A 53626-nucleotide genomic window follows, 5' to 3' on the forward strand; every position below is an offset into this window, starting at 1 on the left:
GCCGCCGGGCCGGTTCGTGCGGCCCGGCGACGTCGCCGAGCGGGTGGCGCGCTGTCGCGTACTCGTCACCGGCGCATACCATCTGGCGGTTTTCGCGCTCAGCCAGGGGATCCCGGTCGTGGCCCTGACCTCGACCGAGTACTACGACGACAAATTCCTGGGCCTGGCCGAGATGTTCGGCGGCGGCGTCCGACTGATCCACCTCGACGACCCGGATCTGGGCGAGCTGCTCGCCGCGGCGGTGCGCGCGGCATGGGACGAGGCCGAGGAGGTCCGGGAACCGTTGCGGGCCGGCGCCGATGAGCAGGTCGCCGCGAGCAGGGCGGGCTTCGAGCGGTTGTTCGCGCTGCTGGAACGATCGCATATCGAGCATGGGTAGCTTCGGACTTCCGCCGCCGCAATCCCCGCCGCTGGATCCGGGCGGGGCGGGTGCGGGGGCGGGCGAACCGCCGCCGGGGAAGAGCCTCACCGGCAAGATCGGCCGGGTCGCCGCCGCATCGGCGGGCGCACTGATCTTCGGCGAACTGGTCTCCCTGGGGCAGACCGTCGCGCTCGCACGGTTGCTGAGCCCGGCCGAGGTCGGCGCTTTCGCCGCGGGCACCGTGCTCACCATGCTGCTGACGACCTTCGTGGAGGGCGGGCTGCGGTCGGGACTGGTGCAGCGGGAGAAGGAGGTCGCGGACGCCGCCGACACGGTCTTTCGCGCCTCGCTGCTGAACGGGCTGGTAGTTGGTCTGTTTGCGCTGGCCGCGGCCCCGGTCATCGGCACGGTGTTCCACGACGAGACCATCGGTCTCATCGCGGCGGCCACCTCGGGCTTCCTGCTGCTGTTCGCGCTGACCAACGTGCCCGAGGCGCTGTTGCAGCGCGAATTCAGCGTGCGGCGCAGAATCATTGTGGGCCCGGCGGTTTCGGTGAGCTTCTGCGCGGTGTCGGTGACGCTGGCCGCGCTGGGGTTCGGGGTCTGGAGTCTGGTGATCGGCACCTACGCCTCCTACGCGGTGTGGGTGCTCGCGGTGTGGTGGCTGGCGCGCTGGCGGCCCGGGCGCGGCCGCGCCTCGATGCGGATCTGGCGGGAGCTGGCGCGATTCGGATCCCCGGTGGTGGTGAACATGCTCGGGTCGCGGGTGCAGACCACCGTGGAGGCCGCGGTGGTGGGTCGCGGGCTCAGCGCCGCGGCACTCGGGCACTACCGGTACGGCCAGCGCATCGCCCAGATCCCGGTGCGCTTCATCGTGGAAGTCGGTGCGTTCTCGCTGTTTCCGGCCTTCTCCCGGATCGCCGAGGAACGGGACGCGCGGCGCCTGGCCGCCGCCTATCTGCGTGCCATCCGGCTCACCACGGCGGGCGCGGCCGCGCTGTGCGGGCTGATCGTCGCCGTGGGCGAGCCCGCGGTGGTCATCGTCTTCGGTGAGCGGTGGCGCGAGGCCGGGCTGGTCGTGGTCGCCATGGCGGGGCTGGGCCTGGGCAAGGCGTGGATGAGCGTGAGCGAGGAGGCCATCAAGGGCGCGGGCCGCACCGCACTGCTGAACTGGCAGACCGCGATCGAGCTCGTGCTGGGTATCGGGCTGCTGCTGGTTCTGGTGCGGCTGTACGGGCTCATCGGCGTCGGACTGGCGACCTCGGCCACCGCGCTGGTGGTCGGGGTGGTGGTGATCGGGCTGGCGCGCAACGTGATCGGCGTGCGGATCGGTGACCTGATCCGCGCGATCGGCCCGCCGCTGCCCGCCGCCGGTCTCGCCCTGGCCGCGACCTGGCTCCTCGAACACCGTGTGCTGCAAGCCGATACCCGTCCGCTGCTCACCGGGATCGGAGCCCTGCTGTTGGACGCGGTCGTGTTCGTGATCATCTACGCGCTCGTGCTGTGCGCCCTCGCGCCCGAGGCGCCGCGCGCGGTCCTGCGCCTGGCGGCCGCGCGCACCGGCCGGCGTAACGGCGCGTCGCCGGACGCGATATCCGTCGGTGCCGAGCCCCTAGCTTCCAGGGAGCCGAATTGAACAGTGCCACAGCAGTTCACCTCATGCGCATTCGCCGTCGCGCCTGGCTGGTGCTGGTGGTCACCGCGGCGGCGCTGGCGCTGGCGGCGGTCTCGGTTCGCGATCTGCAGCCCACGTACACCAATCGCATCGCCCTGACGGTCGGCTCGCCGAACCGCGCACCCGATCAGGACGCGGTGCTCTCGGTCGGGTACGCGCAGTACTTCGAGGATCCGGCGTATCAGTCCAAACTCAAAGCGGTGACCGGTGTTCCGGACGCGGTGAGTCTGCAGGCCCGCACGGTCGCCTCCAGCCCCATTTTGTTCATCGAGGCCACCGCCGCGACCGCGGGGACCGCGCTGGACGCGGCGCAGAAGGCGGGCGCGGCCTTCCGCGACGAGATCAACGCCAGTCTGCGCGCCGCCCAGGACGCGGCCATCGCGGCGGTGCGCAAACCGTTCGACGACATCCGGGCCGCCAACGGCGTGGTCAACGACGTGTCGCTGACCCAGATGCAGGACCAGATCAATCGCATCAACGCCGACACCTCCAACAAACTGATCGATCTGCAATTGAGTTCGGAGGTGGTGCGCACCGAACCCGTGCGCTGGCCGACCCTGCTCGGCTACGGCGTCGGCGGGTTGCTGCTCGGGGGCGTCGCGGCGCTCGTCGCCGGCGCGCTCTCCCGCCGGCTGCGCACCGCCGACGATGTCGAGCAGAAAGCCGGAGTGCCCGCGATCGCGGTGGTACCGGGGGATTCCCGGAAGCCGAGGGCGCGGGGCGGGTCCGATGCGCCGCGCGATCGCGCCCTCCGGCAGGTGGTGACCGCGGTGGGGCTGGCCGTGCCGGTGACCCGGGCCGCGGTGGCGTGCACCGCCCCCGACTCGACCCCCGGCGTGGAGACCGTGGCGCGCACCATCGCCCGGGAACGGGCGCGGCAGGGCGTGCGGACGATCCTGGTGCACGCGGATCTGCGGCATCCGCGCGGAATCGGCGTCGCGGAGCTGCTGGCGGGCCGCATCGGCATCGACGCCGTGCTCACCGCGACACCCATGCCGAATCTGCACGAGGTGTTCCCGGGCAGCACCGGTGAGGATCCGTTCACCGCGCTGAGCCGCGAACGCTTCGCCCGTCTGCTCGACGCGCTGCACGAGCGCGCGGACTTCGTGGTGATCATGGCGCCCCCGGTGCTCGAGGCCGTGGAGACGCAGGTGATCGCCGCGGCCGCCGGATCGACCGTGCTGATCCTGGACCGCGCCACCGCCCGGACCGGCCCGGCGCGCAAGGCGATCCGGGTACTGGCCGCGGTGGACGCCGCCGTGCTCGGTGCGGTGCTCATCGACGTGCGCGGCGAGGCGTCCGCGACCGAGCCGGGCGCAATCGCGCGCGTGCCCGCCATCGAGGCTCCGGCGATCACCGCCGGACGCGGTCCCGAGTAGTCGCGCCGCCGTGAACGGTCAACGCGCCCTCTGGGTTTCCACGAGCATGACCACGCGCGGCGGGGTGTCGGCCTTCGTCCGCGAGATGCGCACGACCCCGCTGTGGGAGCGCTGGCGCGTCGCGCACGTCGCCACCCATCGCGACGGCGGCCCGGCGGTCAAACTGTCCGCGTTCGCGGCCGGGCTGCTCGTGTACGCGTACCGGCTGCTGGTGCGCCGGCCCGCGGTGGTGCATCTGCACCTGTCCTCGTACGGCAGCTTCCCGCGCAAGTACCTGTTCGAACTGCTCGCGCGCGCGGTTCGCGTGCCGGTCGTGCTGCACGTGCACGGCTCGGACTTCCGGGTGTTCTACGACGAGGCGCGGGGACCGCTGCGCGCCGCCATCCGCGACGCGCTGCGCGGCGCCGCGGTCGTGATCGCGCTGGGCGAGTCCTGGGCTTTCGCGCTGCGCGGTATCGCACCGACCGCGCGAATCATCGTGGTGTCCAACGCGGTTCGAGCCCGCCCCGCGGTGCGCCAGCACACGGCCGCGCCGGTGCGGGTGCTGTTCCTGGGCGAGATCGGTGAGCGCAAAGGGACCTTCACGCTGCTGGAAGCCTGGCGCGCGGCCGCACTCGCGGGCCCGCTGCCCGCGCGGTTGATCGTGGCCGGGGACGGCGCGGTCGAGCGGGCGCGCGAACGGGTCGCCGAACTCGGCATCGCCGACAGCGTGGAGATCACCGGATGGGTTTCCCCGCAGGCGATTCCGGAGCTGCTGGCGGACTCGCAGGTGCTGGTGCTGCCCTCGCATCGGGAGGGACAGCCCATGGCGATCCTCGAGGCCATGGCCCGGGGACTGTGCGTGGTCACCAGCCCGGTGGGCGGAATACCGGATCTCGTCGACGAGCGCTGCGCGATCTCGGTGCCGCCGGGCGCGGTCGAACCGCTGTCCCGCGCGCTCATCCGGGTGATCGGGGACCACGCGCTGCGGGCGCGCCTGGGAGCGGCCGCCCGGGAGCGAATGCTGGCGGAATTCGACATCGACGTGGTGTGGCGGCGATTCGACGGCATCTACCGGGAGCTCACCTCATGACCCCGACTCCGATCCGGGTGCTCTACGTGGTGCCGGACCTGCGCGTCGGCGGGGCCGAACGGCACGTGACCACACTGCTGCCCCGGCTCGATCGCACGCGATTCGAGCCCGCGGCGGTGTGCATCGGCGAGGAGGGCGCGCTCTTCGGTGATCTGGCAGACGCGGGCGTGCCCGCCCGCGCCCTGGGCTATCGCAAGCGCCAGGCCGTGCCCGCGCTGCGCGCGCTCGTGCGGATCATGCGCGAGCAGCGGCCGCACGTGGTGATCACGCGCGGCTACAACGCCGAGGCGCTCGGCCGGATCGCGGCGCGCCTGGCCGGGGTCCCGGCTTCGGTCGTCTGGGTGCACAACCACGGTGACATCGAGCCGCGCGGGCGGATCCGGCCGCTGGTGGACCGGTTGCTCGACCGCGGCACCGCCGCCTACTTCGGGGTGGCGCGCGCTCAGGTCCGGTACATGGTGCGGGATCTGCATTACCCCGAGGCCAAGATTCGCGTCATTCACAACGGTGTCGACCCGGCGGCCTTCGACCCCGCCGACGACCGCCGGGCCGCGGCGGAACTCGGTGTCGCGCAGGGTGACGCGGTCGTCGGCATCGTGGCCGCCCTGCGCCCGGAGAAGGATCACGACACATTCCTGGCCGCCGCGAAGCTGGTGGTCCGCGAGCTGCCGACGGCCAAATTCCTGATCGTCGGCGACGGCCCCGCACGCGCGGAGATCGAAAGCCGGATAACGGAATCGGGGCTCACCGGGTACGTGCTGCTGACCGGCTCCCGCCCGGATGTCGCGGACCTGTTGCGCGCCATGGACGTCGTGGTCCTCAGTAGTCACAGCGTGGAGTGCTTCCCCATGGCCCTGCTCGAGGCCATGGCCGCGGGCAGGGCCGCGGTGTGCACGGCGGTCGGCGGCGTCCCCGAACTCGTGGTCGAGGGCGAGACCGGCTATCTGGTCCCGCCGCGCGATCCCGAACGCCTCGCCCGGCGGGTGCTCGACGTGCTCGCCGATCCCGAGGCCCGCAAGCGGATGGGCAGCGCCGCCCGCGACCGCGTTCACACGGAATTCAGTCTGCAGGCGAGCACCGCGGCGGCGGAGCGCGCTCTGGAAGAGGTGGTGCTGCGATGAGCGGACACATTCTGATCCTGGTCGAGAACCTCTCGGTGCCCTTCGATCGGCGGGTGTGGCAGGAGAGCCGCGCGCTGGTCGCGGCGGGCTACCGGGTGACCGTCATCTGCCCGATGGGCGCCAAGGCGGACCGCGAGCCCGAGGTCACCCTCGAGGGCGTGCGCATCCTGCGGTACCCGCTGCGCGCGGCCACCGGCGGCCCGGCCGGATACCTGCGCGAGTACTCCCTCGCGCTGTGGCACACCCTGCGCCTGGCGCTGCGGGTGCGCCGGGAGGGGCCGGTGCACGTCGTGCAGGCCTGTAATCCGCCGGATCTGCTGTTCCTGGTCGCGCTGGTATTGCGGGTCGGCGGAACGCGATTCGTGTTCGATCACCACGATCTGGTCCCCGAGCTGTTCCTGTCCCGGTTCACCGGCGGCAAGGGCGCGCTGTACCGGGCCTCGAAACTGCTCGAACGACTGACCTTCGCCTTCGCGGACGCGGTCATCTCCACCAACGAGAGCTACCGGCGCGCCGCCATCGACCGCGGCGGCATGGCCCCCGACCGCGTGCGGGTCGTACGCAGCGCGCCGGACCTGTCCCGGTTCGTGCCGCGCCCGCCCGATCCCGCGCTCAAGCGCGGAAAGCGGTATCTGGGAGCGTATCTCGGGGTGATGGGACCGCAGGACGGCGTCGACTACGCGCTGCGGGCGGTCGCGTACCTGCGTGACACCCTCGGCCGCGACGACACCCACTTCGTATTCATGGGCGGGGGAGACGCTTTCGAGGATCTCGTGGCGCTGTCCAAGGAACTCGGGGTGGCGGACATCGTGGAGTTCACCGGCCGGGTGCCGGACGAGTTCGTGCAGACCTGCCTGTCGACCGCCGATGTCTGCCTGTCGCCGGATCCGAAGAATCCGCTCAACGACGTCTCGACCATGAACAAGGTCGTGGAATACATGGCCATGTCCCGGCCGCTGGTCTCCTTCGATTTGATCGAGGCGCGGGTCTCGGCGGGCGCGGCCGCGGTGTACGTCCCGGACAACGACGAGGCCGGGTTCGCCGCGGCGATCGGCGCCCTGCTGGACGACCCGGACCGGCGCGCGCGCATGGGCGCCCTCGGGCGCGAACGGGTAGAACGCGAACTGTCCTGGGACACTTCCCGAGAGAATCTGGTGGACTTCTACGCCGGGGTGTTCCGCACCTCGGTGCCCCCGATTCGGGGCTGATCCGCGGCGGCGGTCTCGAGCTTGCGGGCCCGGATCGCCGCCCGGCGCTCCCGGCCCGCGGCGAGCGGATCCCGCGGTGTGCCGCGCTCGAGGCGGTCGGCCGCCCCGACCGCGGCCCCGATCAGCGCGAAGACCATCGTGCTCGGATAGTCGAACAGGCGCAGATCCACGAAGAGCCCGGCCAGCGCCAGTGACAGGAACGCGGTGACGGCGATGAAAGCCAGTGGGCGGCCGGTGATCCCGGCCGGCGGCAGGCGCAGGTACGCCGTGATCAGCCGGTGGGCGAGCAGAACCAGCACCGTCAACCACAGCAGCAGGCCGATGATGCCGAGTTCGGCCAGGATGCCCAGCTCGGTCTCGTGCGCGGGGATACCCAAACCGCGCTCCCACGGCGTGTCGGGCGACCACTGCTGGTGCCGGTAGGTGTTGACCTGCACGAAACGGCCCAGACCCCAGCCGCTCCAGGGCTTTTCGAGAAAAGCCCAGACCGCGGTGGCATTGGCGTTGAGCCGGTCGTAGACCTCGTTGGTGGAGGTCACCCCGCCCGATGTCCGGTCCGAGCTGGTGAAGTCGGTCCAGTTCATGGCGATGATCGACACCGTGCCCAGCGCGGTGACCACGAAGCCGGTGCGATAGCCCTTGCCCAGCACCATGCCCAGCACCACGACCACGGCGAAATCGAGCCAGATGGAACGGGTGTGGGTGAGGAACACCGCGTAGGCGCACGCCGCGGCGATCACCGCGAGCAGGACGCGCTGCGCGCGGGAGCGCCGCTCGGAGCCGATCAGGACCAGCGCCAGCACGTACCCGGCGATCAGGATGAGCCCGTTGACCTCCGGTTGATTCGGCAGCCCCACCGCGCGTTCGGGCCAGGCGGGCGCGAGCACGATGTAGCGCGGCCACACCAGCGCCCGCGGCCCGTGGAACTGCAGGATGCTCACCAGCGCCGAGTACGCGCTGCACGCCAGCAGGGTCAGCAGCAGGAAGCGCAACGACTCGCGCGTGCGAAAGATGATGCGCGAGATCAGGTAGGTGGCGAACGGGATGCCGGTGCCGATGATCAGATACCGCCACAGGTCCAGCTCCTGACCCGACAGCGGGTACAGGATGGGGCGGTACTCGTGCTCCTGCACGATCGAATTGACGTTCCACAGCAGATACAGCGCCATCGCGCACTCGATCGCCCCGAGGGACACGCGGCGGTCGGGGCGGCCGCGAATCCAGGCCACCGTCGCGATGAGCAGCCCGCCGAACGCCAGGATGAAGGGATCGGTGGTGGGCAGGATCTTCGGAATCGCCGGGCGCAGGAAGGTCGCCACGATCAGGAAGACGAAGGCCCAGCGCGGATCGCGCAACCCGGCGATCACGAGCGCCGCGGCCACCGCGCCCGCCGCCGCGACGGTGCCGACGCCGCCGGGGGCCCGGCCCGATACCGCGATCATGGCGACCAGCGCCACCGCCATCGCCACGGCCGGTACAGCCCAGCGGCGCAGCAGGTCCGGCCACCGCGCCGCGGCCGCCCGCGCGCTGAACCGGGCGCGTCGCCGCGGCGGGACCGTGGGGCCGGGATGCTCCTCGGACCGTGTCGTCTCGGACCGCGTTGTCACGGGGCGGCCCCGGCCCGTTTGCGCGGCGACGACCGCGGCGCTCGGGTGTCGATCAGCACCGCGCCCAGCACCTGCGCGCCCACCTGATTCACGGCCCGCACGGCCTCGCGGACCTCGTCGACCCGGGTGCGCCCGCGCTCGATGACCAGGATGGTCAGATCCGCCAGGTCGGCCACGATCTGCGCCTCGGGCGCCGCGGTGATGGGCGGCAGGGCCAGCACCACCGTGTCCGCGGCGGCGGCGACCGAATCGAGCAGGGCGCGAACGCGTTCGCGATCGAAGAGCGGATAGGGATCGGGACTCGTCGCGCCCGCGGCGATCTCGGCGAAGCCGTCGGGAGCGTGCGTGGTGACCAGCTCCCTGGCGTCGGGCACCCAGCCGCGCAGATACTCGGCGAGGCCGCGCTCGGGGCGTGGAATGAATTCGGTCGCCTGCGGATCGGCACTCGGCCGGACGGGGCCGACGAGCCCGTCGTCGGTTCGGGTCCCGGCGTTCTGGCCGGATGCGGCCGTCGGCTCGGAGGTGTCGGTGCGCGGCGCACCGGGCGCGCGGCGCAGGTTCGCGTTGACGAACACCGTCGGAGTGCCCTGGGCGGCACGGTGTTCGGCGATCGACCGCGCCAGCTCGTCGCCACCGGCGCCCGCCGAGATCGGTATCACCGCGATCGAGGTGGAAGCGGGCGTCCCGGCGCGCGCGACGAGGTTGGCCACGTGCCGCAGCGCCACCGCGCGGCGGGCGTCGCGTTCGGGGGTGCCGCCGGGCGGGATCACCTCGAACGGGCGGACCCCCGTCTTCTCCACCACGTCGTACTCGGTGTGCAGCCGCCGGGTGGCCGCACCGGCGATCAGCGCCGCCACGCAGCCCAGCAGCAGCCCGCCGACGAGACCGGTGGCCAGACCGCGCGCGCGGCCCGGTCCGGTGGCGGTCACACCCGCGCCGGACTGCAACACCGTGAGGTGGTTGGAGGAGTCGGCGTTGAGCCGGTCGATCTCCTGCTGCAATTGGATCTGGGCGCTGAAGGCGTTGGGATCGTTGGCCGCGAGCCGGTCGCCCCACACCTTCATCATGGCGGCGGTCATATCGGCGGCGGTCTCGGTCCGGCTCGCGTCCAGGCGGCCGTTGACGTCGTCGACGAACAATTGCGCGACGGTGGGCGCGGCCGCCTTGGCCACCGCGGGCGTGGCGGCGGTGACCTGGATGTAGAACAGCGGGCTCGCGGTGACGAATTCGGCCGAGAAGCCGGTGATGCCGGCCGGGAACCCGGTCTTCTGCGCCAGATTCGACTGGTACGAGGGATCGTTGAGAAAGTACGTGTAGCCCTGGGCCAGGATCGCGTCCTGGGTGGGCGGGCGCGTCGAGGCGGCCGAGACCAGGACCCGGCTGGTGTAGGTGGTGCTCTTGCCGTGCGAGGCGGCGTACGCCCCGCAGGTCACCAGGATCGCGATGACCAGCACCAGCCAGCGGCGCTGCCGAATGCGGTCGAGCAGCACGTACAGCGTGCCGGGCGTATGTGTTTCGGTGGTGGGCGCGGGTGCGCCGGCGTCCGGGATCGCTGTCATCGGTGATCGACCTCCACCACGACCCGCGTGGGATCGGCCAGCGCGCTGACCCGGAAGCCCACCTGCGGGGTCGTCAGACCCAGGAACACCTGGGTCACCCCGCGCACGGTGCCCGCGTACCTGATCTGGCCGATCGCGGTCAGCGTGGGATCGGTGAGCGTCTCCGGACCCGCGAAGGGCGGCACCCCGGAGACGAAAGGACTGGCCGCCTCGCGAACCAGCACTTCGATGACGGTCCGGCCGTCCACCGGATACACCTGCTGGGTGCTGTTCTGGATCGCCTGGTTCACGTAGTGCACCGCCCAGCCCGGGGTGGCCGCGCCGGTGAACTCCAGGACGACCCGATCCGCGGAATCGCCGCGCGCGGCGGAGATTCCGGTGAGGCCGATGCCCACCGCCGCCGGATCCGGCGTGCGATTCTTGGCCGCGAACTCGTCGACCGCCGCGGTGGTCACCGGAACCTGGCCGGGGCCGGGGCCGGAACCGGTATCGCAGCCCGCGAGCAGTCCGGCCGCCAGCAGCGTCGACGCCAGGGCGGTAAGGCGGCGGGCGGTGCGGCGAAAGTCGCTGTCCCCGGGCCGATATCGCCGGCGCGCGTTCCGCTCGTGCTCGTACCGTTCGTGCGCCCGAGGAACCCGCACCGGCACACCCCCTCCACTCATGTCGGCCGGCGTTCCACCGGAATCGCCGGCTGCCGCCACGTCTCGGCGTGCTCGACCACCGCGGTTTTCAGCTTGCCGCTGGGTGGTCGCGGCAGCCGCTCGAGCACGCTGACCGACACCTGTTGACCCGGGCCGAACTGCCGCGCGACATTGCGCCGTGCGTGCGCCGCGGTCCGGGTCGCCGAAAAGCCGTCACCGGGTACCACTCTCAGCTCGAAGACCCCGGGCCGCAACTGGGCGATCTGGGCCTCGCGCAATCCACTCAGATCGTCGACCACGCTCGACGGCAGCGGCAGCGGGCGGCCGTCGGCCGCGGTGAAGGTGTCCTCCACCCGGCCGTCGACGACCCCGAGCAGCGGAAACGCGCGCCCGCACGGGCACGGCGCCGGTGCGGCCGGGCGCACCTCGTCCCCGGTGCGATAGCGCAGCAGCGGAAAACCACTGTTCTGCAACGAGGTTCCCACCAGCTCCCAGCGCGAATCCGAGCCGGGCACCGGCAGCAGTTCGACGATGCCGTAGTGCGGGAACACGTGGTAGCCGCCGTGCTCGCAGGTGCCCGCCATGGCCACCCGCTCGGTCTGGCCGTAGTGATCGACGATGGGCGCGTCGAACACCTCGCGCATGAGGGTGCGCTGTCCCGGGGCCATCATCTCCGAGGAGGTGATGACCGCGCGCACCGGAACGCGCAGTCCGCGATCGCGCAGCAGCGCCGCCAGCAGCGCGATGCTCGACGGCCAGCCCTCCACGACGTCGGGCCGGAACCGGCGGATCTCCCCGGCGATGAGATCCACCCGTTCGGGGGTCAGGTGGTAGCTCGACACCAGCAGCTGGCGTGCGCCCCGCATGCCGAGTGCGGGACCGTGCCCTGGGCCGTGCGCGAATCCACTGCCGCGCAGCACGATTCGACGAGCGTTCGCCGGAACGCCGAACCAGCTCCACTGCTGCTCCAGCATGGCGAGCTCGAAGACCGCGGAATCGACGGTGCGATAGCACCGGATCGGCACCCCGGAGGTGCCGCTGGAGCGGGCCGGCCACATGAGCCAGCGCGGGCGGGTGGCGAAATCGGCTGCTCGTGCGGCCAATTCATCGCGCGAGATCAGCGGGAGCCGAGGCAGGTCGGCGAGAGTGCGAATGGAGGACGGATCGATGTCGTTGGCGCGGAAGTGTTCCCGGTAGAACGGTGAGCGCGCGGCGGCCAACCGCACCAGATGACGCAGCCTGCGCTCCTGGAACGCCGCGATTCCCGCCGCGTCGTCGTGCTCGAGCTTTCCCAGCGTGCGCCGCAGCGCACGATGGCGCGGATGTGCGCGCCTGAGCCGGTACTTCAGACCCCCGCCGGCACTCGGCAAACTCATCGTGTTCAGCAACCCCCCAGCCGTTTTCCCGTGCGGGTATACGGCCTCGACATCGTCACCCCCGACGGCGATGGGCACGGGACCATCGCGTGCTGCACCGCACGATGATAACTCGAACGAATCACGGAATACATTGGTATAAAGCTAAATAGCGGTTGCGACGATCCCTGGTGGGGTGCAGTGTGGACGAGCGGTACCGGCGAACAGCGAACGACGACGGCCCGATGACGGGCGGCAGCGCGGGGGTCAGCGTATTCGGCCTGGGCTATGTGGGATGCGTGTCCGCGGCCTGTCTGGCCGCGCGCGGGAATCAGGTCATCGGGGTGGATGTCAACCCGCAGAAGACCGAGTTCATCCGGCAGGGGCGCACACCGGTGGTCGAGGAGCGCATCGGGGAGCTCATCGCGAGCGTGGTGGCCCGCGGGCAGCTGTCGGTGACCGAGGATGTGGCGAAAGCGGTTCTGGCGACCGACATCTCGATCGTGTGCGTGGGCACGCCGTCGGCGCCCGGCGGCGGCCTGTCCACCGAGTATCTGGAACGGGTGAGCGCGGAGATCGGCGCGGCGCTGGCGGTCAAGGCCGGCTGGCACGTCGTCGCCTATCGCAGCACCATGGTCCCGGGCACCTGCGTGGGCACCCTGATTCCCGTGCTGGAGCGCGCTTCGGGCAAACGCGCCGGGGTCGACTTCGGGGTGAGCGTGAATCCCGAGTTCCTGCGTGAGGGCAGCAGCGTCCGCGACTTCGAGAATCCGCCCAAAACCGTTGTCGGGGAATCGGATGAGCGCACCGGCGCGGAGATGATGAGCCTGTACGAGGGCCTGCCCGGGCCGCGCTTCCGGGTGCCGCTCGACGTGGCCGAGATGACCAAGTACGTGGACAACAGCTTTCACGCGCTCAAGGTCACCTTCGGCAACGAGATCGGCGCGCTGTGCGCCCGGCTCGGGCTGGATTCGCACGCGGTGATGGACATCTTCCTGGCCGACACCAAACTCAACATCAGCCCGGCCTACCTGCGCCCCGGATTCGCCTTCGGCGGCTCCTGCCTCCCCAAGGACGTGCGGGCGCTGACCCACACCGCGCGCAGGCACGATCTGGAGCTGCCGGTGCTGGCGAACGTGCTCGCCTCCAACGAGACCCAGTTGCGCCGCGCGGTCGATCTGGTCATCGAGCTGGGCCGACGGCGGGTCGGCATCTTCGGGCTGTCCTTCAAATCCGGGACCGACGATCTGCGCGAGTCGCCCATGGTGGAGTTCGCCGAACGACTCCTGGGCAAGGGCTACGACGTCCGCATCTACGACGCGAATGTGGCGCTGTCCCGGCTCATGGGCGCGAACCGGGCGTTCATCGAGGAACGCCTGCCGCATATCGGCGACCTGCTCACCGACGACATCGCCACCGTCGTCGCGCACGGCGAGATCTTCATCGCCGGCACCGCCGAACCGGCGGTGGTGGCCGCCATCGACGGCCTCGGCCCGGATCGGACCGTCATCGACCTCGTGCGGCTGCCCGGCGCCGCGCAACGACGCCTGCGGCCGGGATATGTGGGTATCGGATGGTAGGGCCGAAGGGGTTGGCACGGTGGAATCGATCGTTCCCGAGTTCAGTTTTCTGACCACCGCGTATCGAACCGAGGACGTGCTGGCCGACACCATCGAATCGGTTCTGGCGCAGACGATTCCGGACTGGGAACTGGTGGTCGTCGACAACGGCATGTCCGAGGCGATCGCGGACATCGTGTCCGGCTACGCGGCGCGCGATGCGCGAATTCACCTGATACGGCAGGAGAACAGGGGCTACGACGGCGGGGTGATGGCGGCCGCGGCGGGTGCGACCGGCCGCTATTTTGTGGTGCTGGACAGCGACGACCAGGTTGTGCCCACCTACTGCGAGGTGCTGCGCGCGGCCTTCGCGGCGGACCCCGGCATCGACGCCATCGGTTGCGACGCCTACCGATTCGACGACTCGGGCGCGGATCTGCCCGTCGGCTACTACCGCTCGACCAACGTGAAACGGCGGCCCGATCCGGCGCACCGGCTCACCCTGACCGATCTGCTCGGCGGACTGGTGCCGTACTACACCGCGGCCATCCGGCGCGAGGTGTGGGAGGCCGTGGGCGGCTACGACCGCGGCGGTGAGGAGCTGCACGAATCGGTCGTCATCTGGATTCGCATGGTGCGCGATCACGACATCCGGATCCTGCCGCAGCGCCTGGCCCGCTTCCGGCTGCGCAGCGACTCCATGACCCGGGACCCGGCCAAGGTCGAGGCGTTCATGACCGAGCTGGAGCGTTCCTTCGCCTGGGCAGCGCCGCAGGGTCCGGGCGAGCGCGCCGCGCTGGACCGGACGCTGCGCACCTTCCGGTACTGGGAGGCGCTGCGCAAGGCGCAGGGGGCGTTCCTGGCACACGATGATCGCGGGGCACGGGGGTTCGCGCGCGAGGCTTTCCGCCAGCGCCGCACCGCGCGCGCGGGCGCGATCATCGTGTCGGTCAGCCTGTTTCCGGGCGTGCTGCGGCGCGTGCACCCGCTCAAACAGCAGGTCTCCGAGCGGGTCGCGCACACCGCGGGCCGGTTCGTGACCGCCGTGAAGCGGTGACCGCCGGGGAACCGGAGGAACCGGCGGCGCCCGCCACCGGATTGCGCGCGGTCCTGCGGCGCGGGGCGGCGCTCTCGGCCGCCGGGGTGGGCGCGGTGCAGCTCATCGCGCTGGCGCAGACCCTGGTGCTCGCCCGGCTGCTCACCCCGGCCGAGGTCGGTGTCTTCACCGCGGGCACGGTCCTGACCGCCATCGTGGTCGTGTTCTCGCACAGCTCGCTGAGCCACGCGCTGATCCAGCGCCGCACCGAGCTGTCCGACGCGGCCGAGACCGTGTTCTGGGTGACCCTGGGATCGGGCGCGGCGCTGGCCGGACTGCTGGTGCTGACCGCGCCGGTGCTGTCGGCGATCTTCCGGGACGATCGGGTCGGGACGGTCGCCGCGGTATCCGCGGGCACGGTGGTGCTCACCTCGCTGCTGGCGGTGCCGGACGCGTTGCTGCAGCGCTCCTTCCGGTTCGAGCGCCGGGTCATCGTGGATCCCGCCAACGCCATCGCCTTCGCCACGGTGTCGATCACGCTGGCCGCCTGCGGTTTCGGTGTGTGGGCGCTGGTGGCGGGCTACTACGCGGCGGTGCTGGCCGCGGTGGTGGCGTCGTGGTGGCTGTGCGGGTGGCGGCCGCTACGCGGGCGCTTCCGGCTCCGATTGTGGCGTGAGCTGGCCGGATTCGCGGCCCCGCTGCTGATCGAGAGCCTGGTGGAACGGGCCGTCGAGGTCACCGAAGTGGTGCTGGTGGGGCACCGGCTGGACAGCGCCGCGCTCGGCAACTATCGCAACGGGCGGCGGCTCGCGTTCCTGCCGGTGCAGGCGATCGTCCAGATCTGTTCGTACGTGCTGTTTCCCGCGTTCTCGAGCATCGCGGGCGAGCCCGAGCGCTTCGCCCGGGGTTTCCGCGGCGCCCTGCGCTGGATGTGGCTGGCCGTGGTCCCGGCCTCGGCGCTGTCGGCGGTGCTGGGCGCACCCCTGGTCGTGCTGCTGCTCGGCGAGCCGTGGCGGGGTGCGGGAATTCTGGTGCAGGCCATGGCCGGGGTCGGCATCGGGTACGCGCTGATGTCGGTGAGCGCCGAGGCGCTCAAGGGCGCGGGGCGACCGCATCTGATCAACGGCATGACCGGGGCCGGTGCGGTCACCGCGATTCCGCTGCTGGTGCTGCTGCTGCCGCACGGCCTGGCGGGCGTGGGCCTGGCGCTGTCGGCGTCCGCGCTGCTCACCGGAATCACCGGACTGCTGCTCTCGCGTAGCGTCGTCGGGGTGACCCCGGGTGAACTCGGGCGCATCCTGCTGCCGCCGGTCGTGGCCGGGGTCGTCGCGGCCGCGGTCACCGCGGTCCTCGAGTACGCGGTGCTGCGCGCGGGGGACCGGGGCGTGGCCGCGGGTCTGGCGCTGGTGACGGTGGAGGTGATCGTGTTCGCGACAGCGTTCGCGGCTGTGCTGCAGGTGATCTCGCCCGCCACGCTGCGCCCGGTGTGGGCCGCGGCGCGGCGGTCGTGACGCCGCCGCTGCGCCGCCGGAGCGTGCGGGCGGGGGTGGCGCTGCTCCTGCTGGCAGCGTTCGTCGCCGCCGGCATACCGGTGTACGTGCGGCCGCAGATCGATCCGCTGCGGCACGCGGACGCCATCGTGGTGCTCGGCGGCGAGGGCATCGACAGGTACGCCTACGGCATGGAACTGGCGCGGCGGGGCTACGCGGCCACGGTGCTGTTCTCCAATCCGTACGGGCCCGACACCGAACTCGACGAGGTGCGCGAACCGTGTCGCACCCCGCCCCGGGACTTCACCCTCGAATGTTTCGCGCCCGATCCGCCGACCACACTCGGCGAGGGCCGCGCCCTGGCGCGCACGGCACGCGAGCGCGGCTGGCACACGGTCATCGTGGTGACGATGCGGCCGCATCTGTCGCGGGCGCGCTACATCCTGGCGCGGTGCTTTCCCGGTGAGTTGATCATGGTGGACAGCCCGCTGGATATCTCACCGGCCTATTGGGCGTGGTCGTACGTCTACCAAACCGTCGGTTACGCACGGGCTTTCCTCTCGGACGGGTGCTGATTCCCGCGAGCGGCAGGGTGTATCGCACGCGGGTGCCGAGCCCGGTGGGTGGCCGGCCCGGGTTCATCGCGCGGGTGCCGAGGGGCGGCGTGGCGCCACCGGGTTCAGCGCGTCGCGACCGCGATCTCGGCCGCGCCGGGACGGTTCGGGTCGATGGTCACGGTGCGGCGGGCATCGCCGGTGATCCAGTGGGCGGTGATCCGGTCGCCCGCGTGCGCGATCTTCAGGGTGTGCGGGGATTCGGCGTCCGGGCACAGCGGCGTCAGCACGCTCAGCAGGGCCAGCGGTGTGCCGCCGGTGCAGTACGCCCCCACCGACCAGGACGGTTCGCGCGATTCCAGGCGTTCGGACCACCAGCCGAGGTCGGTGCTCTCGTCACCGCGCACCATTGTCGTCTCGAGGCGATGATTCGCCGCGTACGCCAGCGCCAGCACCGGCGTCCCGGCCCGGGTGGCGAGGTGGCCGGGGCCGTGGGCGCGGACGTCGAGGGACGGATGCAGCGGCCAGGTCAGCCGGGCCGAATGCGTGCCCGTACCCGAGATCGCGTCCACCACAACGATGTCCGGGTGATCCGGCGCGGCGATCACCCAGCGCCGGTGCACGACGGGATCGGCGAGGCGGGTGTAGCCGTCGTGTTCGGCGTCCACGACGCCCCGCGCCAGATCCACCGCCCGAACCCGCACCGCGGCGTGGGCGCGCCACAGGAACGGCCCGCCCATCACCGACTGATCGAGGTCGTCGACCGTCACCGTCGCGTGCGCGCGGGTGGAGCGGTGCGCGGCGCGCCGGCCGGGATGGCCGTAGTAGCTGGCGGTCCCGGGATCGCCGATGAGCTCGTGCCCGGCCGCGGCCAGGGTGAGCGCCAGGGCGTCGGCGTGGCCGTGCGCGGCGATCGAGAGATAGCCCAGCGGGCCGACATCCACGCTCGCCCGGCGGTTTCGCGCGCGCAGCACCACCAGTCCGCCGTCGGGTGCGTAACCGCTGCCCATGGGCTCGGCATCGAGGCTCGCGGCCGATCCGAGCGCGGCGCGCAGCCAGGTCGCGGTCATGCTCGGCGTGCCCGCGCGGGCCGCGGCCGGCTCCGGAACCAGTGCGTCGGCGATGCCCAGATGCGCACGGACCGTGCGGATCTCCTCGGGACCCAGGCGCAGGGCGAAACCGCCGTCGTCGTCGCCGTAGCGCGGGTCCGGATCGGTGTCGCCCACGGTGAGCGCCAGATATCGCGAACTGCGGGCGATGGCGGCGGCCAGCCGGGCGGGCGGTTCGCCGCGCAGTGCCAGGAGGGCGTGGACCACGCCGATCAGCTCAACGGTGAAAATCTGATACGCGAGGGCCTGTTCCGCGCCCGCGCCGTCGGGCAGCAACTGCCGATCGGCGTGTTCGGTCAGCAGGGCCAGGGCATCGTCCGACCACCGGCGGGCGGCGGGAATCTCGGGCAGCAGCACCGCCACCACGGCCAGCCCGGCCAGTTCGCCGATCAGATGGTTGTTCGCCGAACTGAACAGCGAGCGTTCGCTCCAGCAGCGCCGGGCACTCTCGCCCAGCAGCACCACGTAGCGGCGATACCGCTCCGGCGTCAGGCCCGGCGCGTCGCGCAGCCCCTGCACCGCCACGGCCACCGAGATCGCGCGCACCCCGCATTCGAACGCACCGCGCCACGCGATGCCCGCACCGGGCCGCTGCTGTTCCACCCAGGAGTCCAGGTGCTCGAACGCGGCGTCGGCGAAACGGGTTTCGCCGGTGAACAGCCATGCCTGGGCGAGCCACGGCAGGTGCTGCAGGCGGTTGAGTTCCCAGATCCACTTCGGGTCACCGGCCGCGGTGCGATGGTCGATGCGCTCGGAATTGGCGGTGGGCCAGCGGGTTCCGGTGAGCGGGTCGTGATTCCAGTCGACGGCGACGCCGAGATCCGCGGCGGGATAGCCGAAATAGCGGACCTGCCCGGTCAGTACGCGTTCGGCGGCGGCGACCACCGCGGCTACCGCATCGGGGTCGGCCGCGGCGATGGCCGCGGCCCGGTCGCGGTCGAGCAGCACCGGGCGATCCGTTCCGGCGCGGAACGCGAGCAGCGCCTCGGGCCAGGACGGCTCCGCACCGCCGAACAGCTCCGCGCCCGCGTCCGCCCAGCTCACCCGGCGCGGGCGCAGGCGCTCGCGGAGTCTGCCCGCGCGCCAGAGCATTTCCGGGCCGCTCATGGTGCGCAGCCGGTGCAGGTACCAGAGCAGCTGGGTCAACAACACGCCTTTCGCCCCGGGCGATCGCCACGCCCCCGCAGTGTCGATTGCACGATACCCGTTCCCGCACGCGGCATGCCTGCCCCGAATTCCCCGACAGCCCAGGCGATTACATCCGCTGACACCCGCCGGGACCGCGGCTACCCTTGGCTGGCGGGGCACACGCACAGGGATAACTGGATGACGGTCGACGGCGAATCGGGGCAGATGTGTGCGGAATAGCCGGGGTGCGCCGATTCGACGGTGCTCCGGTCAGCGGGGAACTGTTGGCGAAGATGGGGGAGTGCCTGCGCCACCGGGGACCCGACGCGTCGGGGGTGTGGAGCGACGGGCCGGTGGGGTTCGCCCACTCCCGGCTCGCGATCATCGATCTGGCGGGCTCGGAGCAGCCCATGGCGGGTGCGGGGCAGCAGACGCACATCGCCTTCAACGGTGAGATTCTGAACTATCGCCGACTGCGCGACGAGCTCGACTACCCGTTCACCACGCACGGCGACACCGAGGTGCTGCTGGCCGAATACGAGCGGCACGGGGTGGACGGGGTGCGGCGTCTGCGCGGTCAGTTCGCCTACGCCATCCACGACGCGCGGACCGGGGAGACCCATCTGTTCCGCGACCGCCTCGGGATCCTGCCGCTGTACTACTACCGCACCGACGAGTTCTTCGCCTTCGCCTCGGAGATCAAAGCGCTGTTCCCGGTGCTGGATTCGCCGCGGGTGGACACCGCCAGCCTGCACGATTTCCTGGCGCACCGCTCGGTGCCCGCGCCGTACACCTTCTTCGAGGGGGTGCGCAAGGTGCCGCAGGGGCATCACCTCACGGTCGGTGCGGACGGGAGCCTGCGCATCGAGAAGTACTGGCGGCTGCCCACCGAGGCCGAGATCATGGACGTCTCGCCCGCGGCCGCCGTCGAACTGCTGGACGAGGCGCTGCGCGCCTCGGTGCGCGACGCGCTGGTCGCGGATGTGCCGGTGGGAGCCTATCTTTCGGGCGGGGTGGACAGCAGTCTCATCTGCGCGCTGGTGGCACAGCAGCGTGGCGGCGAAGGGCTGCACACGTTTTCGGCCGGGTTCGGCGACGACCGGGTGGACGAGACCGAATGGGCGCGCCTGGCGGCGAAGGTCGTCGGCAGCGACCATCACGAAACCATCATCACCGCGGACGATTTCCAGTCCGATTGGGCGCGACTGAGCCGACACCGGGATTCGCCGCTGTCCGAACCCGCGGACGTGGCGGTATTCCGGCTCGCCGAGCTGGCGCGCAAGCACGTGAAGGTGGTGCTGTCGGGCGAGGGCAGTGACGAATTGTTCGGCGGTTACCCGAAATACCGCTACGCCCGCACCACGCGCGCCGCCGCCCTGCTGCCGTCCGCGCCGCTGCGGATGCTGGAGGGCCGGATGCCCGCCGACCGGGCCCGGCTCACGGTCGCGCTGCGCGCCATCTCCGAACCCAGCTATCCCGAACGCATGCGGGGCTGGTTCGCGCCCTTCACTTCTCGCGAACGCGACGGGCTGCTGGGCGGCCCGCCCCGGCGCAGCGTCCTGGCCCCCTACCTCGACGGTCGTGGCGATGCCCTGCGCCGGATGCTCTACGCCGACGTGCACACCTGGCTGGCGGACAACCTCCTGGAGCGCGGCGACCGCATGTCCATGGCGGCCTCGCTCGAGCTCCGCCCGCCCTTCCTGGACCACCGTGTCGCCGAACTGGCCTTCCGCCTGCCCAGCAACGTGAAGGTCCGCAACGGGGCCACCAAGTGGATCGTGAAAGAGCTGGCGCGCCGCCATCTTCCCGCCGAACTGGTGGATCGCCCCAAGGTCGGCTTCAAGGTGCCGCTGGACGCCTGGTTCCGCGGCCACCTGCACGACATGGCCCACGATCTGCTGACGGATCCGTCCTCGTTCGTGGGCTCGACGTTCGATCGGGCCGCGGTGCGCCGGTTGCTGGCGGCGCATGCGTCCGGCGGCCGTGACGAACAACCCCGGATCTGGACGCTGCTGTCGCTCGAGGTCTGGCACCGGGAGCTGCGCCGGCAACTGCTCGAGACCGTGTGAGAGCCCGCTACGCCGGGCCGATCGGCATGCGAAAGACGAAGGCGTCGTAGCGATCCTGGGGGTAGGAGATGTCCGACACCATGATCACGCGGTCGTCGCCGCCGAGGAATCGCTGATGCACCGTCTTCACCAGATCGCCCGCGGGCGTGCCCAGCCAGGCGGCGTGCGCGGGGGTGGGCAGCCGGTCGGCGATGGTCTCCTCGAGGAACGCCGCGCCGTCGACGCCGCTGATCCCCGCCGGCTGATAGGAGTCCGAGATCGACACCGCCCGGCCGTCTTCGGACGCCCGGGTGACCACGTGCGAGACCGTCGCGCCCACGGCGATCTCGAGCGCCTCGGCGAGTTCGGCTGTCGCCGCCAGGCGCGCGGTGTCGCGCTCGATCACGACGTCCCTGCCGGACTCGTTGCCGAAAGTTGTTTCCGGGCTTTCCAACTGCCGCTCGGGCGCGACGCGGGTGAGATCGGGCCGGGCGGTGACGAAGGTGCCCCGCCGTTCGATCGTGCGCACCAGACCCTGGCTGATCAGCAGTTTGATCGCGTGCCGGATCACGATGTCCGAGACCCCGTGCCGCTCGGCGATATCGGCGTAGCTCGGCAGTCGCGCGCCGGGGCGCAGTTCGCCGGTGCGGATCGCACGCGCCAGGCTGCCCGCGATGGCGACGTACTGCGGTTCGGTCATGGTCCGTCCTCCGCATCATGTTCCGCGCCCTGATCATCGGTGTCACTCAGCGTACTCATTCTGTGTATACGCATCAGCCGTTTGGGTGTGCGGGTTCGGTGCGGGCGGCGCGCCCGGTGTACGGCGCGCCGCCCTCGTCTGGGCGCGTATACGCAAAGTCAGTTGCGTATACACACACTCGTCTACGCTTGCAGCATCGCCTTCAGCGAGGAGGCGTTCGCTCGAGGAGTTGGGTCCGGTGGCGGCATATATCGATCACGGTGTCCCGGGCTACCCGGTCATGAATATCGAGACGGCCAAGAGCGCGCTGGCCAAACATGAAGGCTGCGACGCGGAGTGCGCGGCCAAGTCCTACTACTCGAAGCTGGTTCCCAGGCTCGAGCGATCCCTTTTCCGGGATTCGGTCGCGACGAGCTGGAACATGTGGACCACCGATTGACGAGATTGGACCCATGGCGGAACTGGAGCTGACGGACGAGCGCAGGACCGAGCTTGCCGCGCTGCTCGGCGACGAGCGGCGACTGCGGGACGAGTTTCCTTTGGTCGCAGACTATTTGGACACGGCGGGGCGGCTCGCGGGATCCGGTGATCAGCGAGCCGATGCGGCGTTCGATCTGCGGTTCGTGCACTATCTGACCGGCGGGGGCGCCGGGAATCCGTACTGGGAGATCGTCGCGCCCTCGGTGTCCCGGGGAGTGGTGAACGGCGGGCGGAGCACCGGCAGCGCCCGGCTGGCCTACGCGCAGACGCTGTTGCAGTCGGCTTACGCGTACGCGATTCCCGCGCCCGGGACCCTGGACTGGATCGCGGAATTCTGTGGATCGCGACCGCTGCTGGAACTCGGCGCGGGGCGGGGCTATTGGGCCGCGCAACTGTCGGCGCTGGGATTGAAGGTCGAGGCGTTCGACTCCGAGCCGCCGGACCGGAACGAGAACATGTCGTTTCCCGGCTCGGCGGGATTGCCCGCGACCTGGCATGAAATCGGTGACCTCGCAGCATATTCCGAGCACACGAGCGGTGACCGCGACGAGGTTCTGATGCTGTGCTGGCCGCCGGGGTGGGGTGACACCATGGCCTCGCAGGCCCTGGCTCGGTTCGAGGACTCGGGCGGTGATCGGCTCGTGTACATCGGGGAGCCACGCGGCGGCAAGACCGGGGACGACGCGTTCTTCGAGGCGCTCGACAGCCGGTGGGCGCTGGAATCGGTGGATCCGCACTACGTCTCGTGGTGGAACCTCACCGACACCGCCCAGGCCTGGGTGCGCCGGACCTGGGCGTGCTCGATGTGAGGATCAGGGCAGGGCGTCGGGCAGTTCGAGGTCCAGGATCGAGACGTCGCCGGCGTTGGCGAGCGTGTCGACCACGACCGCCGCCGGATCCCGATGCAGGCCCGGGTAATCGACATCGCCCGCGGCCGGATCGATGGGGAAGGCCAGCTTCTCACCGTCCAGCGAGAACTCCGCGGCGACGTCCGCCCGGTTGCCGCGCGCGTCCTGGCGATGCCAGCCCCCGTCGAGGTACACGGCCACCAGGCCGTGCAGCACGTGGCCCTCGTCGTGCGAAAGCCGTTGGTAGCACAGCGCGGTCGGAATGCCCTGCCCCCGCAGCACCGCGGTGAGCAGATGGGATTTGGCGTAGCACAGGCCCACCCGCTGCTCGAGCACGTCCGAGGCGCGCAGGGTCACCCGTGGATCCTGCGCGTCGTACGAGTGCGCGACCTCGTCCCGCACCCATTCGAACGCCCGCCGCGCGAAATCGGCATCCCCCGCGCTCTCGCCGCGGAGTCGCTCCCCGAGCGCGCGCACCCGCGGGTGATCGATCTCGATCACGGCGTCACCGGCGAGGAAGTCCGAGGGGTCGAGTGCTGAATCGGGCGTGAAGGACATTCGGCAACTCTAATTCGGCCGGGTTCCGGGACCGATCCGGACCTCGGGAACCGTCGCGTCGATGAGGCCGTCGCCCAGCAGTAGTACGACGACCCGGGTCGCGTGGTCGGCGAAGGCGGCGCGGTCGGCGCCCAGACTGCCTTCGGTCCATTCGATGAACAGGGAGATGAGTGCGCCGAAGAGAGTGGAGAAGCGCATCCGGGTGGCGGGGTCGTCGGGGGAGCCGGTGACGCGGTCGCCGAGGGCGGCCCGGGTCAGGGCCGGAACGGTGTCGCGGACGTGGGTGCGCAGGCGGGCGTCCGCTATGGGTTCGATCAGCAGGATGCGGCAGACGCGGGGGTCTGACTCCATGAGCTCGGCTGCCGCGTCGAAGGTGGCGCGCAGGTCGCCGGCGGCGGGTGCGACCGCGTGTTCCAGCCGGGTCAGGGCCGCGCGGTAGACCGTGTGCAACAGGGCGTCGGTGTCGGGGAAGCTCTCGTAGAAGAATTTCTGGCTCAGGCCCGCCGTGCGGCAGACGGCCCGCATGCCGAGGGCGGAAACACCGTGCGTGCCAACCAGTTCGAAAGCGACGTCGATGAGCCGGGCACGCCGGTCGGCGGCGCGGTCGGCGGCGGTCTGCCCGGCGTAACTCCTTGACACGGACCCCACCCTACAAGAACGATCGGTATCGGGAAGCGGGTGCTTCCCGATAGGAGATCGCGATGTTCACCGAAGAACAGTTCCAGCTGGCGTTGGCGCAACCCCGCCTGGCGCAACCGATTCCGAAGGTTCTCACCAATCGCGCCGAGCCCGTGCCGGTGCTGGACGAGGCCGCCCTCACCGCGATGACCCGCACCTGGTTCGCGGAATACGAGCGCAAGATCGAGTTCTACGCCGGCCACGGCCTGGACATCGCCTGGACGCTGGACTGGGCCAAGAAGTACTGGTGGAGTTGGCAGGCCCGCGACATGAGCCACAACCACGAGCTCTACGCCCCCGATCTGCGCTACAAGGACGTCACCACCCTCGGCGCCACCATGACCGGCCTGGACGAGTTCGTCACCTACAACTTCGCCTTCTTCGACGCCATCCCCGACTGGCGCTACGACCCGATCCCGGGGCAGAGCTATGTGGACGTGGCCCCGGACGGGACCCTGCGGATGGTGGTTCGCTACTACGGATCCGGTCATCTGGTGGGGCCCCTCAAGCTGCATCCCTACGGGCCGGGGGCTCCCGAGCTGCCGGGCAACGGCAACTTCGTGCAGTGCACCGCGGTCGATCGCTACCACTTCGACGCGGATCATCTGATGTCCGAGGGGGAGACCCTGTACGACCTGGTCGACGCGGTTCAGCTCGCCGGGCTGGTTCCCGGGCCCGCGTCGCCCACCTTCTCCTGGTTGCTCCGCGGCGCGGGTCTGGCGACACGGGCCGCGACCCGGCTCGGTGGCTTGCGGGGTGGTGGCCGGAGGGCCTCCTGAGGCGGCTGCGAACCCGGCGTGGGAGGTGCGCCACTCATGTTGTGGCGCAATGGGTTCCAATCGTCTGCCGCCAGTCTTCGAGTTTCCCGACATCGATTTGATGATACGAACATATCAATTCTCTGATATGTTCGTACCATCAACGGAAGGGGCCGGGATGCCGAAGATCGGGCGATTCACGAGTGACGCGAACAAGGGCGTGTATCTGCGGGCCTATGACGTGGCGGCGGGGCAGTGGCCGGTGGAATTCGAGGACATCGACGTCGAGACCTCGTTCGGGGTGACGCGGGTTCGCCGGTCCGGGCACGGGGCGGGGACGCCGCTGTTGCTGTTGCCGGGGCTGATGGGGAACAGCCTGTTCTGGCTGCCGCTCGTCGAGGAGTTGTCCCGGGAGCGAGTGGTCTACGCGATGGATGTCATGGGGTGGGCGGGCAGGTGTGAACAGACCGCGCCGATCGCGGACGAGGCGGACGTCGCGGCGTGGGTGGGGGAGGTGATCGCCGGGCTCGGGGCGGATCGCGTTCACCTGGCGGGGTATTCGCTGGGGGCGTGGATCGCGGCGGTTGCGGCGGCCCATCGGCCGGACCGGATCGCGAGCCTGAGCTTGCTGGAGCCTGCGCCGGCAACGTTCGCCCGGCCGTCATGGAAGGTGCTGTACAAGTTCATGGCCGGTGGAATCCGGCCGACCCGGGCGAAGATGGAGAAGTTCAATCGGTGGCTCTCGCCCGGCCTGGAGCTGTCCGAACAGATGTGGGCAATGCTGTTGGCGTCGTTCGAGTTCCGGATGTCGCTGCCCTGGGCGCGGCCGCTGACCGCCGAACGCTTCGCCGCGATCACCGCACCGGTCCTGGTCCTGTTCGGCAGCGAAACCGTGGTCCACGACGCCGAAGTCGCCGCCGCGCGCGCCCGCACGGTCATGCCGGCCGCCGACATCGAGATCTACCCCGGGGTCGGCCACGAGATGATCTTCGCGATTCCGGAGCAGGTGATACCGCGGTTTCTCGAGTTCGCCGCCAAACATGAACCCGGTCGGGGTGATCGATAGTCGGGGGCGCCGGACACGCGGGCCCGCACCCTCGGGTGGCTCGGAGCGCGGCGGGGCTCTATGATCGGGGCGATGAATACTCATTCCGAATCAGGATTGGGGGTCTCGTACGCTGAAGGTGAGTGCTGATGCTCACCGATGACGCGAACGAGAATCTCTCCAGGATTTCTCTCTGGCAGCGCGTGCGGGAATTCGCCGTGCCGCCCTCCATGATCGACAACGCGACCGCTCGGCGCCGTGCCGGGGATTGGGCGGGGGCCTGTGCCGCCGCGGGTTTCGATGTCGACCTCGATTTGCGGGAACTGGCCCGAAGGTACGGGCGCGGCCTGGCCGCCCGGGTCGGGGCCGATCTGCGCTATCTCGCGCCGGATCTGCTGCGCTGGCACATGCCCCGGGGTGCGCCCGACGGGCTACTGCGGGCCGGGCTGACCATCACGCTGGCCCGGTACGGGCCCGAGGGATTCGAAAACCCCTTCGGGACAACGGGTTCGGTGGAGCTGGTCGTCCGGACCGCGCCGGAGTGGGCCGATGCCGGGCAGCGGATCAGCCTCGCGCTGTGGGGCGAATCCCTGGCGGCGGCGGGAACCGGTCTGCATCCGCACCCGCGGCCGGATCGGCGGTTCCGGCTCGACCTGCATCGGCATCTGTGGGACGCGCGCCGCAGCGATGAGCTGCTGATGCGTTCCGGGGCAGTGGAATCGGCGGCCGGTGCTGTAACTGGTGCTCGGCCGGCTGCCGGGCGCGGCGATCCCCGCGCATCCGGCCACGTCGACCCGGGAATCCTGTCCTGGGCCGAGCGCGGGTGCGCGGTCGATCGCTGGGCCGACGAGGCCCGGATTCTGTTGCGCTCGCAAGGCCGAGCGGGTGGACCGCTGCTGGTGCGCCCGGGCGCGCGGCAGCGACTCGTCGTGGAGCCGGCCGAGCACGGCGATGATCCGCACCTGCGCGTTATCGACGACTTCCCGGCCGGGGAGCTGTCCGGGCTACCGGTGCTGCCCGACGCCGCGACCCGGACGCTGCCGGATCTGGAACTGCTGCGCGCCGGGGCGATCACGGCCGATCGGCTGCATCCGCTGGTCGCCGCCGCGCTCGTGCGGGACCACGTGCCACGCGTGCGGTCCGGGGCCGTCAGCGTGTCGGAACAGGCCCGCTCGGTCGAATGCCGGGGCGAGCGACATCGCATCGGCCTGCGCGACGGTGTGCTCACCGCGCTCGATCACGACCCCGGCGAGGTCCGGCGCGAGGAACTGCTGGCGGCTCTGACCGGTACCCCGCTGCCGTGTCTGCAGGCGATCGATCGTGCGCACCGGCAGCCGGACTGTCTCGCCGGTGTGCGAGAACGCCTGAGCCACGGCGATATCGACGGCGTGCTGGCCATCGTCGAAGACCTGCTCGGTCCCGAGGCCGTGCTGCGGCCGGGTGCCCTGCGGGACGAGCTGGAAGCGGCCGCGGAACGCCGGGTCCGCTACGGCATGTTCCGTGCGGGGCTGTCCACGCCCGACCCTGGTATCCGCCGTGCCCCGCGCCCGGCGGGGCGCGATCATCCTCGTCTCGCCACCATCGAGCGCTGACCGCGGCCGGGCCGCATCCGCCGCGGGCCGATCGCATCGCGGGCGGTTCTCGACGGTCGCGACCGCATCGGCCGTCGCGGACGACCTGACCGCGCAGCGCCCGTGATGGCTCAGCGCTCATCTCGACCGGGCAGTACCCCATCGCCGACCACCGGCCATTCGCCGGTTCGTCGTCGCCCAATTCTCGTCAACCCAAAGGTGATTCACACATGCTTACCCTCGCTTCCGCTCCCGTTCAGTCCTCCCAACTCGATGTCGCCGGGGACCTGCTCACCCTGCTGGGCGATTCGACCACCGAACTCCGCCCGAACATCCAGCTCGAAGCCCTGACCCTGGCGGTCGCCGCCGACCTGCCGGTCCTGCTCTGGGGCGAGCCCGGAATCGGCAAGACCGCCGCCCTCACCCAGCTCGCCGAATCCCTGGATCTCCCGCTCACCACCGTGATCGCGAGTGTTCATGAGCCGTCCGACTTTTCGGGCCTGCCGATCATCGGTGACGACCCGGCCGTCAACGGCGTTCCGATGGCCCCGCCGGACTGGGCCGTCGAACTCTGCCGGGCGGGTCGCGGCCTGCTGTTCCTGGACGAACTCTCCACCGCACCGCCCGCCGTCCAGGCCGCTCTGCTGCGCCTGGTCCTGGAACGCCGCATCGGCGCGCTGCAACTGCCGCCCGGCATCCGCATCGTGGCCGCGGCCAACCCGCGATCCTCGGCCGCCGACGGCTGGGAGTTGAGCCCGCCGCTGGCCAACCGATTCGTGCACCTGTACTGGACTCACGATCACGACGTGGTGGTCCGCGGGCTCGGCGGCACCTGGCCGCGGGCGATCCTGCCGGCCCTGGACCCCGAACGGCTCACCGCCGCGGTGGCTTTCGCGCGGCGCGCGGTGTGCGGGCTGCTCGCGGGACGCCCCAAGCTCGTCCATCAGCTGCCCACCACCGAAACCCGCCGCGGCGGGGCCTGGCCCTCGCCGCGCAGCTGGGACATGACCCTGCGCCTGATCGCTTTCGCCACCGCGGCGGGATCCACCCCGGATGTGCTGTCGCTGTTGATCCGCGGCACGGTCGGGGACGGGCCGGGTTTCGAACTGCTCACCTGGATCGAACGCATGGATCTGCCCGATCCCGAAGTGCTGCTCGCCGATCCCGACGCCGCGGAGCTGCCCGAGCGGGGGGACCTGCGGCAGGCGGTGCTCGACGCGGTGGTGGCGGCGGTCCGCAAGCGGCCCGAGCGGTCGCGCTGGGACGCGGCGTGGGCGCTGCTGGTGAAAGCCGTGCAGACGGGCGCGCCGGACCTGGTGGTGGTCCCCGCGACGACCCTGGCCACGCTGCGTCAGGGTGAGTGGGACGTCCCGGCGGCGATCGAGGACCTCGCCGCCATGGTGTCGGTGTCCCGGGAAGCCGATCGCGCCGCGGCCCGCGTCGCGGCCGAGGTGCGCCCATGAGAACCCCGCTCGATCTCGAAAAGGTAGCCGCGGCACGGCTGCTCGCGGTCCGGGCCCGGCCCTACCTGGCGACCGCGCTGTTCGCGATGCGGCTGGTCGAGTCGTCCCGGACGCCGACGATGGCCGTCGATCGCTACTGGCGCTGCTACATCTCGCCCGTGTTCGTCGATCGGAACCCGGTCGAGGAACTGGCCTCGGTCCTGGTGCACGAGGTCTCGCACCTGCTGCGCGACCATCACGGCCGCAGTGACCGATTCGCCGCGCTGCACAACCTGACCGGGCCCGCCGAACGCCTGCGCATGAACATCGCCGCCGACGCCGAGATCAACGACGACGCGTTCGGCGACGGTCTGATCCAGCCCGAGGGCGCGGTCCTGCCCGCCACCCTGAACCTGTCCCCGGGTGAACTCATGGAGGACTACCTGCATCAGTTCCGGCTCGGCCCGCGCACGGCCGCCATGGCGTGGCTCGACTGCGGCAGCGGCGCGGACGGCTCCGACCGGGAATGGGACCTCGGCCCCGACGGCGCCGACGGTCTCAGCCAGCAGGAGACCGACGCCGTCCGATTCCGGGTGGCGCAGGGCATCATCGGCCGCCCGGGCAACGCGCCGGCGGGCTGGCGGCGCTGGGCCGAGGACGCGGTGCACCCGCCCCAGCCGTGGCGCGAACTGCTCGGCGCGGCCGTGCGCTCGGCGGTCTCGGCCGGCGGTTCGGGCGACGACTACACCTACGGCCGCACGGCCCGCCGCTCGACCGCCCTCCCCGGTATCGTGCTCCCCAGCCTGCGCCGCACCCCACCCCGGATCTGCGTCATCATCGACACCTCCGCCTCGGTCAGCGACGCCGAACTCGGCAGCGCCCTACTGGAAACGGCCGCCATCACCCGCGCGGCAGGCGGCCGCCGCGACCTGGTCACGGTCCTGTCCTGCGACGCCGCGGCCCGTATAGCCGACCCCCTCTGCCGGGCGGAAGGCATCCCCCTGATGGGCGGCGGCGGCACCGACCTCTGCACCGGCTTCACCAAGGCCCTCTCCACCCACCCCCGCCCCGACGTGATCGTGGTCCTGACCGACGGCCAAACCCCCTGGCCCCCAACCCGCCCCTCCTGCCGGACGGTGGTCGGCCTGTTCGCCCGCGAACGCCGCCGCACGTGGAACGAGAATTCGGACTACGTCCCCGACCGCCCCCCGGACTGGGCACGTGTGGTCCGGATCGGCTGAGACGGGCCGGCCGCCGTGCTCATGCATCGAGTGAGAATGCTTGTGCCGCTTCGCCGATGAACCGCTGCACCAGTGCGAAGGGCAGCGGCTGATCGGTGAACACGCGCAAGGTACAGGCCCCGGTCGTGTCGTCCGAAAACGCGACCAGCACTACGCCGCGACCGGGGGCAGGTCCGAGATCCTCCAGCTCCCAGCCGTATCCGTCGCGCGCGGAGACATCGCTGAACGCTGTGACGGTGTAGAACCGGCCTTCGTACTCCCAGCGGTCGGCCGGGGAATTACGGAACGGAACGTTCATGCCCGGAATGTACCGGTGGGTGGGAACCGAGGTTCTGTCGGCAAGCGTGGAGATCAGCCGAAGTGGAGGAGGACCTCGCCTGAACCGACCTTCCAGTACTTGCGGTTCAGTTGGGCCGTGCCGGTGCCGTCGGTGTAGGGGACCAGGACCGGGAGGTTGTTGGTGGGGGTCAGGGTCGCGGTCCAGGTCTCGGTGCGGTCGGTGCAGGGGAGGGTGATGCCGGGGGGAGTGCTCGCCAGTTGGATCGTGCCGCTGCCGGTGGTGTCTATCGCGGCCTTGACGTCCAGGTAGCCGATGCCTGCCTCACAGCGGTAGGTGCCGGTCGCCTGGAGGCCGCCGGGGGCCGTCGTCACCGCGGCGTTGAGGGTGATGAACTCGGACTCGGGGCCCGCGTGGGCGGGGGTGGCGCAGACCGTCGCGGCGGTGGCCGCGGCGATCGCGAGCAGGGCGTACTTGGTGTCGAACACGGACCGGCTCCTGTCCATCGAAGGTCGAGCTCGGGAAAGTTCGACCTTGATGGTAGCCAGTTGGGCCGGGCCGCACGGGAGTTCGCCGCAGCGGATCAGTACGCGCCCTCGCTGCCGGCCACGGCGGTCATCGTCTTCTTGATGATCGAGAGGTCCTGGACCATGCTCCAGTTCTCCACGTAGGACAGGTCCAGGCGGACCGACTCCTCCCAGGACAGGTCGGAGCGGCCCGAGACCTGCCAGAGGCCGGTGACGCCGGGCTTCACCAGCAGGCGGCGGCGGACCTTGCCGTCGTAGCGCTCGACCTCGGTGCGCAGCGGCGGGCGGGGGCCCACCACGCTCATCTCACCGCGCAGGACATTGATGAACTGGGGGAGTTCGTCCAGGCTGTAGCGGCGCAACAGGCGGCCGACGGGGGTGACCCGGGGATCGTCGCGGATCTTGAAAAGCGGACCCGCGCCCTCGTTCTCGGTGAGCAGGTCCGCCAGCGCCCGATCGGCGTCCGCGCGCATACTGCGGAACTTGATCATCTGGAACGGGTGACCGTTGAGGCCGATGCGTTCGGACCGATAGAAGACCGGACCGCGGCTGGAGACCTTGATCGCCAGCGCGAGCATCAGCATGAACGGCGCGACGGCCAGCAGCGCGACGGCCGCGAACAGGACGTCGAACGCGGTCTTGCCGAAGGACTTCGCGCGATCGTACTGCGGCTTCTGGATGTGCAGCAGCGGGAGATTGGCCACCGGCCGAATCGACAGGCGCTGATCGGCGACATCGACCACGCCGGGCGTCACCACCAGATCCACTCCCAGCGGCGCCAGCTTCCAGACCAGGTCGTTGATGCCCCGGGTGCCGAGCTGCTCGGTCGCCGCAATGGCCACGGTGTCGGCGCCGGTCTCCTGAACCGCCTCCAGCACAGAGGATTCGGCGCCTATCACCGGCAACTCCGAATCCTCGATCTCGAAATCGTCCGGATCCAGCAGGTACGGGGTGTAGACGCCCACGACCGAATAGCCGACAGCCGGATCGCGCGCGAAACAGCGCATGATCTCGCGCGCCGAATCCCGCCGTCCCACAACCAGAACCGCGGTGAGATAGCGCCCGGCCCGGCGCTGGCGCGCGGCGAACTTGCGCCAGCACAACCGGTTCAGGATCAGGCCCGCGAGCCCCACCGGCAGCGCGATGGCGAGATAGCCACGCGCGAACTCGATCCGAAGCAGCAGCGAGACGATCGCGATCAGGCCGAACAACCGCATGGTCGCCGAGATGAGCCGGCGGTACTCCTCCGGCCCGGTGTCGATAATGCCGCTGGACCACACGTTTCCCACGGTGAGGAACCCGATCCAGACCAGCACGAGCATGAGCGAGATGGCCGAGTAGCCGATGCGGGTGTCGCCCGCCCAGTCCAGCATGGGGTCACTGCCGGGGTCCCCGAAGCGAATGAACTGGGCCGCGACCACTGCCGCGCAAATAATCAGCGCATCGGTAATCCGCAGTCGCCGACCGTATTCCGTTTGCCACCGATCCTTACCGGACCGCTGCGCGCCGCCCCTGCGCGGCGCTCTCCGTCGAGTCTGTTCCTGGTCGATCCGGAAGGCCATCCTGCAGCTCCATCATGCGACACGTAAGTCTCGTGGTAGTCCCCCCGACCGGACGCCCAGCGCAATACTACTGGTTCTGTTCATCGTCCGGCCAGCATTGATCGCTACCGAATGGTGCGAAATGCCAACAGGTTTGGTGTTTCTGCGGGCTTTCTGCGACCTCCGATGCGACCCCCCGCGCGCACGGTGCCGAGCGGGCGCACAGTGACACATCAAGTGAACATCATTTACTAAACGGGGTTCACAAAACGAGTGTGGCGTGCTTCACTCCTGTGGACCGTGTTCCAAAGGAGGTACCGTGTCCCCTCGAATCATCAGTCCCGGTTTCGATTTCACCGATCCAGACCTGTTCGCCACCCGTCTGCCGCTCGAAGAATTCGCCGAATTGCGGCGCACCGCGCGCGTGCACTGGAATCCGCAACCGGACGGCGTCAGCGGCTTCGACGACGGCGGCTATTGGGTAGTCACCAAACTCGAAGACATCAAACACATCTCGAAGCATCCCGATCTCTTCTCCTCGGAGGAGAACACCGCCGTCATCCGCTTCAACGGCGACATCACCCGCGACGAGATCGAGGTGCAACGCTTCCTGATGCTGAATCAGGATCCGCCCCGGCACACCCAGCTGCGCCGCATCGTCGCCAAGGGCTTCACGCCACGCGCGATCGAGAGCCTGCGCGCGGCGCTGCGCGAGCGCGCGGAGCGAATCGTGCACGCGGCCAAGAAAACCGGCGGCGGCGACTTCGTCACGCAGGTCGCCAGTGAGTTGCCGTTGCAGGCCATAGCCGAGCTCATCGGGGTGCCGCAGGAGGATCGCGGGAAGATCTTCGACTGGAGCAACCAGATGATCGGCTACGACGATCCCGAGTTCGAAGGTGATCATCGGGCCGCGACCGCCGAGGTCATGGGCTATTCCTGGAACCTCGCCGAGACCAAGCGGGCCTGCCCGATGGACGACATCGCCACCGGCCTGCTGCGAGCCGACGTCGACGGCGCGGGGCTGACCTCCGAGGAATTCGCCTGGTTCGTCATCCTGCTCGCGGTCGCGGGCAACGAGACCACGCGCAACTCCATCACGCACGGCATGAAGGCGTTCGTCGATCATCCCGATCAATGGGAGCTCTACCGAACCTGCGCCAGCTCTCGGAGCCGGTGCGCCTGCGCTCGGGGTGGCTCAACGGCATCAAGAGCTGGCAGGTCGCCTACGAGTGAGGGTCGCGGGCGGACGGCGCTGACCAGCGCGGTTCTCTACATACCGCATGGTTTGTGAACATGTTTTAGTAATACATGTTCACAAACGCGGGTGTGGTGTGGTTCACTGCTCCGGAACGTGTTCCAAAGGAGGTAACCGTGTCCGCGCCGTCCAGCCCCGCCGGCTTCGATTTCACCGATCCGGATCTGCTCGCCACTCGACTGCCCGTCGAGGAGTTCGCCGAGCTTCGCCGCACCTCGCCCGTCTCCTGGGTTCCCCAGGCGGGCAGTGGATTCAAGGATGACGGCTACTGGGCCGTCACCAAACTCGAAGACATTCGCGAGATCTCGAAGAACCCGGAGGTGTACTCCTCCGAGGAGAACACCGCGGTCATTCGCTTCTACGACGACATCCTGCGCGAGGAGATCGAGGTACAGCGCTTCCTGCTGCTGAACCAGGATCCGCCCCGGCACACCAAACTGCGCCGCATCGTCTCCAAGGGCTTCACCCCGCGCGCGGTCGAATCGCTGCGCGGCGCCCTGCGCGATCGCGCCGAGAAGATCGTGCAGGAGGCCAAGGCGCAGGGCTCGGGCGACTTCGTCACCCAGGTCGCGTGCGAGCTGCCGCTGCAGGCCATCGCCGAGCTGATCGGCATCCCGCAGGAAGATCGCGGCAAGATCTTCGACTGGACCAACCAGATGATCTCCTACGACGATCCCGACTTCGAGGGTGACCACAAGGTCGCCACCGCCGAGGTCATGGGCTACTCGTGGAACCTGGCCGAGGGCAAGCGCGCCTGCCCGGTCGACCTGGACGCGCACGCGGACATCATGTCCACGCTGCTCGAGGCCGACGTCGACGGCGAGGGCCTGACCTCGGAAGAGTTCGCCTGGTTCGTGATCCTGCTGGCCGTGGCCGGCAACGAGACCACCCGCAACGCCATCACGCACGGCATGAAGGCGTTCGTCGACAACCCGGATCAGTGGGAGATCTACCGCGAGCAGCGCCCGCGCACCGCTCCCGACGAGATCGTCCGCTGGGCCACCCCGGTCATCGCCTTCCAGCGCACCGTGCTGCAGGACACCGTCCTGGGCGGGCAGGAGCTGAAGAAGGGCCAGCGCGTCGGAATGTTCTACTCCGCCGCCAATTTCGACGAAGAGCACTTCGAGAACCCGCATCAGTTCGACGTGCTGCGCAAGAACAATCCGCATGTTGGCTTCGGCGGCACCGGAACCCACTACTGTGTGGGTGCGAACCTGGCTCGCCTGGAGATCGACCTCATTTTCAACGCCATCGCCGACGTGATGCCGAACCTGAGCGAGGTGTCCGAGCCGGTCCGTCTCCGTTCGGGATGGCTGAACGGAATCAAGAGCTGGCAGGTCAAGTACGAGTAAGCGTTTCCCGGGCCCGGCGTGATCACGTTGGGCCCACGCTTGTTCGCCGATGGAGACAGTGTGAGTGAACAACGCCGACGCGGCCGGATGCCTGCGGTCAGTGATGCGGACATCCGCCGCGTGGCGCGGTCACTGCTGGTGGAACAGGGCCTGGAAGCGATCACGCTGCGGGCCATCGCGCGCGAGCTGGGCATCACCGCCCCCGCGCTCTACCGGTATTACGAATCCCGTGATCAATTGGTCGCGGCCGTGCGCACCGACGTGTGCGCCGACCTGGCCACCGATCTCGCCGCGGCCGTCGACGGCCTGCCCGACGACGCGGGCGTGCGCTTCTTCGCGGTGTGCCGCGGCTTCCGGGCATGGTCGCTCGCGCATTCGCGCGAGTTCACGCTGGTCTTCGCCTCCCCCTCGGCCGCCGGATTCGGCAGTGCCATGCAGCAATTCGGCGAGCCCGTCGGCCGCCTCTTCCTCGAGGCCGCCGGCCGGCTGCTGACCGACTACGACATCGTCACCCCGCCGGTCGAACTCATTCCCGCCGAACTGCGCGACGATCTCATCGCCTTCCAGACCGATCTGCTGCGCGTGCTGGCCGAATCCGGCCAGAAGTTCCCGGCCGAGAAGCTGGACCTGGGCGTGAGCTACGTGATGATCCAGTTCTGGGCCCGGTTGTACGGGCACGTCACCCTCGAGGTCTTCGGCAACTACCCGATCCCCATCGGCAATCCCGACGTGCTGTTCGACGCGACCCTCACCGACATCGGCCGCGGTATCGGGCTGACCGTCGGCTGAATCGCGTTCGCGCGCAGGTCGTTCCGCCCGCATATGCGATTGGCCCGACCAGGATTTGCTGCTAACCTCGGGCGGATTTTTCAGTTTCGAATATCGGGGGGCGATGATGCCGAGTGCATCCTCGGACAAGCCTGCGCGCCGCAGGTCATTGAAGTCACGGCAGGTCACCTACGCACTGCCCGCGGCGGTGGCGGTGTCGCTGCTGGTCACCGGATGCGGCGGCAGCAATCGCCCGGCCACGCCGAAGCCGGTGGTCAGCTCATCCACGCAGAAGACCACCACCGCGCCCCGGACCACCACGTCCCCGGGCTCGACCACCAAACCCGGTCTCACCAAACCGCAAGCGCCCGTGACCACCACCGAGCGCGGCGGTCTGGGCGGCAGCGGGAGCGGCGGTGGCGGCGGGAGCTGACTCGCGACACCGCCGCCGGCGCGGTCAGCGTCCGGACTTCACCAATTCCGGGGCTGGGCTGGCGGGCGGTTCCTCGTCGAGGACCGGCTCGCTCAGCCCGATGCGCTGCTGAATCCGCTTCATCCACGCCGGAGCCCACCACACCCGGTCCCCGAGCAGCGACATCACCGCCGGCACCAGGAACATGCGCAGCACGGTGGCGTCGATGATCAGGGCCGCGATCATGCCGTAGGCGATGTACTGCATCAGGACCAGATCGGAGAAGGCGAACGCGCCGGTGACCACCAGCAGGATCAGCGCCGCGGCGGTGATGATGCCGCCGGTCTGCACGGTGCCGGTGCGGATGGCCTCGTCGGTGCTCGCGCCCCGGGCACGCGCCTCGACCATGCGTGAGACCAGGAAAACCTCGTAGTCGGTGGACAATCCGTAGACCACCGCGATGATCAGCACCAGCACGACGGCCTGGCCCGGCTGCGGGGTGAAGTCCAGCAACTCCGCGCCGTGACCCTCGATGAAGATCCAGGTCACGATGCCCAGGGTGGAGCCGAGCCCGAGCCCGCTCATCAGCGCCGCCTTGATCGGCAGCACCAGCGAGCCGAACGTCAGGAACATCAGCAGCGTGGTGACCAGCAGGACCAGCGCGACCATCCACGGCATGCGGTTCAGCAGCGAATCGATGGTGTCCTTCTGCAGGGCGGGCACACCGCCCACGAGCAGGGTCGTGCCGTCCGGAACCTCCAGCCCGCGCAGGTATTCGATGGTCGCGCCCGCGTCATTGATGTCCTCCACCGGCGCCTGGGTGCGGAACACCTCCGGGTGGGTCGTCGAGCGCGTCGGGATCTCGAACCGCCCCACCAGGCCCGGCGCCTGATTGGCCTGATCCCACAGCGGTCCGACCGTGGCGGACGAGTCGGTGACGAACACGATCTCGATCGGATCGGACTTGCGCAGCGGGAAGTACTCGTCGATCTGCTCGACCGCCTGGCGGGTGGCGTTGCTCGGCGGCAGATACTTCTCGCCGAAGCCGCCGAACACCAGATTCTGAATCGGCAGGATCAGCAGCACCAATCCCAGGAAGATCGGCACCGCGACCTTGCCCGGATGGCGCAGCACCCACGCGGTGCTGCGCCCCCAGAAACCGCGGTCCAGTTGAGCCGCGGTCTTGGTGCGCCGGAATCGGGCCAGCCCGAGCATGTCGACGCGGGGCCCGAGCACCGCCAGCAGGGCGGGCAGCACGGTCAGGGCGGTCAGGGCGGCGATGGTGACCGTCGCGATCGCGCCGTACGCGATGGATTTCAGGAAGCCCTGCGGAAACAGCAGCAGCCCACCGAGACTCGCCACGATCATGGTGGCCGAGAACACCACGGTGCGGCCCGCGGTCATGACGGTGCGGCGCACCGCGGTCGGGGTGTCACGGCCCGCGGCCAGCTCCTCGCGGAAGCGGCTGACGATGAAGAGCCCGTAGTCGATGGCCAGCCCTAGCCCGATCATCGACACGACCGGGGTCACGAAGGTGTTCACCTCGGTGAAGGTGGACAGATACCGAACCACGCCGAACGCGCCGAGAATCGTGAGCAGGCCGATCACGAGCGGGAGCGCCGCGGCCACCAGCCCGCCGAAGATGAAGAACAGCAGCAGTCCGACCAGCGGAATGGCCAGCAGCTCCATGCGGTGCAGATCATCGGCGATGGTGTCGTTCAGCGTCACCGCCACCGGCTGCATGCCGCCGACCCGGACGTCCAGCCCGGGAATGTCGAAGGCGTCCTTGACCGCTCGATAATTCGCGCCCAGTTCGGCGTCGGTCTCCCCGCGCAGCGCGATGGCGGCCAGCGCGCGCTTCTTGTCCGTGGTGACCAGCGCCGGGCTGCTGGCCCCGAACTCGGTGCGCCAGTACGAGGCGAACACACCCTCGATTTGATCCGGGTACGCGCGGGGCAGATCGTCGAGCCGGCCGACGACGGTCGCGGCGAAAACCGGGTCGTCGACGGTGACGCCCTCGGGCGCGGTGTACAGCACCACGACGTCGACCGCGTGACTGCGCCCGAACGCCGCGGCGGCCAGATTCGCGGCCTCGGTGGATTCGGAGTTCGGATCGAACAGGCCGCCACCGGTCACGTGATTGCCCAGGTCGCGGCCGTATCCGCCCAGTCCGAGCAATACCGCAACCATCACACCGATGATGACGAACCGCCAACGGCAGGCCAGCTCACCCCATCGCCCGAACAGATCCATAGGTCACGGTAACAAGCAAGATCGGCCGCGCCGCGCGTCAGGGTGCCGTCTTCGCTTGTGCACCAGTGGATTACGTGAGTTATCCCACAATCGACCCGGTCAGGGTCTGACCGAACGGGCCGCGTGGCCGCCGGTCGAGACCAGCCCGCGCAGGCGCGGGCGGCGAATCGCGCCGAACCGCAACAGTATTCGCGGCCGCCGCAGATCGCGTGCGATCCACTCGCCCAGGGTCACCCCGGCGGCCAGCGCACAGCCCACCGCGATGGCGCTGAACAGCTGATTGATGCCGAAGAGCTGTTCGTCGTTGAGCAGCGCGTAGAGACCGCGGTACACGCGCAGACCCGGCAGCAGGGGCGTGATGCCCGCGACCGCCACCACCAGCGGCGGTGTCAGCGAGCGCCGCGCGAGCAGACCACCGGCCAGGCCGACCACCACCGCCGCCACGCCCGAGGACACGATGGGACCGAAGCCCGCGTGCTGCACCAGCAGGAACACCACGATCGCCGCCGCGCCGCTGAACGCGGCCGCGGCCAGCGCCCGGCGTTCGGCGTAGCAGGCCAGCGCGAACGCGGCCGAGGTGATCGCACCCGCGAGCAGTTTGAGCGGCAGGTTGGTCAGGTCGCGCGCCGAACTCATGCTCACCGTCGGCACCGTGAGATTCAGCAACTCGGACACCCGCAGCGTCAGCACGATGCCCGCGATGATGCCGCCGGTCATCATGACCACCTCGAGCATGCGCGCCGCCGCCGTGATCGGGGCGCCGGTGATGGCGTCCTCGACCGCGCCGACCAGCTGTAAACCGGCCAGCAGCACCGAGATTCCGGCCGCGATGATCAGCGCGGGATCCAGCTCGAGATCGCGCAGGAACGTCGAGACCAGCACCGCGGGCAGGGCCGCGATCATGCCGCCCATCATGTGCTGGAAGAAGAACGGCAGGCCGCGGTGATTGAGCCGTCGATTCACGCGATCGATGGCGGTGGTGGCCGCGAAGCTGATCAGGGCGATGAGCAGGCCGCCGTTGAGCAGCAGTGCGATCGCCGCCGCCATGAGCGCCCAGCCGAAGGTCGCCACCCAGCGGTTGTACGGATGGGGTGCGGTGGTGATGTCCTCGAGCGCCGCGAGGGCCTCGTCGGGCGGCGGCAGTTCCCGTCGGATGCGCCGGGTCAGCCGGTCCACCGCCGCGAGCCGGGTGAAATCGAGCGAGCGATAGTGCACCACGCGCATGGTGCTCGCGGGCGGCAGGGCCGGGCCGCGTTCGGCGGAGATGCGAATGGAGTTGTAGGTGACGTCGATATCGCATTTCAGGCCGTAGGTGGAGGCGATGAAATCGACCTGATCGGTGGTGTCGGTGACCGCGGTGCCCGCGGAGAGCACGACCTCCCCGACGCGCTCGGCCAGGTCCAGTACCTGGGTGACCTTGGCGTCGTCGGTGAGATCGATGGGCTGTACGGGTGCGGGCGCCTCCACGACCGCGTCGGCGGTGGCGATGCGCTCGGCGACCGCCCGATCGACCACTCGGGACAACAGCCGTCGCCAGCGGCCGGGCGCACTCACTTGGGCACCAGGATCTGTAAGGACCTCGTTGCTCACAATGTGAAAACTACACGCGTGCGATAGATCACCAGGTTGCGCACGACCGGGGCAGTAGGTTTGTAAATATGGCAACCGGTGATGATCGGATAGCGGACGAACTACGGGCGGCCTTGGATGGGCCCTGGCGTGCGGTGCGGGAGAAGGCCCGCGCACACCTGGACGATGAACGCCTCTTCGGCGACCCCTACCTCGACTACAAGGCCGCGCGCGAGCGTGTGCTCGAGCAGATGCACCTGGTCTCCTCCTTCGGCTGGGCCGAAATGGGCTTCCGGCGCGAAGAGGGCGGCACCCTCGATCCCGGCGGCGCGGTCACCGCGCTGGAGATGCTGGCGTACACCGACCTCTCGCTGTGGGTGAAGTGCGGCGTGCAGTGGGGCCTGTTCGGCGGCGCGGTGGAGAACCTCGGCACCGAACGCCATCGCGACTACGTGCGCAAACTGATGCCGCTGGAACTGCTGGGCTGCTTCGCGATGACCGAGACCGGGCACGGCAGTGACGTGGCCAACCTCGAGACCACCGCGACCTACGATCCCGCCACGCAGGAGTTCGTCGTGCACAGCCCCACCGCCTCCGCGCGCAAGGACTACATCGGCGGCGCGGCCGAACACGCCCGCATGGCAGCGGTTTTCGCGCAGCTGGTCACCGGCGGCAAGAGCGAGGGCGTGCACTGTTTCCTGGTGCCGATCCGCGATGAGCAGGGCGGCGACCTGCCCGGCGTCACCACCTCCGACTGCGGTCTCAAGGGCGGTCTGCCCGGGGTCGACAACGGCCGAATCATGTTCGACCAGGTGCGAATTCCGCGCGAGAACCTGCTCAACCGGTACGCCGACGTCGAGCCCGACGGCACGTACAGCTCCGAGATCGAGAACCCGAGCCGGCGCTTCTTCACCACCCTGGGCACGCTGGTGCGCGGGCGGGTGAGCGTGGGCGGCGCGGCCGCCGCCGCGGCCCGCGTCGCGCTGACCATCGCGGTGCGCTACGCCGAACAGCGCCGCCAGTTCGCCGATCCCGACACCGGGGAGGAGACGGTGCTGATGGACTACCGCAGCCATCAGCGCCGGTTGCTGCCGCTGGTGGCCCGGGCGTACGCGCTGCAGTTCGCGCAGAACGACCTGGTGCTGCGCATGCATCTGGTGCAGACCGGGCAGCACGTGGACCCGAGCGCACAGCGCGCGCTGGAGAAGCGCGCGGCGGGATTCAAGGTCGCCCAGACCCGGCACGCCACCCGCGCCATCCAGGAGTGCCGCGAAGCCTGCGGCGGCGCAGGGTATCTCACCGAGAACCGGCTGGTCACGCTCAAGGCGGACTCCGATGTCTTCACCACCTTCGAGGGCGACAACCTGGTGCTCACCCAGTTGGTGGCCAAGGATCTGCTCACCGCCTACTCCAACGAGGTCCGCGATCTCGACGCCATGGGCTGGGTGCGCTTCGCGGCCACCATGACCCGGGACGCGGTGCGCGAGACTTCCGGTGTGCGCCAGCTCATCCAGCGCCTGCGCGATCGCTCGGACGAGAGCGTGGACGACAGCGATCTCGCGCGCCGGGACGTACAGCTGCAGCTGTTCGCCGACCGCGAGGACTACCTGGTGCGCACCGCCGGGCATCGACTTCGCGCGCGCGCCAAGGAGACCGGGCCGTTCGAGGCGTTCAACAATGCCCAGGATCACATCCTGGCCGCCGGCACCGCGCACATCGACCGGCTCGTGCTGGAGGCGTTCATCGAGGGCATCGCCAACATCGAGGACCCCGAGGCGCGTGAGCTCGCGGACAGCGTGTGCGATCTGTTCGTGTACTCCACCATCGAGGAGAACCAGGCCTGGTACATCATGCACCGGTTCATGTCGGTGGAGCGTGCCAAGAACGTGCGGCGCGGGGTGAACGAACTCGTCGATCGGCTGCGCCCGCACGCGAGCACCCTGGTCGGCGGGCTGGGCGTGCCGGACAACCTGCTGCACGCCGCCATGCTCGACACCACCGGAAAGGATGCTCCGGTGAGCGCGGAATAGTACTCCCACCGGCGCGAATTACCCTACTACACAGCGTCGTTGAGAGGTTTGCCACAAGTCGTTCCGGTGCACCCTCCCGCCCCGTCAGGATGAGCCCTGCAGGCCCCTGACGGGGCGGGGGAGCGGACAACGAGGTGGAGCACATGTCGACGACGATGACGACGCGCGAGGGGCGGGGATGATCACGCGACTCGCGGGTCCCGCCATGCACCGGCCGAAACTGATCCTGGTCCTGGTGGGCATCGCCTTCCTGATCTGCGGGGCGATCGGTTCGATGGCCACCGGGCGACTCACCAACGGTGGCTTCGTGGCCGCGGACTCCGAATCCGCCCGGGTCGCGGAAATCCTGGAACGCGACTACGGCATGTCCGGCATGCAACTGGTGTTCACCGTCGAATCCGACGGCGGCGCACAGGCTCCGGCCTCCGCCGCGCGCGGCCGGGAGATCGCCGAGCGGCTCCGCGGCGACGAGCGGATCGACAAGATCGTGTCCCCCTGGACCGATCCGGCCATGGGGTCGATGCTGACCAGCGGCGACGGCAAGATCGGGCTGATCATCGCCACGGTGCTGGGCGGTGAGAACGACGCCCCGGCACACGCCGCCGAACTGGCCGACGAACTGACCGGGGCACGGGACGGTGTCACCGTGCACGCGGGCGGGCAGGCCATGGTCTGGTCCGAGACCGGGACCCAGACCCAGAAGGACCTCGCGCTCGCCGAGGCCATCGCGCTGCCGCTGACCTTCCTGCTGCTGATGTGGTTCCTCAGAAGCGCTGTGGCGGCGGCGATTCCCTTCATCACCGGGGTGGCCGCCATCGCGGGCACCAGCGCGGTGCTCTACCTGCTCACCTTCGCGGTCGACCTGTCCGTCTTCGCGCTCAACATCACCACCGCCATCGGGCTCGCGCTGGCCATCGACTACTCGCTGCTCATCATCGGCCGCTACCGGGAAGAGATAGCCAACGGCCGGGACAAGCGGCGGGCCCTCGAACTGGCCATGCAGCGCGGCGGACGGGCGGTGGCCTTCTCCGGCCTCACCGTCGGCATCGCGCTGGTGGGAATGTCGTTCTTCCCCATGGATTTCCTGCGTTCGCTGGCCTACGCCGGACTGGCCGTGGTGCTCATGTCCATCGTGCTCACCCTCACCCTGGTGCCCGCGCTGCTGACCCTGCTCGGCGATCGCATCAATCGCAAACCGCTGCGCGAGGCCAAGCCGGTCGAACAGAGCCTGCTGTACCGGATCGCGCGCGTCGTCCAGCGTCGTCCCGCCGTGTGCGCGCTGCCGGTCCTGCTGCTGCTGGTGCTGCTCGGCTCACCCATCGTCGGCGTGAAACTGGGGCTGCCCGACGAACGGGTGCTGCCGACCTCGCTGGAATCGCGCCAGGTCGGAGATCTGTTGCGGGACAGGTTCTCCGGGAACGGGCTCGGTACGGTGCAGATCATCGTCACCGCACCCGCTCACGACGGCGCCGTGCCCGATCTGCGCGACTATCAGGCCGCGCTGTCCGAGGTCGCCGACGTGCGATCGGTGACCGGCCCGGCCGGCATCTTCTCCGGTGGTGAACTGCGCGCGCCCGCCGGGCCGGGAACCACGGCCGCGGACAGCGCGTACGTCGCGGTGGCCACCGGTTTGGACCCGTATTCCGAAGCGGGACAACGACAACTCGACGCACTGCACGCGGTGCCCGAACCCGGCGCGACCGTGCTGTTCGGCGGCTTCGCGCAGCAGACCGCGGACAGCGCCGCCAACATCGCGCAGGGCTTCCCGTACGCGGTCGTGTGGATCGCGGTCGTCACGTTCCTGCTGCTGTTCCTGCTCACCGGCAGCGTGGTGCTGCCGCTCAAGGCCCTGGTGCTCAACGTGCTGTCGCTGTCGGCGACCTTCGGCGCACTGGTCTGGATCTTCCAGGACGGGCATCTGAGCGGGCTCGGCACCGCGGCCACCGGGTACACCATCGCCACCATCCCGGTGCTGCTGTTCTGCGTGGCCTTCGGGCTGTCCATGGACTACGAGGTGTTCCTGCTGGCCCGGTTCACCGAGGAATGGGAGCAGTCGGACAAGACGCGGCAGGCCACCGACGACGCCGTCGCGCTGGGCATCGCGCGCTCGGGCCGCATCGTCACCGCCGCGGCCCTGCTGATGGCGGTGATCTTCCTGGGCATCTCCGCCAGCGGGGTCACCATGAACCGCATGCTCGGTCTCGGCCTCGCCCTGGCGGTGCTGATGGACGCCACCCTGGTCCGCATGATCCTGGTCCCGGCGTTCATGCGGCTGCTGGGCACCGCCAACTGGTGGGCGCCCGCGCGCTCGCGCGGCTTCCTGGAGAAGGTCGCGCTGCGCGAGTGACTTCGCCCGCGGCCGTTTCGCTATCGTGCTGACGGTGACCCGGTCGACCACATCCGCTCCCGCGCGGCAACCGCGGCCGCGGCGGGCGGCGCTGCCGCTGCTCGCCGTGCTCGCGACGATCCTCACTATCGCGGTGCCGCTGTCGTTTCCGGACGACGGCGGCCCGAACGGGTGGGATCGCGCGGTGGGGAAGCACATACACACGTCACTGGACGGGCATCGCGGCGTCTACGACCTGCTGGTCGCGCCGAGCAACTGGTACGTGGTGACGCCGCTGCTGTTCGCGGCAGTCGGCTGGTTCGCCTATCGCCGGCGATGGCTCGCGGCCGGATTCGTGCTGCTCGCACCGGAACTCGCCATGATCGTGAACACGCTGCTGCTCAAGCCGTTCTGGGATCGGCCGCTGCACGACTATCTCGCCTATCCGAGCGGGCACACAGTGCACCTGGTCGCGATCGCCACCGCGGTGGCCCTGGTCAGCGAATCGGCCCGGGTGCGCGTGGCCGTCGCGGTGCTGCTCGCGCTGATACTGCCCTTGGTGCTGATCGGAATGACCGGGCTCGGCTACCACCATCCCACCGACGTGATCGGCGGGACGGCCGCGGCCATCGCCATGGTGACCGCGGCCTACCTGCCGATACGGGCGCGAGTGCTCAGAGCGGCCCGTACTGGAACGCCGCCGCCAGAACGAAATAGATGACCCACAGCACCGCGACGATCATGCCGAGCAGCAGCAGCACCCGCATCACCCCGCGCCCCGCCGAGACCTCCCCGGCCTCGCGTGGATACAGATTCGCCGGACTGAACCAGGGCGAGGGCACGGTGAAGCGACGGCCCTCGTCCACCTCGCGCTCGAGCCGCGCCTGCTCCTCGGCGTAGGCCTCGGCCTGCGCCTGCTGCGGGCCGCCGTGCCACAGCGTGATGTCCACCGGGCCCAGGAAACCCTCGTTGATCAGATCCTGCGGCGCGGGCAGATACGGCAGAATGCCGAGCCCGCGGAAGGCCCACGCCACGTCGTTGGCCGACCACTGCGGCCGCCCGCGCGAGGACAGCGCGGTGAAGTAGTCGTGCAGGGTGCCCGGGTCGTCGCCCACCAGCACCTGGAAACTGGGGTCGCTCCACAGCTGCTGCACGCGCAGATTCGACCCCGGCGGCGGCACGACGAGCACCGCTCCGTTCACCACCCGCTGCCCCAGCCCGCGCTCGGCGAACCAGTTCTGCAGCGCGAAGGTGTGATCGCGGGACTTGTCCAGCGGGGTGCGCTTGTCCCCGCCCTCGAAGGTGATCAGCTTCTCCGAGACCCGCCACGGGCCGTTGAGCGGGACCTCCAGCTCACCGTCGAGTTTCTCGACCAGCGCCTCGGCCTCGATGACCACGCAGCTGGTCGGGGTCCAGATCACCGCATCGAACGGATAGAGCCGATCACCGTGGAAGAGACTGCAATTGACGGTCGCGACCCCGTGCGGGTCGTTGCCGCCCTTCCAGGTGCGCAACCAATCGATCAGCGTCTTCTCGGTGTGCGTCTGCGGGGGATTCTGTACTCGAACGAGCATCGGCTCTGCACCTTCCTCGTCGAATCGTTACCGGTCATGGTACGGAGGCTCCGCACCGGCAGGACAGATTTGGCGCCCATCGATGTGTCGATGGGCGGGTCGGGCGGGTCAGCCGGCGTCCACGGGTAGTCGGCCGTCCTTGACCGCGGTGACCAGCTCCGCGTGATCGGCCTCGGTCCGGTCCGCGTAGCGCACCGCGAACGCGGCCACCGCGTCGTCGAAGGGCTCGCCGTCCGTCAGATAGCCCGCGACCAGGCGCGGATCCACCGACCGCGCGTGCGCCCGGGCCAGCAGCGCCCCCGCCAGCCGGCCGTAATCGTCGAGGTGATCGGCGTCCAGCGCGGCGAGATCGATGCTGCCCTTGAGATTACGGAACTGGCGCACGATGAACGGCAGCTGCACGCCGCCGATGCGCAGCGAGGTCCAGCCCAGCAGAATGTCGGTCTCGGCCTGAACATGCCTGGCGCCCTGCACGATTCGCTCACCCTCGTGCCGCGGCGGCACCGGCGGCAGGAACGGGGTCAGCGCGGACGGCCCGGCCTGCTTGATCTGCAGCACCAGCACTTCGCCGCCGTTGCCGTGCAACAGCGCCAGATAGCTGTGCAGGCCCACGCTGCCGGTGCCCACGATGCGGAAGGCCACGTCGGTCACCGAGAAGCGCGCGATCAGATTGCGCCGCGACTCCCGCAGCGTGCTCACGTAATCGGTGAGCCCGTCGATCACCGCCTCGATCACCGGCTCGCCGACCGCGGTCAGCAGCGGCGGATCCGGCACGAATCTGCGCTTGCGGTACCCGGTGTGGTGGTCCTCGAGGTGCTCGGTCCACTTGCGCACCACTTTGGCGCTGTTGTTCTTGCGCGCCTTCTTGGCGGCCTTGCGGAAATCGTCCAGCAGGGCGTCCGCGCTGGACTTCGCGATCACCGACTCGTCGGGCAGCGCGGTCCACGAGGTCAGGAAGGGCTGCTCGGCCAGCTCGGTCACCGCCTGGCGGTAGGAGCGCGCGGCGTCGGCGGCCGCGGCCCGGCACTCGGCCTCGCTCGCTCCACCCTCACGGCCCGCCAGCACCAGGCTCGCGGCCAGCCGCTCCAGATCCCATTCCCACGGGCCCAGCACCGTCTCGTCGAAATCGTTGATGTCCATGACGATCTCGCCGCGCGGGGTGCCGTAGAGCCCGAAATTCGCGGCGTGCGCGTCACCGCACAGCTGCGCGGCCAGCCCGCTGGTCGGCCCGGCCGCCAGATCGGCGGCCATCAGCCCCGCCGAACCGCGGAAGAAGGAGTAGGGGGAGGCCGCCATCCGCGCCACGCGCAGCGGGACCAGGTGATCGAGCCTGCCGCGATTGCTGGTCTCGAGGAATTCCAGCACGCCGGGGCGATCCGGAGCGGCCGCGGCCCGGTCCCGGGATTGGACCGGCGTGCGTTCCCGCAGCGCCCGGCCGCGCTCCCATACCTCCTCGGCCGAGACGGGGGTACGGAAGTCGATCACATTGGAGCACACGACAATCCAACTTACCGGTGCGCACGGGCCCGCGCCTAGCCGAGCGGAGGCCGTTGACCGCCCGGGCGATGAGACCCCGGACACACCGCGACCGGCCCGGGTATCGGGCCGGCCGCGAGTCGATCAGGCCACCGGGAAGATCGGCAGCCGCAGTGCGCCCGGCGCGAACTCCGGCACGGTCGGCTGTTTCGGCTGCACCGGCGCGATGCGGCGGTAGGCCGCGCCCAGTTCGGGCCGGGTATCGACCTCGTCGCGGTTGGGCCAGAACGCCATCGCGCGCTCGCCTGTGCGGTGATGGTCAGCGACGGATTCACACCCAGGTTCGCGGTCACCGCCGAACCGTCGGCCACGTGCAGCCCGGGGTAGCCGAACACCCGCTGGTACGGATCGACCACGCCCGATTCCGGACCCTCGCCGATGACGCAGCCGCCGATGTAGTGCGCGGTCGCCGGGATGTTGAACACGTCCATGATCAGGCTCTGCACATCGCCGCCGACCTTGGACCCGAAGCGCCGCCCGACCTCGTGCGCCACCGGCAACCAGGTCGGGTTCGGCTGACCCGTGCCCTGCCGGGTCTTGAGCTGCCCCCAGCGCCGGTACGAGGTGAGCGAATTGTCCAGCGACTGCATGACCAGCAGGATCACCGACTTGTCCGAGGCGTTGCGGGCGTTGAGGCTGCGCGCGAACACCACCGGATGCAGCAGGATCGCCAGCAGGAAGCGCAGGAACCGGAACGCGCCACCGTCCACGATCGGCACCGACAGCGGGAACAACCCGTTCTGGCCCTTGCCGTAGTGGCACACCTCGATATGGGTGTTGGGCTCGGGATGAATCGAGGAGGTGATGGCGATGCCCTGGGCGAAATCATCGCGCTCGCGGCTCACCACATTCAAGATCGCCTCGGAGTTGGAACGGGTCAGTTCACCCAATCGAGGGGACAGATTCGGCAGCACTTTCTCGTCCCGCATCCGGTGCAGCAACTTCTGAGTTCCCAGCGCGGCCGCGGCGAACACCACCTGTTCGGCGGTGAAGGTCTTGCGGTCCTTGCGAACCCAGCGATCCGAGCGCACCGTCTCGAGCGCGTACCCGCCGCCGGTCATCGGCCGCACCTTGGTGACGGTCCGCAGCGCGAACACCGCCGCGCCGGCCTGCTCGGCCAGGTAGAGGTAGTTCTTGGGGGTGGTGTTCTTGGCGTTGTGCGGGCAGCCGGTGAAACAGCGCGCGCAGTGCACGCAGCCGTTGCGGCGCGGCCCGACCCCGCCGAAGTAGGGGTCGGCGACCTCGGCGCCCGGATCGGCCTCGTTGAAGAAGACGCCGACATTGGTGGCGTGGAAGGTGTCGGCGACCCCCAGGTCCTCGGCGACCGCGCGAATCACCTCGTCGGCGGGCGTCATTCGCGGGTTCGGTGCGACCCCGAGCATGCGCTGGGCCTGGTCGTAATAGGGCGCGAGCTCGGCTTTCCAGTCGGTGATGTGCGCCCACTGGCGATCGGTGTAGAAGTCCGGCAGCGGTTCGTAGAGGGTATTGCCGTAGATGAGCGAGCCGCCGCCGACCCCCGAGGCGGAGAAGACCGCGCACTTGCCGAGCACGCTGATTCGCTGGGTGCCGGTCATGCCCAGTCGCGGGGCCCAAATGGCCTTGCGCACATTCCAATTCGTCTTCGGGATATCCTCGGCATTCCAGCGGCGGCCGGATTCCAGCACCGCGACCCGGTACCCCTTCTCGGTCAGGCGCAACGCGCTGACGCTTCCCCCGAAGCCGGAGCCGATCACAACGACGTCGTAGTCGAAGTCGGGCATGGTCTTTCCTCTCACATGCCGGGATGTAGATGAGATAGTTCCCCACTCATTCTGTCACCCGCGTCGTATGGCGGAGACCATATCCTCCCCCGTATCGACCGGCCACGCGGCGTGCCCGGATGGTCACCGGGCCGTCGGCGGTGTAAGAACCGAGTGGTGACAACCGAGCGCAACCACGCCGAACCGGTGTACAGCGACCGCATCCTCACCGTCCCCAATGTGCTCAGCATCATCCGGCTCATCGGGGTGCCGGTGTTCCTGTGGCTGCTGCTGGTGAAGGAGGCCGACGGCTGGGCCTTCGCCCTGCTCATCGCCAGTGGCATCACCGACTTCCTGGACGGCAAGCTCGCCCGGCTGCTCGACCAATCCTCCAAACTGGGTGCCATTCTCGACCCGCTGGTCGACCGGCTGTATCTGCTGGCGACGTTGGGCGGCTTCCTGATTCGCGGCATCCTGCCCTGGTGGGTGGTGCTGATCCTGGTGGCCCGCGACCTGATCCTGACCCTCACCCTGACCGTCTACCGGCGCCGCGATCTGCCGCCGCCCGACGTCATCTACCTGGGTAAAGCCGCCACCTTCGGCCTCATGTCCGCATTGCCGTGGCTGCTGGCCGGCCAGATGGACTGGGCCGCCGCGGGATTCGGCCGCGCCTTCGGCGGCGCGTTCCTGATCTGGGGTACCGCGGTGTACGTCTGGACCGGCATTCTCTACGTGGGCAAGGCCATCGCCGTGGCCCGAGCCATACCGGCCGCGTCGAGTGGTGATCACTAGCCATTAGGGTGTGTGCACACGGATCGACGAGATCCCGAAAGGACGCCCGTTGAAAGGACACCGCCTGTGAGCGACCTACCCGATGACCTGCGCTACACCGAAGAACACGAATGGGTGCGCATCACCGGTCCCGCCCGCGTGCGGGTGGGCATCACCGACTACGCCCAGTCTCAGCTCGGCGATGTCGTCTTCGTGCAGCTGCCCGAAGCGAATGCCGATGTGGCCAACGGGGACAGCATCGCGGAGGTGGAGTCGACCAAGAGCGTCTCCGACATCTACGCCCCGCTGGCCGGGAAAGTCGTTGCGGTGAACGAGGTTCTGACCGCCGCGCCGGAAACCCTGAACACCGATCCTTACGGCGACGGGTGGATCTTCGAACTCGAACTCGACTCCGAGGAAGTGCTCGAAGCCGCCTATGGTGACCTGCTCGATGCCGCAGGTTATCAAGGAGTTATCGGAGGCTGAACCAGCCTTCACAGTTCTACCTGCACGGGCACGCCCCAGCAGGGTACGGTCAATGCCAACAGATGTGCGGTAGCCGATGCCCCGGGATTTCCGGACTCGCCCAACGCGAGAGCGCCCGGCGATCGACACTCTGAGGGCATCAACTGCTTGCATGGATTAATTCGGTTCGAGGAGGAGAGCAAGGGTGAGCGAGAACAAAGACCCGGGTTACCAGGAGACAGCAGCTGAGACCACATCGGTGTTCCGTGCTGATTTCCTGAACGAGGTCGAACCGTCGCGCACCGAGCAGCAGCCCGGCAGCGAGGCGCCGGTCGGAGTCGAGGGTCTGCCCGCGGGCGCGGCCCTGCTGGTGGTCAAGCGCGGACCGAACGCGGGTTCGCGATTCCTGCTCGATCAGCCCACCACCTCCGCGGGACGCCACCCGGACAGCGACATCTTCCTGGACGATGTCACCGTCAGCCGTCGGCACGCGGAGTTCCGCCAGGACGACGACACCTTCCAGGTCGTCGACGTGGGCAGTTTGAACGGCACCTACGTGAACCGGGAGCCGGTGGATTCGTCGGAGCTGCAGAACGGCGACGAAGTACAGATCGGCAAGTTCCGGCTCGTCTTCCTCACCGGTCCGCGCCCCGCGTCGAGCGATTCGGCGGCGGGCGCGCTATAGGGCCGAGCGGAATGACAGGCGCAGCGCAGTGGACGCGCGGAGGTATGTCGATCGGCTCCGTGCTGGATTTGCTGCGTCCGGACTTCCCGGACATCACCATTTCGAAGATCAGGTTCCTCGAATCGGAGGGCCTGATCAGCCCGGAGCGCACCGCTTCGGGCTACCGCAGGTTCCACGTCGCGGACGTGGAACGCCTGCGGTTCGTGCTCACCGCGCAGCGGGACCAGTACCTGCCGCTCAAGGTGATCAAGGAACAGCTGGAAGCGATCGACAGTGGGGCCGCGACGCTCGGAGTACGGGAAGCCCGTGCCCGAGCGCTCGGGGAGGCCTCCCTCGCGGAAGGGACCGCGGCGGCCGCACCCGGACCGGCGCGATTGAGACGGCTGGGCGTCGTGCCCGGTGAGGTATCGCCGGAGGAACTCCGGTTCGACCACGAAATCCGGGTTCCCCGTGCGGATCTGCTGCAGCAGGCCGGGATCGACGAGAAGTTCCTGACCGAACTCGTCCGCGCCAACCTCATCACCCCCGGCGCCGCCGGCTACTTCGACGCCGACGCCGTGACGCTCGCTCGTACCGCCAAGGCGCTGAGCGAATTCGGCTTGGAGGCAAGGCATTTGCGGGCCTTCAAGCTCGCCGCCGATCGCGAGGCGGCCATGGTCGCCCAGATCGCCGCCCCCATCGCCAAGAGCCGCGACGCCGATGCCCGCGCCCGCGCGGAAGAGACCGTGCGCGAGTTGGCGGCATTGTCGCTGACGCTGCACACCTGCCTCGTGAAGGCCTCTGTGCGCGCTTCCCTCGGGGGCTGAAATCTTCGCCTAGACTCGGTGATACGGCTGGCCTTGCTGTTCCTAGCGGGCAGCTTGCGAGTATGGGAGGCAGTGCGATGAGTGAGCGCAGTAGGCGAATCAGTCAACACAGTGCGGCTTCGCGCATGATCGCGGGCGGCGCCGGGCGGGCACGGCGATGAGCGAGATGCGTGTGATCGGCATTCGTGTCGAACAGCCACAGAACCAGCCCGTGTTGCTGCTTCGTGAAGTGTCCGGCGATCGGTACCTGCCGATCTGGATCGGGCAGGCGGAAGCGACCGCCATCGTGCTCGAACAGGAAGGCGTGACGCCGATTCGGCCGCTGACCCACGATCTCATCAAGATCCTGATCAAGGATCTCGGGCACACCTTGAAAGAGGTGCGGATCGTGGATCTGCAGGAGGGGACCTTCTACGCCGATCTGATCTTCGAGAACGATCTGCGCGTGTCGGCCCGGCCCTCGGATTCGGTCGCCATCGCCCTGCGGGTGGGGTGTCCGATCTACGCCGAGGAGCCGGTGCTCGAGGAAGCCGGACTGGTCATGCCGGACGAGCGCGAGGACGAGGTGGAGAAGTTCAAGGAATTTCTCGAATCCGTCTCGCCGGATGATTTCAAGGCCACCGACAGTTAGAGAGAACGGGGCGGCGGGCATTTCGGGCGTTTGTCCGAGTGTCCGTCGCAGTCGTATCCGGGGGGCGGCCGAATTGTTATCTCGACCTGTACTTAAGGTCTAGAAACACGCCGCTCATCACGCTTGGTTCAACGCCGATACTCCCTAGACAATCAGGAGAGTAGCCTCGACAGTCAGGCCACGCTCCAGCGTCGATGCAGTGTTGAATTTGGGACACGTTCACCTTCGGGACACGAGCCCTGATAGGCCAGCAGTAAGGGAGTAGTCAGTGGGAGACCAACCGCAACCGCAGGATGTGGTGCAGCCAGGGCTGTTCCCCGATGACACGGTTCCGGACGAACTCGTCGGATACCGCGTGCCCAGCGCCTGCCAGGTGGCTGGAATCACGTATCGGCAGCTCGATTACTGGGCTCGCACCGGACTCGTCGTGCCATCGATTCGCAGCGCCACCGGATCGGGCAGCCAGCGCCTGTACTCGTTCAAGGACATCCTGGTCCTGAAGATCGTCAAGCGACTGCTGGACGCCGGGATCTCGCTGCAGAACATCCGCATCGCCGTCGACCACCTACGCAGCCGCGGCGTCGAGGATCTGGCCGGCATCACCCTGTTCTCCGACGGCACCACCGTGTACGAGTGCTCCTCGCCCGAGGAGGTCGTCGATTTACTGCAGGGCGGTCAGGGCGTCTTCGGCATCGCGGTCAGCGGCGCCATGCGCGAGCTCACCGGCGCCATCGCCAATTTCCCGGCTGAACGGGCCGAACCGAACACCACGGTCTCCGACCGTCCCGAGGACGAGCTGTCCTTCCGGCGCAAGGCACGGATGAACCGCAAGACCGGCTAGCCACGGCTCGGCAGACCCGGCGAACGCGCCACCGTGAAGGTGGCG

Annotated in this window: 46 protein-coding genes and 1 pseudogene; 30 read left to right on the forward strand and 17 right to left on the reverse strand. The window is 69.5% G+C overall.

The window, feature by feature from the left end; translation table 11 throughout:
* From ABZ319_RS23155 to ABZ319_RS23180, 6 genes are all read left to right on the forward strand, one after another.
* The coding region (locus ABZ319_RS23155; protein WP_354988544.1) for a polysaccharide pyruvyl transferase family protein at positions 1-379 on the forward strand (379 nt) is incomplete at its 5' end.
* Complete coding sequence (locus ABZ319_RS23160; RefSeq protein ID WP_354988545.1) at positions 372-1997, forward strand: oligosaccharide flippase family protein; 1626 nt, start codon at positions 372-374, stop codon at positions 1995-1997. The genes ABZ319_RS23155 and ABZ319_RS23160, both read left to right, overlap by 8 nt.
* Before the next feature lie 23 nt (positions 1998-2020).
* A complete protein-coding gene (locus tag ABZ319_RS23165) occupies positions 2021-3415 on the forward strand; it encodes a hypothetical protein (protein ID WP_354988546.1) in 1395 nt (464 codons plus the stop codon).
* A gap of 46 nt (positions 3416-3461) precedes the next feature.
* Positions 3462-4487, forward strand: a complete 1026-nt coding sequence (locus tag ABZ319_RS23170) for a glycosyltransferase family 4 protein (protein WP_354988547.1) — start codon at positions 3462-3464, stop codon at positions 4485-4487.
* Entirely contained in the window at positions 4484-5608 is a 1125-nt protein-coding gene (locus tag ABZ319_RS23175) for a glycosyltransferase (protein WP_354988548.1), read from the forward strand. The genes ABZ319_RS23170 and ABZ319_RS23175 overlap by 4 nt, the downstream gene beginning before the upstream one ends.
* Entirely contained in the window at positions 5605-6816 is a 1212-nt protein-coding gene (locus ABZ319_RS23180; protein ID WP_354988549.1) for a glycosyltransferase family 4 protein, read from the forward strand. The genes ABZ319_RS23175 and ABZ319_RS23180 overlap by 4 nt, the downstream gene beginning before the upstream one ends.
* On the opposite strand, the gene ABZ319_RS23185 is transcribed toward ABZ319_RS23180, so the two are convergent.
* From ABZ319_RS23185 to ABZ319_RS23200, 4 genes are read right to left on the reverse strand one after another with little or no spacing between them, the layout of a single operon-like run.
* Positions 6771-8423, reverse strand: a complete 1653-nt coding sequence (locus ABZ319_RS23185) for an O-antigen ligase family protein (protein WP_354988550.1) — start codon at positions 8421-8423, stop codon at positions 6771-6773. The genes ABZ319_RS23180 and ABZ319_RS23185 overlap by 46 nt on opposite strands.
* Entirely contained in the window at positions 8420-9982 is a 1563-nt protein-coding gene (locus tag ABZ319_RS23190) for a hypothetical protein (RefSeq protein WP_354988551.1), read from the reverse strand. Before ABZ319_RS23190 ends, ABZ319_RS23185 begins: the two co-directional genes overlap by 4 nt.
* Complete coding sequence (locus ABZ319_RS23195) at positions 9979-10644, reverse strand: hypothetical protein (RefSeq protein WP_354988552.1); 666 nt, start codon at positions 10642-10644, stop codon at positions 9979-9981. The genes ABZ319_RS23190 and ABZ319_RS23195 overlap by 4 nt, the downstream gene beginning before the upstream one ends.
* Complete coding sequence (locus ABZ319_RS23200; protein ID WP_354988553.1) at positions 10641-11999, reverse strand: AMP-binding protein; 1359 nt, start codon at positions 11997-11999, stop codon at positions 10641-10643. The genes ABZ319_RS23195 and ABZ319_RS23200 overlap by 4 nt, the downstream gene beginning before the upstream one ends.
* A gap of 224 nt (positions 12000-12223) precedes the next feature.
* On the opposite strand from ABZ319_RS23200, the gene ABZ319_RS23205 reads away from it, so the two are divergent.
* The 4 genes from ABZ319_RS23205 to ABZ319_RS23220 are packed head-to-tail and all read left to right on the forward strand — an operon-like array spanning position 12224 to position 16638.
* Positions 12224-13558 (forward strand): nucleotide sugar dehydrogenase, encoded by a 1335-nt coding sequence (locus tag ABZ319_RS23205; RefSeq protein WP_354988554.1) that lies wholly within the window; start codon positions 12224-12226, stop codon positions 13556-13558.
* 19 nt (positions 13559-13577) lie between these two features.
* Positions 13578-14594 carry a glycosyltransferase family A protein gene (locus ABZ319_RS23210; protein ID WP_354988555.1) on the forward strand — a complete coding sequence of 339 codons (1017 nt, stop codon included), beginning with the start codon at positions 13578-13580 and terminating at the stop codon, positions 14592-14594.
* Positions 14591-16084, forward strand: a complete 1494-nt coding sequence (locus ABZ319_RS23215) for a lipopolysaccharide biosynthesis protein (RefSeq protein ID WP_354988556.1) — start codon at positions 14591-14593, stop codon at positions 16082-16084. The genes ABZ319_RS23210 and ABZ319_RS23215 overlap by 4 nt, the downstream gene beginning before the upstream one ends.
* Positions 16081-16638, forward strand: a complete 558-nt coding sequence (locus ABZ319_RS23220) for a YdcF family protein (protein ID WP_354988557.1) — start codon at positions 16081-16083, stop codon at positions 16636-16638. Before ABZ319_RS23215 ends, ABZ319_RS23220 begins: the two co-directional genes overlap by 4 nt.
* 104 nt (positions 16639-16742) lie before the next feature.
* Here the strand turns inward: ABZ319_RS23220 and ABZ319_RS23225 are convergent, their stop codons facing one another.
* Positions 16743-18878, reverse strand: coding sequence for an alginate lyase family protein (locus tag ABZ319_RS23225; RefSeq protein ID WP_354988558.1), 2136 nt, complete (start codon positions 18876-18878; stop codon positions 16743-16745).
* A gap of 203 nt (positions 18879-19081) precedes the next feature.
* Between ABZ319_RS23225 and asnB the strand changes: the two genes are divergently transcribed.
* Positions 19082-20923, forward strand: coding sequence for an asparagine synthase (glutamine-hydrolyzing) (asnB, locus tag ABZ319_RS23230; protein WP_354988559.1), 1842 nt, complete (start codon positions 19082-19084; stop codon positions 20921-20923).
* A 7-nt stretch (positions 20924-20930) separates the two neighbouring features.
* Here asnB and ABZ319_RS23235 read toward each other — a convergent pair whose 3' ends face one another.
* The gene (locus ABZ319_RS23235; RefSeq protein WP_354988560.1) at positions 20931-21602 is read right to left on the reverse strand and encodes a GntR family transcriptional regulator; all 672 of its coding nucleotides are present in this window, start codon (positions 21600-21602) and stop codon (positions 20931-20933) included.
* A 238-nt stretch (positions 21603-21840) separates the two neighbouring features.
* On the opposite strand from ABZ319_RS23235, the gene ABZ319_RS23240 reads away from it, so the two are divergent.
* A complete protein-coding gene (locus ABZ319_RS23240; protein WP_354988561.1) occupies positions 21841-22041 on the forward strand; it encodes a hypothetical protein in 201 nt (66 codons plus the stop codon).
* A gap of 13 nt (positions 22042-22054) precedes the next feature.
* The gene (locus ABZ319_RS23245) at positions 22055-22891 is read left to right on the forward strand and encodes a hypothetical protein (RefSeq protein WP_354988562.1); all 837 of its coding nucleotides are present in this window, start codon (positions 22055-22057) and stop codon (positions 22889-22891) included.
* Between the two features lie 3 nt (positions 22892-22894).
* Here the strand turns inward: ABZ319_RS23245 and ABZ319_RS23250 are convergent, their stop codons facing one another.
* Together ABZ319_RS23250 and ABZ319_RS23255 are read right to left on the reverse strand one after the other, a co-directional pair.
* Positions 22895-23488 (reverse strand): transglutaminase family protein, encoded by a 594-nt coding sequence (locus ABZ319_RS23250; protein WP_354988563.1) that lies wholly within the window; start codon positions 23486-23488, stop codon positions 22895-22897.
* A 9-nt stretch (positions 23489-23497) separates the two neighbouring features.
* A complete protein-coding gene (locus tag ABZ319_RS23255; protein ID WP_354988564.1) occupies positions 23498-24127 on the reverse strand; it encodes a TetR/AcrR family transcriptional regulator in 630 nt (209 codons plus the stop codon).
* A gap of 62 nt (positions 24128-24189) precedes the next feature.
* Between ABZ319_RS23255 and ABZ319_RS23260 the strand changes: the two genes are divergently transcribed.
* The 5 genes from ABZ319_RS23260 (at position 24190) to ABZ319_RS23280 (ending at position 30223) form a co-directional block, all read left to right on the forward strand.
* Complete coding sequence (locus ABZ319_RS23260; RefSeq protein ID WP_354988565.1) at positions 24190-24945, forward strand: nuclear transport factor 2 family protein; 756 nt, start codon at positions 24190-24192, stop codon at positions 24943-24945.
* A complete protein-coding gene (locus ABZ319_RS23265) occupies positions 24923-25990 on the forward strand; it encodes an alpha/beta hydrolase (protein WP_354988566.1) in 1068 nt (355 codons plus the stop codon). The genes ABZ319_RS23260 and ABZ319_RS23265 overlap by 23 nt, the downstream gene beginning before the upstream one ends.
* Before the next feature lie 128 nt (positions 25991-26118).
* Positions 26119-27561 (forward strand): hypothetical protein, encoded by a 1443-nt coding sequence (locus ABZ319_RS23270; protein WP_354988567.1) that lies wholly within the window; start codon positions 26119-26121, stop codon positions 27559-27561.
* A 209-nt stretch (positions 27562-27770) separates the two neighbouring features.
* Positions 27771-29003 (forward strand): MoxR family ATPase, encoded by a 1233-nt coding sequence (locus ABZ319_RS23275; RefSeq protein WP_354988568.1) that lies wholly within the window; start codon positions 27771-27773, stop codon positions 29001-29003.
* Positions 29000-30223: a VWA-like domain-containing protein gene (locus ABZ319_RS23280; protein WP_354988569.1), complete on the forward strand. Its 1224-nt coding sequence runs from the start codon at positions 29000-29002 to the stop codon at positions 30221-30223. Before ABZ319_RS23275 ends, ABZ319_RS23280 begins: the two co-directional genes overlap by 4 nt.
* Positions 30224-30242: 19 nt before the next feature.
* On the opposite strand, the gene ABZ319_RS23285 is transcribed toward ABZ319_RS23280, so the two are convergent.
* From ABZ319_RS23285 to ABZ319_RS23295, 3 genes are all read right to left on the reverse strand, one after another.
* Complete coding sequence (locus ABZ319_RS23285; protein WP_354988570.1) at positions 30243-30521, reverse strand: hypothetical protein; 279 nt, start codon at positions 30519-30521, stop codon at positions 30243-30245.
* Between the two features lie 53 nt (positions 30522-30574).
* Positions 30575-30988, reverse strand: a complete 414-nt coding sequence (locus ABZ319_RS23290; RefSeq protein ID WP_354988571.1) for a hypothetical protein — start codon at positions 30986-30988, stop codon at positions 30575-30577.
* Positions 30989-31083: 95 nt separating this feature from the next.
* Positions 31084-32589: a sugar transferase gene (locus tag ABZ319_RS23295; RefSeq protein WP_354988572.1), complete on the reverse strand. Its 1506-nt coding sequence runs from the start codon at positions 32587-32589 to the stop codon at positions 31084-31086.
* Between the two features lie 298 nt (positions 32590-32887).
* On the opposite strand from ABZ319_RS23295, the gene ABZ319_RS23300 reads away from it, so the two are divergent.
* From ABZ319_RS23300 to ABZ319_RS23310, 3 genes are all read left to right on the forward strand, one after another.
* The gene (locus ABZ319_RS23300; RefSeq protein ID WP_354988573.1) at positions 32888-33859 is read left to right on the forward strand and encodes a hypothetical protein; all 972 of its coding nucleotides are present in this window, start codon (positions 32888-32890) and stop codon (positions 33857-33859) included.
* An 80-nt stretch (positions 33860-33939) separates the two neighbouring features.
* Complete coding sequence (locus tag ABZ319_RS23305) at positions 33940-35175, forward strand: cytochrome P450 (RefSeq protein ID WP_354988574.1); 1236 nt, start codon at positions 33940-33942, stop codon at positions 35173-35175.
* A 60-nt stretch (positions 35176-35235) separates the two neighbouring features.
* On the forward strand, positions 35236-35964 hold the full coding sequence (locus ABZ319_RS23310) for a TetR/AcrR family transcriptional regulator (RefSeq protein WP_354988575.1): 729 nt from the start codon (positions 35236-35238) through the stop codon (positions 35962-35964).
* A 168-nt stretch (positions 35965-36132) separates the two neighbouring features.
* Here the strand turns inward: ABZ319_RS23310 and ABZ319_RS23315 are convergent, their stop codons facing one another.
* From ABZ319_RS23315 to ABZ319_RS23325, 3 genes are all read right to left on the reverse strand, one after another.
* Entirely contained in the window at positions 36133-36282 is a 150-nt protein-coding gene (locus tag ABZ319_RS23315; protein WP_354988576.1) for a hypothetical protein, read from the reverse strand.
* Positions 36283-36400: 118 nt separating this feature from the next.
* On the reverse strand, positions 36401-38602 hold the full coding sequence (locus ABZ319_RS23320) for an MMPL family transporter (RefSeq protein ID WP_354988588.1): 2202 nt from the start codon (positions 38600-38602) through the stop codon (positions 36401-36403).
* A gap of 105 nt (positions 38603-38707) precedes the next feature.
* Complete coding sequence (locus tag ABZ319_RS23325; protein ID WP_354988589.1) at positions 38708-40123, reverse strand: threonine/serine exporter family protein; 1416 nt, start codon at positions 40121-40123, stop codon at positions 38708-38710.
* Between the two features lie 143 nt (positions 40124-40266).
* Here ABZ319_RS23325 and ABZ319_RS23330 point away from each other — a divergent pair, with 143 nt between their 5' ends.
* The 3 genes from ABZ319_RS23330 to ABZ319_RS23340 all read left to right on the forward strand — a co-directional run bounded on the left by ABZ319_RS23330 (position 40267) and on the right by ABZ319_RS23340 (position 45254).
* A complete protein-coding gene (locus ABZ319_RS23330; RefSeq protein ID WP_354988577.1) occupies positions 40267-42207 on the forward strand; it encodes an acyl-CoA dehydrogenase in 1941 nt (646 codons plus the stop codon).
* Positions 42208-42385: 178 nt separating this feature from the next.
* Positions 42386-44554, forward strand: a complete 2169-nt coding sequence (locus ABZ319_RS23335; protein ID WP_354988578.1) for an MMPL family transporter — start codon at positions 42386-42388, stop codon at positions 44552-44554.
* 34 nt (positions 44555-44588) lie between these two features.
* Positions 44589-45254: a phosphatase PAP2 family protein gene (locus tag ABZ319_RS23340; protein WP_354988579.1), complete on the forward strand. Its 666-nt coding sequence runs from the start codon at positions 44589-44591 to the stop codon at positions 45252-45254.
* Here ABZ319_RS23340 and ABZ319_RS23345 read toward each other — a convergent pair.
* From ABZ319_RS23345 to ABZ319_RS23355, 3 genes and pseudogenes are all read right to left on the reverse strand, one after another.
* Positions 45208-46107: an NERD domain-containing protein gene (locus ABZ319_RS23345; RefSeq protein WP_354988580.1), complete on the reverse strand. Its 900-nt coding sequence runs from the start codon at positions 46105-46107 to the stop codon at positions 45208-45210. The two genes, ABZ319_RS23340 and ABZ319_RS23345, sit on opposite strands and share 47 nt — an antisense overlap.
* 108 nt (positions 46108-46215) lie before the next feature.
* Positions 46216-47604, reverse strand: a complete 1389-nt coding sequence (locus tag ABZ319_RS23350; protein ID WP_354988581.1) for a DUF2252 domain-containing protein — start codon at positions 47602-47604, stop codon at positions 46216-46218.
* A 123-nt stretch (positions 47605-47727) separates the two neighbouring features.
* A pseudogene (locus ABZ319_RS23355) lies at positions 47728-49403 on the reverse strand (GMC family oxidoreductase).
* A 156-nt stretch (positions 49404-49559) separates the two neighbouring features.
* Between ABZ319_RS23355 and ABZ319_RS23360 the strand changes: the two are divergent.
* The 6 genes from ABZ319_RS23360 to ABZ319_RS23385 all read left to right on the forward strand — a co-directional run bounded on the left by ABZ319_RS23360 (position 49560) and on the right by ABZ319_RS23385 (position 53581).
* Complete coding sequence (locus ABZ319_RS23360; protein ID WP_354988582.1) at positions 49560-50174, forward strand: CDP-alcohol phosphatidyltransferase family protein; 615 nt, start codon at positions 49560-49562, stop codon at positions 50172-50174.
* A 66-nt stretch (positions 50175-50240) separates the two neighbouring features.
* Complete coding sequence (gcvH, locus tag ABZ319_RS23365) at positions 50241-50639, forward strand: glycine cleavage system protein GcvH (protein ID WP_354988583.1); 399 nt, start codon at positions 50241-50243, stop codon at positions 50637-50639.
* A gap of 184 nt (positions 50640-50823) precedes the next feature.
* Complete coding sequence (garA, locus tag ABZ319_RS23370) at positions 50824-51303, forward strand: glycogen accumulation regulator GarA (protein WP_354988584.1); 480 nt, start codon at positions 50824-50826, stop codon at positions 51301-51303.
* Positions 51304-51347: 44 nt separating this feature from the next.
* On the forward strand, positions 51348-52109 hold the full coding sequence (locus ABZ319_RS23375; protein ID WP_354988585.1) for a MerR family transcriptional regulator: 762 nt from the start codon (positions 51348-51350) through the stop codon (positions 52107-52109).
* A gap of 157 nt (positions 52110-52266) precedes the next feature.
* On the forward strand, positions 52267-52740 hold the full coding sequence (locus tag ABZ319_RS23380; RefSeq protein WP_354988586.1) for a bifunctional nuclease family protein: 474 nt from the start codon (positions 52267-52269) through the stop codon (positions 52738-52740).
* A gap of 268 nt (positions 52741-53008) precedes the next feature.
* Complete coding sequence (locus ABZ319_RS23385) at positions 53009-53581, forward strand: MerR family transcriptional regulator (RefSeq protein ID WP_354988587.1); 573 nt, start codon at positions 53009-53011, stop codon at positions 53579-53581.
* Positions 53582-53626: the final 45 nt, after the last annotated feature.

Source organism: Nocardia sp. NPDC005978 (assembly GCF_040614455.1).
Taxonomy (GTDB): domain Bacteria; phylum Actinomycetota; class Actinomycetes; order Mycobacteriales; family Mycobacteriaceae; genus Nocardia.

Coding starts and splice junctions, on each gene's coding strand:
- ABZ319_RS23245 (WP_354988562.1), top strand. CDS start 22,055: ATGGCGGAACTGGAGCTGACGGACGAGCGCAGGACCGAGCTTGCCGCG.
- ABZ319_RS23345 (WP_354988580.1), bottom strand. CDS start 46,107: ATGCTCGTTCGAGTACAGAATCCCCCGCAGACGCACACCGAGAAGACG.
- ABZ319_RS23295 (WP_354988572.1), bottom strand. CDS start 32,589: ATGGCCTTCCGGATCGACCAGGAACAGACTCGACGGAGAGCGCCGCGC.
- ABZ319_RS23330 (WP_354988577.1), top strand. CDS start 40,267: ATGGCAACCGGTGATGATCGGATAGCGGACGAACTACGGGCGGCCTTG.
- ABZ319_RS23190 (WP_354988551.1), bottom strand. CDS start 9,982: ATGACAGCGATCCCGGACGCCGGCGCACCCGCGCCCACCACCGAAACA.
- ABZ319_RS23285 (WP_354988570.1), bottom strand. CDS start 30,521: ATGAACGTTCCGTTCCGTAATTCCCCGGCCGACCGCTGGGAGTACGAA.
- ABZ319_RS23280 (WP_354988569.1), top strand. CDS start 29,000: ATGAGAACCCCGCTCGATCTCGAAAAGGTAGCCGCGGCACGGCTGCTC.
- ABZ319_RS23160 (WP_354988545.1), top strand. CDS start 372: ATGGGTAGCTTCGGACTTCCGCCGCCGCAATCCCCGCCGCTGGATCCG.
- ABZ319_RS23175 (WP_354988548.1), top strand. CDS start 4,484: ATGACCCCGACTCCGATCCGGGTGCTCTACGTGGTGCCGGACCTGCGC.
- ABZ319_RS23180 (WP_354988549.1), top strand. CDS start 5,605: ATGAGCGGACACATTCTGATCCTGGTCGAGAACCTCTCGGTGCCCTTC.
- ABZ319_RS23205 (WP_354988554.1), top strand. CDS start 12,224: ATGACGGGCGGCAGCGCGGGGGTCAGCGTATTCGGCCTGGGCTATGTG.
- ABZ319_RS23250 (WP_354988563.1), bottom strand. CDS start 23,488: ATGTCCTTCACGCCCGATTCAGCACTCGACCCCTCGGACTTCCTCGCC.
- ABZ319_RS23270 (WP_354988567.1), top strand. CDS start 26,119: ATGCTCACCGATGACGCGAACGAGAATCTCTCCAGGATTTCTCTCTGG.
- ABZ319_RS23375 (WP_354988585.1), top strand. CDS start 51,348: ATGTCGATCGGCTCCGTGCTGGATTTGCTGCGTCCGGACTTCCCGGAC.
- ABZ319_RS23260 (WP_354988565.1), top strand. CDS start 24,190: ATGTTCACCGAAGAACAGTTCCAGCTGGCGTTGGCGCAACCCCGCCTG.
- ABZ319_RS23195 (WP_354988552.1), bottom strand. CDS start 10,644: ATGAGTGGAGGGGGTGTGCCGGTGCGGGTTCCTCGGGCGCACGAACGG.
- ABZ319_RS23275 (WP_354988568.1), top strand. CDS start 27,771: ATGCTTACCCTCGCTTCCGCTCCCGTTCAGTCCTCCCAACTCGATGTC.
- ABZ319_RS23170 (WP_354988547.1), top strand. CDS start 3,462: ATGACCACGCGCGGCGGGGTGTCGGCCTTCGTCCGCGAGATGCGCACG.
- ABZ319_RS23200 (WP_354988553.1), bottom strand. CDS start 11,999: ATGAGTTTGCCGAGTGCCGGCGGGGGTCTGAAGTACCGGCTCAGGCGC.
- ABZ319_RS23335 (WP_354988578.1), top strand. CDS start 42,386: ATGATCACGCGACTCGCGGGTCCCGCCATGCACCGGCCGAAACTGATC.
- ABZ319_RS23380 (WP_354988586.1), top strand. CDS start 52,267: ATGAGCGAGATGCGTGTGATCGGCATTCGTGTCGAACAGCCACAGAAC.
- ABZ319_RS23165 (WP_354988546.1), top strand. CDS start 2,021: ATGCGCATTCGCCGTCGCGCCTGGCTGGTGCTGGTGGTCACCGCGGCG.
- ABZ319_RS23235 (WP_354988560.1), bottom strand. CDS start 21,602: ATGACCGAACCGCAGTACGTCGCCATCGCGGGCAGCCTGGCGCGTGCG.